Annotated in this window: 57 protein-coding genes and 1 tRNA gene (2 of these 58 cut by a window edge); 36 read left to right on the forward strand and 22 right to left on the reverse strand. The window is 69.1% G+C overall.

Annotation, left to right across the window (positions count from 1 at the left end; all coding sequences use genetic code 11):
• Positions 1 to 374: the 5' end (the start) of an ABC transporter permease gene (locus LBN7_RS18275; protein WP_116636671.1), read on the reverse strand. The gene continues 610 nt to the left of window position 1, outside the view; 374 of the gene's 984 nt are visible here — the first part of the coding sequence; the start codon lies at positions 372 to 374; its stop codon lies beyond the left edge, outside the window.
• 240 nt (positions 375 to 614) lie between these two features.
• Between LBN7_RS18275 and lepA the strand changes: the two genes are divergently transcribed.
• Positions 615 to 2,468 (forward strand): translation elongation factor 4, encoded by a 1,854-nt coding sequence (gene lepA, locus LBN7_RS18280; protein WP_341945251.1) that lies wholly within the window; start codon positions 615 to 617, stop codon positions 2,466 to 2,468.
• A 2-nt stretch (positions 2,469 to 2,470) separates the two neighbouring features.
• A complete protein-coding gene (locus LBN7_RS18285) occupies positions 2,471 to 2,977 on the forward strand; it encodes a DUF1990 family protein (RefSeq protein ID WP_407360444.1) in 507 nt (168 codons plus the stop codon).
• Positions 2,978 to 2,979: 2 nt separating this feature from the next.
• On the opposite strand, the gene LBN7_RS18290 is transcribed toward LBN7_RS18285, so the two are convergent.
• Complete coding sequence (locus LBN7_RS18290) at positions 2,980 to 3,414, reverse strand: GIY-YIG nuclease family protein (protein WP_407360445.1); 435 nt, start codon at positions 3,412 to 3,414, stop codon at positions 2,980 to 2,982.
• A gap of 176 nt (positions 3,415 to 3,590) precedes the next feature.
• Here LBN7_RS18290 and LBN7_RS18295 point away from each other — a divergent pair, with 176 nt between their 5' ends.
• A complete protein-coding gene (locus LBN7_RS18295) occupies positions 3,591 to 4,244 on the forward strand; it encodes a DUF1990 family protein (protein WP_116636667.1) in 654 nt (217 codons plus the stop codon).
• A 16-nt stretch (positions 4,245 to 4,260) separates the two neighbouring features.
• Entirely contained in the window at positions 4,261 to 5,496 is a 1,236-nt protein-coding gene (hemW, locus tag LBN7_RS18300) for a radical SAM family heme chaperone HemW (protein ID WP_407360446.1), read from the forward strand.
• Position 5,497: 1 nt separating this feature from the next.
• Here the strand turns inward: hemW and LBN7_RS18305 are convergent, their stop codons facing one another.
• A complete protein-coding gene (locus LBN7_RS18305) occupies positions 5,498 to 6,919 on the reverse strand; it encodes a carboxylesterase/lipase family protein (RefSeq protein ID WP_407360447.1) in 1,422 nt (473 codons plus the stop codon).
• Positions 6,920 to 7,033: 114 nt separating this feature from the next.
• Between LBN7_RS18305 and hrcA the strand changes: the two genes are divergently transcribed.
• The 12 genes from hrcA (at position 7,034) to LBN7_RS18365 (ending at position 17,093) form a co-directional block, all read left to right on the forward strand.
• Complete coding sequence (hrcA, locus tag LBN7_RS18310; RefSeq protein WP_341945255.1) at positions 7,034 to 8,065, forward strand: heat-inducible transcriptional repressor HrcA; 1,032 nt, start codon at positions 7,034 to 7,036, stop codon at positions 8,063 to 8,065.
• A 37-nt stretch (positions 8,066 to 8,102) separates the two neighbouring features.
• Positions 8,103 to 9,218, forward strand: coding sequence for a molecular chaperone DnaJ (gene dnaJ / locus LBN7_RS18315; protein ID WP_116636663.1), 1,116 nt, complete (start codon positions 8,103 to 8,105; stop codon positions 9,216 to 9,218).
• A gap of 2 nt (positions 9,219 to 9,220) precedes the next feature.
• Positions 9,221 to 9,949: a 16S rRNA (uracil(1498)-N(3))-methyltransferase gene (locus tag LBN7_RS18320; RefSeq protein WP_407360448.1), complete on the forward strand. Its 729-nt coding sequence runs from the start codon at positions 9,221 to 9,223 to the stop codon at positions 9,947 to 9,949.
• Between the two features lie 48 nt (positions 9,950 to 9,997).
• On the forward strand, positions 9,998 to 10,348 hold the full coding sequence (locus LBN7_RS18325; protein ID WP_116636661.1) for an HIT domain-containing protein: 351 nt from the start codon (positions 9,998 to 10,000) through the stop codon (positions 10,346 to 10,348).
• Positions 10,349 to 10,427: 79 nt separating this feature from the next.
• Complete coding sequence (locus LBN7_RS18330) at positions 10,428 to 11,453, forward strand: PhoH family protein (RefSeq protein WP_243409007.1); 1,026 nt, start codon at positions 10,428 to 10,430, stop codon at positions 11,451 to 11,453.
• Positions 11,454 to 11,469: 16 nt separating this feature from the next.
• Positions 11,470 to 11,928 (forward strand): rRNA maturation RNase YbeY, encoded by a 459-nt coding sequence (gene ybeY / locus LBN7_RS18335; protein ID WP_017202321.1) that lies wholly within the window; start codon positions 11,470 to 11,472, stop codon positions 11,926 to 11,928.
• Positions 11,925 to 13,220, forward strand: coding sequence for a hemolysin family protein (locus tag LBN7_RS18340; RefSeq protein ID WP_116636660.1), 1,296 nt, complete (start codon positions 11,925 to 11,927; stop codon positions 13,218 to 13,220). Before ybeY ends, LBN7_RS18340 begins: the two co-directional genes overlap by 4 nt.
• Positions 13,213 to 14,109 carry a GTPase Era gene (era, locus tag LBN7_RS18345; RefSeq protein WP_116636659.1) on the forward strand — a complete coding sequence of 299 codons (897 nt, stop codon included), beginning with the start codon at positions 13,213 to 13,215 and terminating at the stop codon, positions 14,107 to 14,109. Before LBN7_RS18340 ends, era begins: the two co-directional genes overlap by 8 nt.
• A 54-nt stretch (positions 14,110 to 14,163) precedes the next feature.
• Complete coding sequence (locus LBN7_RS18350; RefSeq protein ID WP_116636658.1) at positions 14,164 to 14,691, forward strand: sigma-70 family RNA polymerase sigma factor; 528 nt, start codon at positions 14,164 to 14,166, stop codon at positions 14,689 to 14,691.
• Entirely contained in the window at positions 14,681 to 15,667 is a 987-nt protein-coding gene (locus LBN7_RS18355; protein ID WP_116636657.1) for a hypothetical protein, read from the forward strand. The genes LBN7_RS18350 and LBN7_RS18355 overlap by 11 nt, the downstream gene beginning before the upstream one ends.
• Positions 15,664 to 16,143, forward strand: coding sequence for a hypothetical protein (locus LBN7_RS18360; protein ID WP_407360449.1), 480 nt, complete (start codon positions 15,664 to 15,666; stop codon positions 16,141 to 16,143). Before LBN7_RS18355 ends, LBN7_RS18360 begins: the two co-directional genes overlap by 4 nt.
• Positions 16,144 to 16,151: 8 nt before the next feature.
• Positions 16,152 to 17,093 (forward strand): NADP-dependent oxidoreductase, encoded by a 942-nt coding sequence (locus tag LBN7_RS18365; protein WP_407360450.1) that lies wholly within the window; start codon positions 16,152 to 16,154, stop codon positions 17,091 to 17,093.
• Positions 17,094 to 17,165: 72 nt separating this feature from the next.
• On the opposite strand, the gene LBN7_RS18370 is transcribed toward LBN7_RS18365, so the two are convergent.
• A complete protein-coding gene (locus tag LBN7_RS18370) occupies positions 17,166 to 17,813 on the reverse strand; it encodes a hypothetical protein (protein ID WP_407360451.1) in 648 nt (215 codons plus the stop codon).
• A gap of 194 nt (positions 17,814 to 18,007) precedes the next feature.
• Between LBN7_RS18370 and leuA the strand changes: the two genes are divergently transcribed.
• Positions 18,008 to 19,762 carry a 2-isopropylmalate synthase gene (leuA, locus tag LBN7_RS18375; protein WP_341945263.1) on the forward strand — a complete coding sequence of 585 codons (1,755 nt, stop codon included), beginning with the start codon at positions 18,008 to 18,010 and terminating at the stop codon, positions 19,760 to 19,762.
• Between the two features lie 104 nt (positions 19,763 to 19,866).
• On the opposite strand, the gene LBN7_RS18380 is transcribed toward leuA, so the two are convergent.
• On the reverse strand, positions 19,867 to 20,559 hold the full coding sequence (locus LBN7_RS18380) for a trimeric intracellular cation channel family protein (RefSeq protein WP_116636651.1): 693 nt from the start codon (positions 20,557 to 20,559) through the stop codon (positions 19,867 to 19,869).
• A 34-nt stretch (positions 20,560 to 20,593) separates the two neighbouring features.
• Here LBN7_RS18380 and recO point away from each other — a divergent pair, with 34 nt between their 5' ends.
• Together recO and LBN7_RS18390 are read left to right on the forward strand one after the other, a co-directional pair.
• Positions 20,594 to 21,337 (forward strand): DNA repair protein RecO, encoded by a 744-nt coding sequence (recO, locus tag LBN7_RS18385; RefSeq protein ID WP_282216932.1) that lies wholly within the window; start codon positions 20,594 to 20,596, stop codon positions 21,335 to 21,337.
• Positions 21,334 to 22,137: an isoprenyl transferase gene (locus tag LBN7_RS18390; protein ID WP_341945266.1), complete on the forward strand. Its 804-nt coding sequence runs from the start codon at positions 21,334 to 21,336 to the stop codon at positions 22,135 to 22,137. Before recO ends, LBN7_RS18390 begins: the two co-directional genes overlap by 4 nt.
• Here LBN7_RS18390 and LBN7_RS18395 read toward each other — a convergent pair.
• A complete protein-coding gene (locus LBN7_RS18395; protein ID WP_407360452.1) occupies positions 22,077 to 22,688 on the reverse strand; it encodes an AAA family ATPase in 612 nt (203 codons plus the stop codon). The two genes, LBN7_RS18390 and LBN7_RS18395, sit on opposite strands and share 61 nt — an antisense overlap.
• A 133-nt stretch (positions 22,689 to 22,821) precedes the next feature.
• Here LBN7_RS18395 and LBN7_RS18400 point away from each other — a divergent pair, with 133 nt between their 5' ends.
• Positions 22,822 to 23,514, forward strand: a complete 693-nt coding sequence (locus LBN7_RS18400; RefSeq protein WP_116636647.1) for a DsbA family protein — start codon at positions 22,822 to 22,824, stop codon at positions 23,512 to 23,514.
• A gap of 64 nt (positions 23,515 to 23,578) precedes the next feature.
• Here LBN7_RS18400 and LBN7_RS18405 read toward each other — a convergent pair whose 3' ends face one another.
• Positions 23,579 to 24,775 (reverse strand): metallophosphoesterase family protein, encoded by a 1,197-nt coding sequence (locus LBN7_RS18405; RefSeq protein WP_165808126.1) that lies wholly within the window; start codon positions 24,773 to 24,775, stop codon positions 23,579 to 23,581.
• 158 nt (positions 24,776 to 24,933) lie between these two features.
• Positions 24,934 to 25,428: a glutathione peroxidase gene (locus LBN7_RS18410; protein WP_116636646.1), complete on the reverse strand. Its 495-nt coding sequence runs from the start codon at positions 25,426 to 25,428 to the stop codon at positions 24,934 to 24,936.
• A 59-nt stretch (positions 25,429 to 25,487) separates the two neighbouring features.
• Here LBN7_RS18410 and dusB point away from each other — a divergent pair, with 59 nt between their 5' ends.
• From dusB to LBN7_RS18435, 5 genes are all read left to right on the forward strand, one after another.
• Positions 25,488 to 26,663, forward strand: coding sequence for a tRNA dihydrouridine synthase DusB (gene dusB / locus LBN7_RS18415; RefSeq protein WP_407360453.1), 1,176 nt, complete (start codon positions 25,488 to 25,490; stop codon positions 26,661 to 26,663).
• Positions 26,653 to 28,038: a deoxyguanosinetriphosphate triphosphohydrolase gene (locus tag LBN7_RS18420; RefSeq protein WP_341945270.1), complete on the forward strand. Its 1,386-nt coding sequence runs from the start codon at positions 26,653 to 26,655 to the stop codon at positions 28,036 to 28,038. Before dusB ends, LBN7_RS18420 begins: the two co-directional genes overlap by 11 nt.
• Complete coding sequence (gene dnaG, locus LBN7_RS18425) at positions 28,038 to 29,897, forward strand: DNA primase (protein WP_116636643.1); 1,860 nt, start codon at positions 28,038 to 28,040, stop codon at positions 29,895 to 29,897. Before LBN7_RS18420 ends, dnaG begins: the two co-directional genes overlap by 1 nt.
• Positions 29,898 to 29,933: 36 nt before the next feature.
• Positions 29,934 to 30,707: an ATP-binding cassette domain-containing protein gene (locus tag LBN7_RS18430; RefSeq protein ID WP_407360454.1), complete on the forward strand. Its 774-nt coding sequence runs from the start codon at positions 29,934 to 29,936 to the stop codon at positions 30,705 to 30,707.
• Positions 30,708 to 30,804: 97 nt separating this feature from the next.
• A tRNA-Asn gene (locus tag LBN7_RS18435) sits at positions 30,805 to 30,880 on the forward strand.
• Positions 30,881 to 30,939: 59 nt separating this feature from the next.
• On the opposite strand, the gene LBN7_RS18440 is transcribed toward LBN7_RS18435, so the two are convergent.
• The 3 genes from LBN7_RS18440 to LBN7_RS18450 form a co-directional block, all read right to left on the reverse strand.
• Positions 30,940 to 31,833, reverse strand: coding sequence for a dihydrodipicolinate synthase family protein (locus LBN7_RS18440; protein ID WP_407360455.1), 894 nt, complete (start codon positions 31,831 to 31,833; stop codon positions 30,940 to 30,942).
• Positions 31,834 to 31,908: 75 nt separating this feature from the next.
• Positions 31,909 to 32,583 carry a class I SAM-dependent methyltransferase gene (locus LBN7_RS18445; protein ID WP_407360456.1) on the reverse strand — a complete coding sequence of 225 codons (675 nt, stop codon included), beginning with the start codon at positions 32,581 to 32,583 and terminating at the stop codon, positions 31,909 to 31,911.
• Positions 32,580 to 33,596 (reverse strand): NAD(P)/FAD-dependent oxidoreductase, encoded by a 1,017-nt coding sequence (locus tag LBN7_RS18450; RefSeq protein WP_407360457.1) that lies wholly within the window; start codon positions 33,594 to 33,596, stop codon positions 32,580 to 32,582. Before LBN7_RS18450 ends, LBN7_RS18445 begins: the two co-directional genes overlap by 4 nt.
• A gap of 67 nt (positions 33,597 to 33,663) precedes the next feature.
• On the opposite strand from LBN7_RS18450, the gene LBN7_RS18455 reads away from it, so the two are divergent.
• The gene (locus LBN7_RS18455) at positions 33,664 to 34,242 is read left to right on the forward strand and encodes a helix-turn-helix domain-containing protein (RefSeq protein ID WP_407360458.1); all 579 of its coding nucleotides are present in this window, start codon (positions 33,664 to 33,666) and stop codon (positions 34,240 to 34,242) included.
• A gap of 70 nt (positions 34,243 to 34,312) precedes the next feature.
• On the opposite strand, the gene LBN7_RS18460 is transcribed toward LBN7_RS18455, so the two are convergent.
• On the reverse strand, positions 34,313 to 34,828 hold the full coding sequence (locus LBN7_RS18460; protein WP_116636637.1) for a septum formation family protein: 516 nt from the start codon (positions 34,826 to 34,828) through the stop codon (positions 34,313 to 34,315).
• Positions 34,829 to 34,957: 129 nt separating this feature from the next.
• Entirely contained in the window at positions 34,958 to 35,524 is a 567-nt protein-coding gene (gene def / locus LBN7_RS18465; RefSeq protein ID WP_116636636.1) for a peptide deformylase, read from the reverse strand.
• A 43-nt stretch (positions 35,525 to 35,567) separates the two neighbouring features.
• Here def and LBN7_RS18470 point away from each other — a divergent pair, with 43 nt between their 5' ends.
• Entirely contained in the window at positions 35,568 to 36,653 is a 1,086-nt protein-coding gene (locus tag LBN7_RS18470; protein ID WP_341945276.1) for a DMT family transporter, read from the forward strand.
• Between the two features lie 32 nt (positions 36,654 to 36,685).
• Here LBN7_RS18470 and pgl read toward each other — a convergent pair whose 3' ends face one another.
• The 6 genes from pgl to tkt are packed head-to-tail and all read right to left on the reverse strand — an operon-like array spanning position 36,686 to position 44,800.
• A complete protein-coding gene (pgl, locus tag LBN7_RS18475) occupies positions 36,686 to 37,465 on the reverse strand; it encodes a 6-phosphogluconolactonase (RefSeq protein WP_341945277.1) in 780 nt (259 codons plus the stop codon).
• Between the two features lie 5 nt (positions 37,466 to 37,470).
• A complete protein-coding gene (locus LBN7_RS18480; RefSeq protein WP_116637051.1) occupies positions 37,471 to 38,406 on the reverse strand; it encodes a glucose-6-phosphate dehydrogenase assembly protein OpcA in 936 nt (311 codons plus the stop codon).
• A complete protein-coding gene (gene zwf / locus LBN7_RS18485) occupies positions 38,403 to 39,953 on the reverse strand; it encodes a glucose-6-phosphate dehydrogenase (RefSeq protein ID WP_116637050.1) in 1,551 nt (516 codons plus the stop codon). The genes LBN7_RS18480 and zwf overlap by 4 nt, the downstream gene beginning before the upstream one ends.
• A 22-nt stretch (positions 39,954 to 39,975) precedes the next feature.
• Complete coding sequence (locus tag LBN7_RS18490; protein WP_341945278.1) at positions 39,976 to 41,583, reverse strand: glucose-6-phosphate isomerase; 1,608 nt, start codon at positions 41,581 to 41,583, stop codon at positions 39,976 to 39,978.
• Entirely contained in the window at positions 41,580 to 42,692 is a 1,113-nt protein-coding gene (gene tal, locus LBN7_RS18495) for a transaldolase (RefSeq protein ID WP_116637048.1), read from the reverse strand. The genes LBN7_RS18490 and tal overlap by 4 nt, the downstream gene beginning before the upstream one ends.
• Positions 42,689 to 44,800 (reverse strand): transketolase, encoded by a 2,112-nt coding sequence (gene tkt, locus LBN7_RS18500; protein WP_341945279.1) that lies wholly within the window; start codon positions 44,798 to 44,800, stop codon positions 42,689 to 42,691. Before tkt ends, tal begins: the two co-directional genes overlap by 4 nt.
• 263 nt (positions 44,801 to 45,063) lie before the next feature.
• On the opposite strand from tkt, the gene LBN7_RS18505 reads away from it, so the two are divergent.
• Positions 45,064 to 45,969: a heme o synthase gene (locus LBN7_RS18505; protein WP_116637052.1), complete on the forward strand. Its 906-nt coding sequence runs from the start codon at positions 45,064 to 45,066 to the stop codon at positions 45,967 to 45,969.
• A gap of 80 nt (positions 45,970 to 46,049) precedes the next feature.
• Here LBN7_RS18505 and LBN7_RS18510 read toward each other — a convergent pair whose 3' ends face one another.
• Entirely contained in the window at positions 46,050 to 46,553 is a 504-nt protein-coding gene (locus LBN7_RS18510; protein ID WP_341945280.1) for a hypothetical protein, read from the reverse strand.
• Between the two features lie 66 nt (positions 46,554 to 46,619).
• The gene (locus tag LBN7_RS18515) at positions 46,620 to 47,741 is read right to left on the reverse strand and encodes a COX15/CtaA family protein (RefSeq protein WP_341945281.1); all 1,122 of its coding nucleotides are present in this window, start codon (positions 47,739 to 47,741) and stop codon (positions 46,620 to 46,622) included.
• A 234-nt stretch (positions 47,742 to 47,975) separates the two neighbouring features.
• Here LBN7_RS18515 and sufB point away from each other — a divergent pair, with 234 nt between their 5' ends.
• Genes sufB through LBN7_RS18550 form a run of 7 tightly spaced genes read left to right on the forward strand, consistent with a single transcriptional unit; the run spans position 47,976 to position 54,557 of the window.
• Positions 47,976 to 49,394 (forward strand): Fe-S cluster assembly protein SufB, encoded by a 1,419-nt coding sequence (sufB, locus tag LBN7_RS18520; RefSeq protein ID WP_116637045.1) that lies wholly within the window; start codon positions 47,976 to 47,978, stop codon positions 49,392 to 49,394.
• Positions 49,395 to 50,600 (forward strand): Fe-S cluster assembly protein SufD, encoded by a 1,206-nt coding sequence (gene sufD, locus LBN7_RS18525; protein WP_341945282.1) that lies wholly within the window; start codon positions 49,395 to 49,397, stop codon positions 50,598 to 50,600.
• Positions 50,597 to 50,923, forward strand: a complete 327-nt coding sequence (locus tag LBN7_RS18530) for a non-heme iron oxygenase ferredoxin subunit (protein WP_116637043.1) — start codon at positions 50,597 to 50,599, stop codon at positions 50,921 to 50,923. Before sufD ends, LBN7_RS18530 begins: the two co-directional genes overlap by 4 nt.
• Positions 50,924 to 51,694, forward strand: a complete 771-nt coding sequence (gene sufC, locus LBN7_RS18535) for a Fe-S cluster assembly ATPase SufC (protein WP_116637042.1) — start codon at positions 50,924 to 50,926, stop codon at positions 51,692 to 51,694.
• 9 nt (positions 51,695 to 51,703) lie between these two features.
• Positions 51,704 to 52,033, forward strand: coding sequence for a metal-sulfur cluster assembly factor (locus LBN7_RS18540; RefSeq protein WP_116637041.1), 330 nt, complete (start codon positions 51,704 to 51,706; stop codon positions 52,031 to 52,033).
• A 2-nt stretch (positions 52,034 to 52,035) separates the two neighbouring features.
• A complete protein-coding gene (locus tag LBN7_RS18545; protein WP_407360459.1) occupies positions 52,036 to 53,190 on the forward strand; it encodes a MalY/PatB family protein in 1,155 nt (384 codons plus the stop codon).
• On the forward strand, positions 53,187 to 54,557 hold the full coding sequence (locus tag LBN7_RS18550; RefSeq protein WP_407360460.1) for an MFS transporter: 1,371 nt from the start codon (positions 53,187 to 53,189) through the stop codon (positions 54,555 to 54,557). Before LBN7_RS18545 ends, LBN7_RS18550 begins: the two co-directional genes overlap by 4 nt.
• Here LBN7_RS18550 and LBN7_RS18555 read toward each other — a convergent pair.
• A complete protein-coding gene (locus LBN7_RS18555; protein ID WP_116634794.1) occupies positions 54,520 to 55,104 on the reverse strand; it encodes a TetR family transcriptional regulator in 585 nt (194 codons plus the stop codon). The two genes, LBN7_RS18550 and LBN7_RS18555, sit on opposite strands and share 38 nt — an antisense overlap.
• A gap of 89 nt (positions 55,105 to 55,193) precedes the next feature.
• On the opposite strand from LBN7_RS18555, the gene LBN7_RS18560 reads away from it, so the two are divergent.
• On the forward strand, positions 55,194 to 55,471 hold the 5' end (the start) of the coding sequence (locus LBN7_RS18560; RefSeq protein ID WP_341945286.1) for an ABC transporter ATP-binding protein. Its footprint extends 421 nt past the window's final position; 278 of the gene's 699 nt are visible here — the first part of the coding sequence; it begins with the start codon at positions 55,194 to 55,196; its stop codon lies beyond the right edge, outside the window.

Raw genomic sequence — 55,471 nt, forward strand, 5'->3', positions numbered from 1 at the left:
GAGGCGGTGTAGACGCCCAGCGCGATCCCGAGGACGGTCGTGAGGATGGTCGCACCCAGCACGAGCTCGGCGCTGACCCACATCCGGTACGCGACCTGCTCGTTGACCGAGCCGCCCGTGGGGCTGACGCCCCAGTCCCAGCGGAGGAGGATGCCGGTGAGCCAGGTCCACCACCGCTCGATGAGCGGGACGGTGTCGCTGAGGTTGCGCGGCGCGAGCGTGTGGACGATCTGCTCTTCGGTCAGCGGCGGACGTCGGCCCACGTAGTTGCTGCGCGGATCGAGGAAACCCCACGCCAGGAAGTACGTGATGTTCGTCGCGACCACGATCATGAGCAGCCAGCCGAGTGCACGGCGCACGAGATACTTGATCAAGGTGATGATTCTTTCTCTTTTACAGAGATGCGCGGGATCGCCGACGCAACGCTGAGCCGGGTAGACATTCAATCACCATCCACCTCTTTGCGCGACGCGACGCCCTGCACGAGGTCTGTGACGGAGTCCTATCGCTCTCGGGATCCGGTGTCACGGATTGCTCCCGGGCAACCTGGGCAGAATATCACCGCATCGGGCGAATCGAGCATTAGCCTGCCCTGACCGTAGAATCGACGGGACATGTCACCACGCGCCCTCACACCTCTTCAGCCTGCCGCGACGCCGCCTGCGCAGATCCGCAATTTCTGCATCATCGCCCACATCGATCACGGCAAGTCGACCCTCGCTGACCGCATGCTCCAGATCACCGGGGTGGTGTCCGACCGCGACATGCGGGCCCAGTACCTGGACCGCATGGACATCGAGCGCGAGCGCGGCATCACGATCAAGAGCCAGGCGGTGCGGATGCCGTGGCAGATCGAGGGCGAGACCTTCGCGCTCAACATGATCGACACCCCCGGTCACGTCGACTTCACCTACGAGGTGTCCCGCTCGCTCGCCGCGTGCGAGGGCGCCATCCTGCTCGTCGATGCGGCGCAGGGCATCGAGGCGCAGACGCTCGCGAACCTCTACCTCGCCCTCGAGAACGATCTGCACATCATCCCGGTGCTCAACAAGATCGACCTCCCCGCGGCCGACCCCGAGAAGTACGCGAAGGAGCTCGCATCCCTCATCGGCGGCAAGCCGGAAGACGTCCTTCGCGTCTCCGGCAAGACCGGCGTGGGTGTGGAGGAGCTGCTCGACCGGCTCGTCAAGGAGATCCCCGCGCCCACCGGCGATGCGGATGCTCCTGCCCGCGCGATGATCTTCGACTCCGTCTACGACGCCTACCGCGGTGTCGTCACCTATGTCCGCATGGTCGACGGCAGCCTCGCTCCGCGCGAGCGCATCCAGATGATGTCCACCGGCGCGAACCACGAGGCGCTCGAGGTCGGGGTCTCCAGTCCCGAACCCGTCCCGTCGAAGGGTCTGGGCGTCGGCGAGGTCGGCTACCTCATCACCGGCGTCAAGGACGTGCGTCTGTCGAAGGTCGGCGACACGGTCACCACGGCGCGGAAGCCCTCGACGCAGGCCCTTCCGGGGTACACCGACCCGAAGCCCATGGTGTTCTCGGGCATCTACCCGATCGACGGCAGCGACTACGCCGACCTGCGCGAGGCGCTCGACAAGCTCAAGCTGTCCGACGCGTCGCTCGCATACGAGCCGGAGACCTCGGTCGCTCTCGGCTTCGGCTTCCGCTGCGGCTTCCTCGGGCTGCTCCATCTCGAGATCATCACCGAGCGTCTCGAGCGCGAGTTCGGGCTCGATCTCATCACCACCGCACCCAGCGTGATCTACGAGGTGCTCACCTCCGACACGGGGGAGACCGTCACGGTCACCAACCCGAGCGAGTACCCCGACGGACGGATCGGCTCGGTCTCCGAGCCCATGGTGAAGGCGGCGATCCTGCTGCCGAAGGACTACGTCGGCACTGTCATGGAGCTCTGCCAGGGGCGTCGCGGCTCTCTGCTCGGCATGGAGTACTTCTCCGAGGAGCGCGTCGAGCTGCGCTACAACATGCCGCTCGGCGAGATCGTCTTCGACTTCTTCGATCAGCTGAAGTCCAAGACGCAGGGCTACGCCTCCCTCGACTACGAACCGTCGGGCCAGCAGGAGGCAGACCTCGTCAAGGTCGACATCCTCCTCCAGGGCGAGAAGGTCGACGCGTTCAGCTCGATCGTGCACCGCGACAAGGCCTATGCCTACGGGACCATGATGGCGGAGCGTCTGCGCAAGCTGATCCCGCGCCAGCAGTTCGAGGTGCCGATCCAGGCCGCGATCGGTGCGAGGATCATCGCCCGCGAGACGATCCGCGCGATCCGCAAGGACGTGCTCGCGAAGTGCTACGGCGGTGACATCACCCGCAAGCGCAAGCTCCTCGAGAAGCAGAAGGAGGGCAAGAAGCGCATGAAGATGGTCGGCCGCGTCGAGGTCCCCCAGGAGGCGTTCATCGCCGCGCTGTCCGGAGACGTCGAGGGCAAGGACAAGAAGTAGGGATGCGCCTCCCGGCATACGAGCGCGGTCTCACCCGCCGATCGCTCGAGAACGTGCCGGAGGGGATGCGCGGTGCCGAGCACTCCACGGTCGTGCCGCCGGAGTCGGTCGTCGCGGTCGCCGCGCTCGTCCGCTCGTGGGAGTTCAAGCGGCGCGCCGGCTTCGAGGTTCCCGCGGGTAGCCCCGCCGCTGACGCGGAGGGCGTGCTCGCGAAGCGCGTCCTCGGCATCCGCTTCGTCGAGCCGATCAGAGTCGTGTGGGCGGACGAACGCGGGTTCGGCTACGAGACGAGGCCGGGGCATCCGATCTACGGCGAGGAGTCTTTCCGGATCGACGAGCGGGGAGTGTTCACCGCGCGGTCGATCTCGCGCCCGTCGTCCTTCTTCTGGCTGCTGATGTCTCCGGCGCTCCGCTTCCTTCAGCACCGTACGCACGCGCGCTACGTCCGCATCGTGCAGGACGCCGCGGCTCACCGCCCTCGACAGGCTCAGGGCCCCACGCGAGGCTGAGCTCATCCACGGAGGTTCGCCTCCTGGGTCGCTGAGCTCGTCGAGGCGTCGCCGGCTGACTGGTTCGCCTGGTGCTGGGTCGCTGAGCTTGTCGAAGCGTCGGGGGCTGGCTGGTTCTGGTGCTGGGTCGCTGAGCTTGTCGAAGCGTCGGCCCCTCGCGACCTGGAGAGCGCCGGGAGGTCCTGCCCCCTCAGTTCGATCAGAGCGATCTTCTTCGCACGACTCCAGCCTTGGATCTGCTTCTCCCGCCCGAAGGCTGCATCGACGGTGTCGAACTGCTCTGCGTAGACGAGCACCACGGGGCGACGCTTCCGGGTGAAGCGTGCGGCATAGTCCTCATCGTTGTTGTGCTCCCAGACTCGTGATTCCAGATCGCCGTTCGTGCTTCCGGTGTAGAAGCTGCCGTCATCGCACCGGAGGATATACGTCCATGCCATGGCCAATGGTGCCGCTATTCCGGGGACGAGATCGTTACGGCTGTGGATAACTCGCGGGCCCTTCGACAGGCTCAGGGTCCCAGGGTTGGGCCCTACGACAGCTCAGGATCCCGGGATGTGACCTCGCGCGGCGCGTGGGGGTGAACCCTCAGGGAACCCGAAGTAGGCTGGAACTCATGCGGCGCGGGACTTTCCGAGACGACACGGTGGACTATGCGGCCGTGGGTGCGACCCACGCGCCCGATCTGATGCAGTACCCACCGGAACGCAGCATCCCTGCCGAGGAGTCGTGGCGCATCGGAAGCGGCGCTGAGCGGTTCCAGATCGCCGGCGAAGCGCTCCTCTCGTGGACGGCGCAGCGCGCGGCCGGCCTCTCGGTCGACGATCTCCGCCCCGCCCCGGGACCGGCCTACGCGGGCGTGAGCTTCGATGCCGAGGGCAACCCGATCGCTCCCAGCAAGCACGATGTCGAGCCGCGCTACGACGCCGAGGGCACGCCGTTCGTCGGAGCAGGCATGACGCTGCACCTCAAGGGGCGCATCGGCGGCATGCGCGCCGACTCCGAGCTCCGCGTGATCTCGGTCACGGAGGAGACCCGGCGCATCGGATTCGTGCTCGGCACCGTCGGCGGCTCGGTCGTCAGCGGCGAGGAGTCGTTCGACGTCGAGTGGCGCGAGGACAACGACGAGGTGTGGTTCACCGTGCGCGCGTTCGACGCGCCGAATTCGCTCCTCTACCGCACGGTGCCCGCACTGGTGAAGCGCCGTCGACGCGAACTGTTCGCCCGCTACCTCCGCGCGATCTCCCCGCTCTACGCGACGCCCGTCTGATGTCGAGACAGCACTGATGGCGGGACCGCTCCCGCTCGGCGATCCGGCGCCCTCGGACGGCAGGCTGCCCGACGATCTTCCGGTCGATCCGAGCGTGCCGTTCTCCGCCTACCTTCACGTGCCCTTCTGCCGGGTGCGCTGCGGGTACTGCGACTTCAACACCTACACGTCGAGCGAGCTGCGGGGAGCCAAGCAGGAGGACTACGCCTCTACGCTGATCGGGGAGATCGATCTCGCACACCGTGTGCTCGGTGACGCCGGTGCCCTGCGGCCGATGGACACCGTGTTCTTCGGCGGCGGCACGCCGACGCTGCTCCCGGCGGGTGATCTGGCGCGGATGCTGGACGCCGCGGCATCCGCGTTCGGCCTGGTCGACGGCGCCGAGGTCACGGTCGAGGCCAACCCCGACACGGTGACCCCCGGCGTCGCGCGCACGCTCGCGGACGCCGGGGTCACGCGGCTCTCGATCGGCATGCAGTCCGCGGTCCCGCACGTGCTCGCCGCGCTCGATCGCACGCATCGCCCGGAGAACGTGCGCACGGCGGTCGCCGCGGCCAAGGATGCGGGCCTCGCGGTCAGCGTCGACCTGATCTACGGCGCGCCCGGCGAGTCGCTCGGCGACTGGGAGGCATCGCTCGATGCTGCGCTCGAACTCGACTCGGACCACATCTCGGCCTACGCCCTGATCATCGAGGACGGGACGAAGCTCGCGAGGCAGATCCGACGCGGAGAGGTCCCGACGCCCGACGACGACCTGCAGGCCGACATGTACGAGCTCGCCGATGCCCGCCTCGCCGCGGCCGGCTTCGACTGGTACGAGGTGAGCAACTGGGCGCGTGCCGCCCACGGTCGCACCGCTGAGGAGAACCGCTCACGGCACAACCTCGCCTACTGGCGCGGAAGCGACTGGTGGGGGTTCGGACCCGGTGCACACAGCCATGTCGCGGGGCTGCGCTGGTGGAATGTGAAGCACCCCGCCGCGTACGCCCAGCGCCTCGCCGCATCCGAATCTCCCGCCGCCGGCACGGAGCGACCTGATGACGACTCCCGCCTGCTGGAGCGGATCCTGCTGCTCAGCCGCATCCGCGAGGGGATCGCGATCGACGAGGTGCCGCCGGCGAACCGCACGCGGGTCGCCGGGCTCATCGCCGACGGGCTGGTGGATCCGGTCGCCGCAGTGAAGGGGCGCGTCCAGTTGACGCTCCGAGGTCGGCTCCTCGCCGACGCGGTGGTGCGCGAGCTGACCGACTGACTCAGCCCGGCAGCAGGTCCAATCCGGTCGTCCGCCGCTGCGGCACCGTCGCGCTGATCGTGTCGAACACGCGCGTCCGGCGCTCGGGGCCGAACACCGGCCACCCGGGATCGCCGGTCTTCACGAAGGCGATCCACGACGCGTGCATCTCTGCGGCGAGCTCTCGCGGCGCATCCGGCCCGGCGAGACGCTGCGCCTCGGGATCGTCGAGGCGATCGAAGACGAATCCGAGTTCGAGCGCATGCGCCGCGCGGAGGTCGCGCACCGGGCTGTTCCACGCGAACTCGTACACGTAGGTCGGCGCCGTCCGCTTCTGTGCGAGGCGCGTCAGCGGAGCCCGCAGCAGCACGTCGGTGGCGAGCTGTCCGAAGATCTCGCCGGTCGACGCACCGGGGAACTCCGCACGATACGCCCGTACGGCAGCGCGCGGGATCCGCAGGGCGAGACGGGCCGCGAGGAGCTTCAGTTCGCTGATGCCGTCGAGCGCGGCCGGCGGGAACCACAGCCGGTACTCGTCGGTGTTGCTGCCGATGAGCAGTGGCGTGCCGATCTCGGGGAGGACCTCGTGCGGGGAGCGGGGGAGGGTCTCCGCGTCGATCGCGAACTGGAAGCCGGGGGCGCCGCCCAGCGGAGAGGAACCGGCGGCGTGCTGCCGCCTGGTCTCGAGCAGGCTGTCGGGGGAGATATCGGCGAAGGCCTCGCGATCGGGGCGGACCCCGAGCCGCTTCGCGAGCTGCACCGATATCCGGCCGGCCTTCCGCGGTGTCTGCGCCTCGAGCGGTCCGGATTCGATGATCGCGCGCGCGATGAGCGCGCGGGATGTCTCCTTCGCCAGGAGCCCGGCCACGATCGCTCCGCCTGCCGACTCGCCCATCACCGTGATCCGCGTCGGGTCGCCGCCGAACGCCTCGACCTCGCGGTGGATCCAGGAGAGGGCAGCGGCCGCATCCTCCAGGCCGAGGTTGCGGGGAGCGCCGTCGAGCACCGAGAAGCCCTCGGATCCCAGCCGGTAGTTGATCGAGACGAAGACGATCCCCGCGCGTGCGAAGCGCGTGCCGTCGTAGAGTCCGAGGGCCGCCGTGCCGCGTTCGAGGGCGCCGCCGTGGATCCAGAGCAGCACGGGCGCAGCCGCGGCATCCTCCGGTGCCCAGACGTTCGCGGTGAGGATGTCGTCGCCGTCGATGCGGACGCTGCCGAGGAGTTCGCCGATCGGACCGGGGTACGGCAGCTGCGGGGGAGTCGGACCGAAGTCCACCGCCTCGCGGATGCCGTCCCACGCCGCTGCCGGCTGCGGTGCGCGGAACCGGTTCGACCCGAAGGGAGCGGCGGCGTAGGGGATGCCGAGGAAGCGGCGGACGCCGGCGTCGAGAGTTCCGCGGACGATGCCGCCGGAGAGTATCGCGGTGGGCGTCGTCGTCGTCATGAGCGCCATCCTAGAGGGCGCCTTTCGGGGTATACCCGGCTGCGCGGGGTAGGATTGGCACTCGGGGCATCAGAGTGCCAGCGAGCGTCCGAGTGTCAGCGGAAGGGGAAGGCGATGGTCTCAGAGCGAGGACTCCAGGTTCTCCGTGCGATCGTGCAGGACTACGTCGAGACTCACGAGCCCGTCGGCAGCCGCTCCATCGTGGACCGCTACTCGTTCGGTGTCTCGGCGGCGACCATCCGCAACGACATGGCGCTGCTCGAGGACGAGGAGCTGATCACGGCTCCGCACACGTCGTCGGGCCGGGTCCCCACCGACAAGGGCTATCGCGTCTTCGTCGACCATCTGGCGCAGCTGCGGCCGCTCAGCGTCGCCCAGCGCACCGCCATCGAGTCGTTCCTGACCGCTCCCACCGACCTCGACGATCTGATGATCCGCACCGTCCGCGTGCTCACGCAGCTCACCGGTCAGGTCGCGCTCGCGCAGTACCCGTCCTTCGCCCGTGCGCACATCACGCACCTCGAGCTCGTGGCGCTCTCTCCCAACCGCGTGCTGATCGTCCTCGTCACCGACGCGGGCGGCGTCTCGCAGCGTTTGACTCCGCTCCCCGTCGACGTCGACGAGGCCGACACCGCGGTGCTCCGCGCGCGACTCTCGGCCCTGATCACGGGACAGGCGGTGAGCGATGCCGCCGAGCGGCTGCAGAACCTCGTCGCCGCCGACGACCAGACGAAGGACATCGCGCTGCGCACGCTCGCCGCCGTCGTCATCGAGGAGCTCGGCGAGTTCCGCCAGGAGCGACTGGTCATGGCGGGAGCCGCGACGCTCGCACGGCGCGAGCAGGACTTCCGCGGCAGCATCCACCCGATCCTCGAGGCGATCGAGGAGCAGGTCACCCTGCTGCGGCTGATGGGCGAGATGGTGACCGACGAGCATGGGCTCGGCGCGAGCATCGGCACCGAGAACGAGCCGTTCGGTCTCGGCGAGGCATCCATCGTCGCCAGCAACTACGCCGCCCCCAGCGGCACGGCACGGGTCGGCGTGATGGGGCCGACGCGCATGGACTATCCGAGCAACCTCGCGGCGGCGCGGGCGGTCGCCCGCTACCTGTCGCGGATGCTCGACGAGGACGAGGCCGGTCGCTGAGGCGACGGCCACGAGAGACACACGCAGAAAGGCGATTGTGGCGGACCACTATGAGGTTCTCGGGGTGTCCCGAGACGCTTCCACCGATGAGATCAAGAAGGCGTATCGGCGCCTCGCGCGGCAGCTGCACCCGGATGTGAACCCGGGCGACGAGGCCGCCGAGAAGTTCAAGCTCGTGACGCACGCGTACGACGTGCTCAGCGACGACGACTCGCGACGGCGCTACGACATGGGCGGCGGAGACGGGGCTGCGGGCAACTTCCAGGGCTTCGGCGGCTTCGGAGACATCTTCGAGACGTTCTTCGGCGCGGCTCAGGGCGGCGGCCGCGGCGGGCGCCCTCGCTCGCGTCGTGAGCGGGGCCAGGACGCGCTCGTGCGCGTGACGCTGGACCTCGGCGACGTCGTGTTCGGCGCGCATCGCGACATCGAGGTCGACACGGCCGTGCTCTGCGAGACCTGTCAGGGCTCGTGCTGCCAGGAGGGCACCTCGCCCGTCACGTGCGACATCTGCGGCGGTTCCGGACACGTGCAGCGCCAGGTGCGCAGCCTGCTCGGCAACGTCGTGACCTCCCAGCCCTGTGGCACCTGCGAGGGCTACGGCACCACGATCCCGTTCCCGTGCGGAACCTGCGGCGGCCAGGGGCGCGTGCGCTCGCGCCGCACCGTGTCGCTCGACATCCCGGCAGGCGTCGAGACCGGACTCCGGCTGCAGCTCCCGGGCTCCGGCGAGGTCGGCAAGGCGGGCGGCCCCAACGGCGACCTGTATGTCGAGGTGACCGTGAACGCGCACCAGGCCTTCAGTCGAGAGGGCGACGATCTGCTCGCGACCCTCGAGGTGTCGATGACGGATGCGATCCTCGGCACCGAGACCTCGATCCAGGGACTCGACGGCGAGGTCGATCTGGAGATCCGTCCCGGCGTGCAGTCGGGCGACGTGCTGACGATCAAGGGCCGCGGCATCACTCCGCTGCGCGGTTCGCAGCGCGGTGACCTGCGGGTCGGCGTGCAGGTCGTCACGCCGACGAAGCTCGATTCCGCCCAACGTGCGCTGATCGAGGACTTCGCGAAGAAGGCGAAGGCTCCCGGTCCGCAGCTGGCGCAGTTCCAGCAGGGACTCTTCTCCAAGCTCCGCGACCGGTTCCGCGGGCACTGATCGTGGCGCTGCACTTCCTCGTCGAGTCGTCGACGGATGCCGGTGTCGGAGACGTCGTGTCGCTGACCGGTGCCGAGGCGAAGCACGCGGCCGTGGTGCGTCGACTCCGCGTCGGCGAGGTAGTGACGGTCGGCGACGGCGCCGGAGTGTGGCTCGCGGGCGTCGCCGAAGAGGTGGCGCCGTCACGCGTCGACGTGCGCATCGAGGAGCGAGTCGAGCATCCGGCGCCCGCGCCGCGGCTGGTCCTGGTGCAGGCGCTGGCGAAGGGCGATCGAGACGAGCTCGCCGTGCAGGCCGCATGCGAGCTCGGCGTCGACGAGATCGTGCCGTGGCAGGCCGGCCGCAGCGTGTCGCGCTGGGAAGGCCCGAAGGCCGTGAAGGGGCGCGAGCGCTGGTCGACCATCGTCCGAGAGGCGGCGAAGCAGGCGCATCGCGCCTGGGTGCCCGAGGTCACGGCTCCGGCGACCACGAAGCAGCTCGCCGCGCGGGCGAGCACCGACCGCGTGCTGCTGCTCGATCCGACGGCCCCGGTCCGGCTTTCGGCTATCGAGCCGGATGGCCGCGATCTGGTGCTGGTGGTCGGCCCCGAGGGAGGCATCTCCGATGAGGAGCTCGCCCTGCTGACGGATGCCGGTGCGGAGCGCGTGCTCCTCGGCGAGACCGTGCTGCGCACCTCCACCGCCGGCCCTGCCGCCGTCGCGGTGCTGTCGGTCGCGCTCGGGCGCTGGTGATCACGGACCCACGGGCCGGAGTACGTGCCGGTCAGTAGACTTGACACCATGACGGAACCCTCGATCTTCACGCGCATTCTGAACGGGGAGATCCCCGCGGAGATCCTCGGCGAGACCGATCGCGTCTTCGCGCTGCGCGACATCGCGCCGCAGGCGCCGGTGCATCTTCTCGTGGTGCCGAAGTCGGCCGAGTACCGTGACGTCGCCGAGCTCGCTGCCGGCGATCCGTCTCTGCTCGCCGAGATGATCGCCTTCGCGAAGGAACTCGCGGCGACGCACACCGACGACGGCGACTTCCGCCTCGTCTTCAACACCGGCGCGAACGCCGGACAGACGGTGTTCCACGTCCACGCGCATGTGCTGGCCGGCGGACTGACGGAGAAGAGTGTCGGTGCCTGAGAATCACGAGCCCCAGGAGCGGAGTCTGGGCGGACAGACGCCCGAGTCGGTCGAGAAGATCTACGCCGACGGCGTCGCGATGGTGCAACTGCTCGGTCCGCAGGACCGGCTGCTGCGCATGCTCGAGAAGGAGCACCGCGACGTGCAGGTCCTCGTGCGCGGCAACGAGATCACCCTGAGCGGCTCGCGGGAGGCCGTCGCCGGAGCCAAGAGCCTCGTCGACGAGCTGCTCGCGATGACCAGGGCAGGTCACGACCTCGCCCCGAGCGATGTCTCGAACTCGGCGCGGATGCTGCGCCAGGAGGGCGGTCCGCGTCCGAGCGAGGTGCTCGGCGAGGCGATCCTCACGACGCGCGGCAAGGTCATCCGGCCGAAGACGCTCGGGCAGAAGGAGTACGTCGACGCGATCGAGGAGAACACGATCGTGTTCGGCATCGGTCCGGCCGGAACGGGCAAGACCTATCTCGCGATGGCGAAGGCCGTCCAGGCGCTGCAGCGCAAGGAGGTCACCCGCATCATCCTGACCCGGCCTGCCGTCGAGGCGGGGGAGCGGCTCGGGTTCCTCCCCGGCACGCTCACCGACAAGATCGATCCCTACCTGCGACCGCTGTACGACGCGCTCAACGAGATGATGGACCCCGAGATCGTTCCGCGGCTCATGGCCACGGGCACGATCGAGGTCGCCCCGCTGGCGTACATGCGCGGTCGCACTCTGAACGACTCGTTCGTGGTGCTCGACGAGGCGCAGAACACCACGCCGGAGCAGATGAAGATGTTCCTCACCCGTCTCGGCTTCGGCACCCGGATGGTCGTCACGGGCGACATCACCCAGGTCGACCTCCCGCAGGGCTCCTCGGGCCTCCGGCTCGTCACGCGCGTGCTCGACGGCATCGAGGACATCCACTTCTCCCGACTCACGAGCGCCGACGTCGTGCGTCATTCTCTCGTCGGTCGCATCGTCGACGCCTACAGCGAATACGACGAGAAGCGCACCGCGCAGCGGTTCGAACGCGAGCAGGCAGCGGAGTTCGCCAACCGCGCCGACCGGCGAGGTGCGCAGCGCCCAGGACCCCGCGACCGGATGCCGAAACGAGGCCTCTCCTGATGAAACGAGCACAGGCATGATCGAGATCAACAACGAGTCGGCGATCGACGTCGACGAGACCGTGCTCCAGCGGCTGACCGACTTCAATCTCGCCCAGCTGCATGTCAGCCCCGACGCCGAGGTCGCGATCGTCCTCGTCGACGAGGGCGCCATGGAGGCGCTCCATGTGCAGTGGATGGACGAGCCGGGACCCACCGACGTGCTCAGCTTCCCGATGGACGAGCTGCGCCCCGGAACCGAGGACCGCCCGACCGCCCCCGGGCTGCTCGGCGACATCGTGCTCTGCCCGCAGGTCGCGGAGACCCAGGCGCAGGCGGCCGGCCACACCCTGATGGACGAGCTCATCCTGCTCACCACTCACGGGCTGCTCCACCTGCTGGGGTTCGACCACGCCGAGCCCGACGAGGAGCGTGAGATGTTCGGACTGCAGAAGGAGCTCATCCAAGGCTTCGCCGCGGCCGAACGCCGCCGATGACAGCGACTCTCCTGCTCATCGCCGCCGTGCTCCTGGTGGCGTTCGGCGGCCTGATGTCGGCCATCGATGCCGCCTACGGCGTCGCCTCGCGTGCGAACCTCGCCGACATGGCGACAGAAGGACGGCGGGCGAAGGCCCTGGGCCGCATCGCCTCCGATCTCGACGCGCACGTCAACGCGGTCGCCTTCATCCGCGTCCTGGCCGAGGTCACGGCCGCGGTGCTCGTGACCGTGGCGTTCACGATCCTCATCGAGAACAACTGGTGGGCGATGCTCGCCGCCGCTCTGCTGATGACAGCGATCACGTTCGTCCTCGTCGGCGCCAGCCCGCGGTCGTTCGGGCGGCAGCACGCCGAAGGCATGATCCGCGGCACCGCGTCGATCGTGCGCGGCCTGCGCATCTTCCTCGGCCCTCTCGCGCAGGCGCTCGTCGTGCTGGGCAACCGGGTCACCCCCGGCACCGGGCGCAGCTCGTTCACGAGCGAGGACCAGCTGCTCAGCATGGTCGACGAGGCGGCGTCCAACGACCTCATCGAAGAGGATGACCGCGATCTCATCCACTCGGTGTTCGACTTCACCGATCAGTTCGTCCGCGCCGTGATGGTGCCGCGTACCGAGATGGTGACCGTCGATGCGACCGCCACCACCGACGAAGCCATGTCGCTGTTCCTGAACCGCGGCGTCTCGCGGATGCCGGTGGTGGACGACGACGCCGATGACGTCGTCGGGGTGCTGTATCTCAAGGATCTGGTGCAGTTCGCGTACCGCGACGACAGCGCCTGGCGCGCGGCATCCATCCGTCCCATCGCCCGCCCCGCCACCTTCGTGCCTGAGTCGATGCGCGCGGAGACGCTCCTGCAGCAGATGAAGCGCGATGCCGTCCACGTCTGCCTGGTGATCGACGAGCACGGCGGCATCTCGGGACTCGTGACGCTCGAGGATCTGATCGAGGAGCTCGTCGGGGAGATCTCCGACGAGTACGATCAGGTATCCGCCGAGTTCGTCGATCTCGGCGATGGCCGGTACCGTGTGAGCGCCCGGCTCTCGCTCGAGGACGTCGGAGATCTCTTCGGCCTCGAACTCGAGGACGAGGACGTCGACTCGATCGGCGGTCTGCTCGGCAAGGCCCTGGGCCAGGTGCCGCAGCCCGGCGCGACCGCGACGGTCTCGGGGCTCGCGCTCACCGGTGGAGCATCGCGCGGCCGCGGTCGAGGAATCGCCACGGTCTTCGTGGAACGCACGGCGACGGAGCCCGACGCTTCGCAGGACGAGGGAGAACGACACGATGACTGAGAACACCCGAAGCGGGTTCGTGACCTTCGTCGGTCGACCGAACGTGGGCAAGTCCACGCTGACGAACGCGCTCGTCGGCGAGAAGATCGCCATCACCAGCGAGAAGCCGCAGACCACCCGTCGGGCCATCCGCGGCATCGTGAACCGTCCGGAGGGCCAGCTCGTCATCGTGGACACCCCCGGCATCCACAAGCCGCGCACGCTGCTCGGCGAACGTCTCAACGATCTCGTCGACCAGGTGCTCGGCGACGTCGACGTCATCGGCTTCTGCGTGCCGGCGACCGAGAAGGTCGGCCCGGGCGACCGCCGCATCGCCGCGTCCCTCGACGGATACGCGCGGGCGAAGAAGATCGCGATCGTCACGAAGACGGATGCCGCGGGTCGGGACGAGATCACCGAGCGGCTGATGGAGGTCGATGCCCTCCGCGAGGACTGGGCCGCCGTCATCCCGCTCTCCGCACTGACGCGGGACCAGCTCGAGGTGCTCGCCGACGAGGTGCTGAGCCTCATGCCGAAGGGACCTGCGCTCTATCCGGAGGGCATCACCACGGATGAATCGCAGGAGGACCGCATCGCCGAGATGATCCGCGAGGCGGCTCTGGACGGCGTGCGGGACGAGCTGCCGCACTCCATCGCTGTCGTGATCGATGACATCGCGCCCCGCGAGGGCACCGACCTGACCGACGTGCACGCCTCGATCGTGGTCGAGCGCGACAGCCAGAAGGCCATCATCATCGGGCACAAGGGCAAGCGTCTCAGTGACGTCGGTGCGCGTGCCCGCAAGGGCATCGAGGCGCTGCTCGGCACCCGCGTCTTCCTCGGGCTGCACGTCAAGGTCGCCAAGGAATGGCAGCGCGACCCGAAGCAGCTCGGCCGGCTCGGGTTCTGACATGAGGACCGGCGACACGTCGAGGGCGGCGGGCAGGCCGCCGACCCCGCGGGCATGAACGGGCGCAGCCCGGACCCGGAAGCGCTGCGGAACGAGGTCTTCACACGCGTCTTCGACGACCACTGGGCGTCGGTGCGTCACCACATCGAGTGCGTCGTCGCTGACGACGCCGAGGTGGCGGAGATCGTCTCCGAGGTGTTCCTCCTGGCCTGGTCGCGGCTCAAGCCGACGCGGCCGATGGGCCGCGTGTGGCTGCTGCGGGCGGCCGAGCGGCGCCTGCGCGCTCGGTCGGGGCGCGCCCTCACGCTGCACACCGCGCTCGATGCGGTGCACATCGGAGTCACCGGCGATTCGGCGCCTCCTGGGCGCGTCGGTCAGGCCGAGGTCGTGCGAGCTCTGGGTGTCCTCACCTCCAGGGAACGGCGTATCATCATGCTCACGTACTGGGATGGGCTCGCGGAGGGGGAGATCGCGGAGCTGTTGCGCGGTTCTGAGTCCCGGGTGCGGAGAACACTTCGCCGAGCGCAGGATCGTCTGCGCGCGGAGCTGGGCCTGGAGGGGGTGACATCCGGTGACGACTGAGAACTCGGTTCTCGAGAGGGCGTTGAGCGACGCCGATCCCGGGCGCACCCCGCGCGATGCCGTCCCTGACGCGAAGGCCATCGCGACCCGCGACCGCATCCTCCGTTCGACGGAGGCGCCGAAGAAGCGCCGTCGTGCGCGCGCTCTGGGCTGGGCGTCGGGGGTCGTCGCTGTCGCGACGGCCGCGGTCGTCGCCTTCGCGATGATCACGCCGCAAGTGGCCGCGGTCGCGGGCACGCCCGCTCCGCTGGACTTCGAGGGGGAGTCCACGGTGGCCGACATCGTCGAGGAGGCGCACACCGCCCTCGCCACGTCGGAGGGCCCTTCCGAGGCGGTGCGAACGGTCCGGACGGCGTCGTGGGGCTTCGCGGTCGAGGTCGGCAAGAAGGAGACGAAGGTCGTTCCGAAGCTCTCGACTCTGACGTGGGAGCCCGACGGCTCGGGGCGGATGACGATCATCGCGGGCGTCCCCTACGACCCCGCGGATGCCGTGGCCAACAGCACGGCCGAGGTGACCAGCAGCGGTGAGGTCGTCACTGATCTCATCATGGAACCCGGCGACTTCACGACACCGTGGACGACCGTCCCTGCTGCCGACGGTGCTGACATGTCCGCGATGCTCCGCGCTCTCGGCATGCCAGACGATCCCACCGCCTTCGATGTGGAGACCGCGTTCACGTCGGCCCTCCAGCAGTGGACGCTGACGAACGCGCAGCACGCCGAGCTTCTCTCTCTTCTGGAGGAGGCCGGCGACGGCGTCGCACTCGGCACCTCAACGGATCGTCTCGGACGACCGGTAGCGGGCATCCGCGTGCAATCTCCCGACGGGGCCGCGAGCGACCTCATCCTGATCTCGCGTGAGACGGGCCGGATCGTCGGGGTCGAACGCACCGTGCTGATCGCGGACGAGGTGTTCGACGCAGGGGCGATCATCTCCTACGAGATGTGGGATGTCACGGAAGGAACAATCGAATGACGCGTGCGACCTCGGCCCTTCTCGCGGGTCTCGTCGGAATCCTCCTCGCGATGACCTCGGCGCCGGCCTTCGCGGCTCCGTCCGACGATGCCGAGCCGGATCCGCAGATCACGGCGATGCTCGAAGAGGTTCCCGGAGGTGTCCTCATCGATTCGAGGCACGCGGTGTGGCCGGAGCTCGCGATGGAGCTGACCGTCCATGCGGACAAGGGGCGGTCCGCCCGTTCGGTCGGCAGCTGCGCGACGAACAGCATCTGCGTGTACAACGGCTTGTCGCTGGGGGGCACGAGCACCTTGACGTTCGGCACCTGCGGCAATCACACCATTCCGTCGACGTTCTCGGCGAAGTCGCTGGCGAACGCCCGCACCTCGGGCTACGTGCAGGCGCGCAACGCATCGGCGGTCGTCGCGACCGTGTATGCCGGGAACTGGGCCAACATCTCCGGAGGCGCCACGAGCCTCCGGTGCTACCTCTGAGGACGAGCATGGCATCGCAGTGGATCGCCCGGACCCCTGGTCCGCCGGAGGGGTGGGACTTCGTCGGCTACGAGCCGCCCGCTCCTCGCGCCGGTGAGGTCACGATCCGGGTGCGTGCGGCCGGCGTGAACCCGGCCGATGCGAAGCACGTCGCGGCCCCGCGGGGCGGAGTCGATTTCCCGGTGGCCATCGGATACGAGGTCTCGGGGGAGCTGATCGCGATCGGTCCGAACACCTCGATCGGATCGGGCGCCGCCGCCATCGGAGACGAGGTCGTCGCGTTCCGCGTGGGCGGCGGATACTCGACGGAACTCACCGTGCCCGCGGAGAAGGTGTTCGCCAAGCCCACGACGCTGACGCACCCCGAGGCGGCGAACCTCCTCCTCGTCGGCACCACCGCGGCTGAGATGCTCGCGGTCACCGGTGCCGCTCCGGGTGAGACGATCCTGCTCCACGGTGCCTCGGGCGCCGTCGGCCTCAGCGTGCTGCAGCAGGCGCGGCTGCGCGGCATCCGTGTGATCGGCACCGCCAGTGAGAGCCGCTTCGACGAGGTGCGCCGCTTCGGGGGGATCCCTGTCCGCTACGGCACGGGCCTCGCCGATCGGGTGCGCGACGCGGCGGATGGTCCGATCGCCGCCGCGCTCGATGCCGTCGGCACGGACGAGGCCGTGGATGTCTCGCTCGCACTCGTCGCCGACCGTCGGCGCATCGTCACGATCGCCGCGTTCGGGCGCGCGGAAGCCGACGACATCCTGGCCATCGCCGGGTCCATGCCGGCCAGCACGCGGTTCCGCGACGAGGTGCGCGGCGAGCTCGTCGCCCTGGCGCAGAACGGCGACCTCGTCGTGCCGATGGCTCGTTCGTTCCCACTCGACGATGCGCCCGAGGCGCATCGCCTCCTTGCGACCGGTCACCCCGGCGGCAAGCTCGCGTTGATCCCGGACGCCTGAGGCCCGGGTTCGGAGCGACTCGCGAGTCGCCCGCGACGAGAAAGTCGGTGATCGCACAGGCTCCGGCGACGGTCAGTCGACCTCGCGGAGCGACGACGTCACGATCACCACGTCGTCGCCGAACTCGGCGTCCGCGGCATCCTGAATCGTGCCGTCGTCCCACACGACCTGCAGCCATACGTACCCGCGGTCGGCGCCCACGGTCAGGGCATCGCGTCCGAGTCGGGCGGAGATGTCGTCTTGGATCCGCGTGAGGTCGACCTCGGCCGTCGTGCCCTCCGTGCCGCCGGTCGGATCCTCCGGCGCGACCGGATCGTACAGAGCGAGCATGATCGGCGGATCCGTGTTCGTCAGCCGCGTCCCGTCGTAGGTCGCGTAGACCGCATACGCACCCCACGTCGTCTCACCGCTGGTCTCGCTGCCCTCGAGGCCGTCCCAGGACCAGCCATCGATCGGGACACCGCTGCACTGCGGCGGGTAGGACTCCATGATCGCGCCCAGACACAGCTGTACGTCGCCCGCGACATCCAGAACGGTGCCGACGCCGATCACGCGTCCCTGCGGAAGGCCGGGCGTGACGTTCTCGAGGCGCTGGTCCGACGGGATAGCGGAATTCGTCGGGGCGGGCGAGCCGCCGGGGCTGTTCGCGCAGGCGCCGAGAGCGAGGACTCCGAAGACGGATGCCGTCGCGAGAAGCCTGCGACGCTGCGATGTGCTCATACTCCCCAGTGTCGCGTCCGCCGGGATCGTCTCACGACCGTCGAACGCGACCGGAGCTTCCCTGCTAGCATGGCCGCATGCCTTTCGGCGGTCTGCTTCTTCTTAGCTGCCGCGACGAGTCCTAAGAGCTAGGGCCTTCCTCGTCGCGGCGCTTGTGTTGGCCCGTACATCTTGACGAAGAGAAGAAGCCCATCATGCAGAACACTCAGCGCTCCTCAGCGATGCCGATCCACAAGTACCGGCCGTTCCACGAGCAGATCGACGTCCACCTGCCGGACCGCACCTGGCCCGACGCCCGCATCACCGAGGCGCCCCGCTGGTGCGCGGTCGACCTCCGCGATGGCAACCAGGCCCTCATCGACCCGATGTCGCCCGAGCGCAAGCGCGTCATGTTCGAGCTGCTCGTCAGCATGGGCTACAAGGAGATCGAGGTCGGCTTCCCGTCGGCGAGCCAGACCGACTTCGACTTCGTCCGCCAGCTCATCGAAGAGAACCTGATCCCGGACGACGTGACGATCCAGGTGCTGACCCAGGCGCGCGAGCACCTGATCGAGCGCACCTACGAGTCGATCGCCGGTGCCAAGCAGGCCATCGTGCACCTGTACAACTCGACCAGCGTGCTGCAGCGCGAGGTCGTCTTCCGCACCGACAAGCAGGGCATCATCGACATCGCGCTCGAAGGCGCGCGCCTGTGCCGGAAGTTCGAGAAGACCATCCCCGACACGAAGGTCTACTACGAGTACTCGCCCGAGAGCTACACGGGCACCGAGCTCGAGTTCGCTCTCGACATCTGCAACCAGGTCATCGAGGTCTTCGAGCCCACCCCTGACCGCAAGGTGATCATCAACCTGCCGGCGACCGTCGAGATGGCGTCGCCGAACGTCTACGCCGACTCGATCGAGTGGATGAGCCGCCACCTCGCCCACCGCGAGAACATCATCCTGTCGCTGCACCCGCACAACGACCGCGGCACGGCGATCGCCGCCGCTGAGCTCGGCTACATGGCCGGTGCCGACCGCATCGAGGGGTGCCTCTTCGGCAACGGCGAGCGCACCGGCAACGTCGACATCGTCGCGCTGGGCATCAACCTGTTCACGCAGGGCATCGACCCGCAGATCGACTTCAGCGACATCGACCAGGTCAAGCGCACGGTCGAGTACTGCAACCAGCTGCCCGTGCCCGAGCGCAGCCCGTGGGCCGGCGACCTCGTCTTCACGGCGTTCAGCGGTTCGCACCAGGATGCGATCAAGAAGGGCTTCGAGGCGATGGCCGTTCGGGCCGAAGCAGAGGGCGTCACCGTCGACGACATCGAGTGGGCCGTGCCGTACCTGCCGGTCGATCCGAAGGACCTGGGCCGTTCGTACGAGGCCGTCATCCGCGTCAACTCGCAGTCGGGCAAGGGAGGCGTCGCCTACCTGCTGAAGTCGGATCACGCGATCGACTTGCCGCGAAAGCTGCAGATCGAGTTCTCCGGTGTGGTGCAGGCGAAGACGGATGCCGAGGGCGGCGAGGTCACGAGCGACCAGATCTGGTCGATCTTCAACGACGAGTACCTGCCTGCGGATGACTCGGCGGCCAAGTGGGGTCGCTTCGAACTGCTCGCGACCCAGACCCGCAGCGACATGTCGGGCGAGGTCGTGCTCGACGTCGTGCTGCGTGATGACGAGCAGCAGCTCGCGGTGGCAGGGTCGGGCAACGGACCGGTCGCGGCGTTCGTCGAGGTGCTGCGTGCGCAGGGCTTCGACATCACGGTCTACGACTACGTCGAGCACGCACTCAGTGCGGGCGGCGACGCGCAGGCCGCTGCCTACGTCGAGCTGCAGGTCGGCGACCAGCGGCTGTGGGGCGTCGGCATCGACGGCGACATCTCGACCGCATCGCTCAAGGCGATCGTGTCGGGTGTGAACCGCTCGATCCGCACGCGCGCGCAGGAGCTGGCCGCGGTCTGACGGGTCTCGGCGTTTCGTCTCGCTGCTCTCGCTCAACGACCGAGGCACGTGCCATCGGTCGTTGAGCGAGGAGCGAAGCGACGAGACGAAACGCCGGACTCCGCTCAGTCGCGCGGCTTGACGATCGGGATCGCTCCCGTCTCGGCGGCGACCTTGCGGCGGTAGATGCGTCGCTGCTCGGGGAGCGAGACGTCGAAGCTCACCGCCAGTACACGGATCACGGCGGTGACGACGATGCCGATGATCGCGGCGAGGGTGATCGACATGCCGAAGCCGTTCGCGATCACGATGAACGTGCAGCCGGCGCCGGCTGCGACGGCATAGAGCGAGCCGACGTGCATGATCGCGGTCGGCAGGCCCATCAGCATGTCGCGCAGCACGCTGCCGCCCACTGCGGCGCAGACGCCGATGAAGACGGCGGGCACCTCGGGGATCCCGAAAGCCAGAGCCTTGCTCGTCCCGAACGCGCCGAACATCCCGATCACGACGGCATCGAGCACGACGATCACGGTGTTCAGGCGGCTGAAGAGTCCCGCGAGGAGCATTCCGAAGAGAGCGGCACCGGCGGCCGTGACGAGATACCACTGATTCTGCAGGGTGGCGGGCGTCTGACCGAGCAGGATGTCGCGGATCAGACCGCCGCCCATGCCGATCATGATGCCGATGATCGCCACGCCCAGCCAGTCCAGTCGGCGCTGCCCCTGGAACCCGGAGGCGAACAGCGCGCCCTGCACCCCACCGAGGCCGACGCCGAGGAGGTCCGCCCACAGCGGAATGGTGAAGAGCGGTTCGGTCACCCGTCCATTCTCGCGCACGGAGGATAATCGACGTGTGCCCACCTACCGAGACGAAGTGGTGATCCTGCGCACCCACAAGCTGGGTGAGGCCGATCGCATCGTCACCATGCTGTCGCGGCGGCATGGCAAGGTCCGTGCGGTGGCGAAGGGCGTGCGACGCACGTCGTCGAAGTTCGGCTCCCGGCTCGAGCCCTTCATGGTCGCCGATGTGCAGCTCTATCAGGGCCGCTCGCTCGACATCGTGCAGCAGGCGGAATCGCTCGGCTCCTACGGCACCGACATCGCCGCGCACTACGACCGCTTCACCTCGGCCAACGCGATGGTCGAGACCGCCGACCGCCTGAGCGATTCCGAGGCGACGCCCGAGCAGTACCTGCTCCTCGTCGGCGGTCTGCGCGCGCTCTCGCGGGGCGAGCACGTGCCGCGCAGCATCCTGGACTCGTATCTGCTGCGCGTGATGTCCCTCTCCGGATGGGCGCCCTCGCTCGACGACTGCGCCCGCTGTGCGGCGCCCGGACCGCACAGCACGTTCGTCGCCCAGCTGGGCGGCCTGGTGTGCGTGAACGATGCGCCGGCGGGAAGCCCGCGCATCGCCGAACGCACCCTCGAGCTGCTCCGCGCCCTGATCAGGGGTGACTGGGAGTTCATCGACGCGGCATCTCCCGCCGAGTCGGCTGCCGCGGCCGGGCTCGTCGGAGCCTATGCCCAGTGGCACCTGGAGCGCGGCATCCGCTCGCTCTCGCACGTTTCCGACATCCGAGGAGAAGGAGCACGGTGACTCCCAAGCCGTACACGCACAAGGATGCCGTGGCTTATCGCCCTCTCGACTGGACGGGTGTGCACCCGCCCGCGTTCCCCGCGGTGCCCGAGCACGTCGCCATCGTCATGGACGGCAACGGCCGCTGGGCGAACCGCCGCGGCCTGAACCGCGTCGAGGGACACAAGGCCGGCGAGGAGGTGCTCCTCGACGTCGTCGCGGGCGCGATCCAGGCCGGAGTGAAGCACCTGTCCGTGTACGCGTTCTCGACCGAGAACTGGGCGCGCTCTCCCGAGGAGGTGCGCTTCCTCATGGGGTACAACCGCGATGTGCTGCACCGCCGACGTGACCAGCTGAACGAGTGGGGCGTGCGGGTGCGCTGGGCCGGACGGAAGCCGCGGCTGTGGGGCAGCGTCATCAAGGAGCTGCAGTACGCCGAGCAGCTCACCAAGGGCAATGACGTGCTGACTCTCACGATGTGCGTCAACTACGGCGGTCGGATCGAGCTCGTCGATGCGATGCGCTCGATCGCGGCCGATGTCGCCGCGGGCAGGGTGAAGCCGAACGCGATCAGCGAGAAGATGATCCGGCGCCACCTCTACGTGCCCGACATGCCCGACGTCGACCTCTTCGTGCGGAGCTCGGGGGAGCAGCGCACCTCGAACTTCCTGCTCTGGGAGTCGGCGTACGCGGAGATGGTGTTCCTCGACACGCTCTGGCCCGACTTCTCCCGCGAGGAGCTGTGGCGCGCGATCAGCATCTACCTGTCGCGGGACCGTCGCTTCGGGGGAGCCGTCGACGCTCCAGACGCCACAGCCTGAGCGCGGAGCCACTTCTCCGTCTCCCGAGGATGGCGCAGGCGCACGATCGTGAGATGCGGGAAGTGCTCGATGACACCGGGCATGCGCTCCGCCCATTTGTGCAACGTGTTCGTCTGCCAGAGCAGGATGTTCTCCTCCGGCTCGCCGCGCCACATCTGCCATATCGGCTTCTCCACGTTCCCGTTCCACAGCGGGGTACGCAGGATGCCGCGGGCGAGGGTGCGGCGCAGCAGCCGTGAACGCACCACGCGGTACGGGTAGTCCAGCCAGACGACGAGCTGCGCGCGCGGCGGGAGGACCTCGTCGGTCCCCTTGCTCGTGTACTGCCACTCCGTGACCCAGCGATCCTCGGCCGCGAACGCGCGCACGTCGTCGAGGAACTCCGGTCGCGGCGTCCAGTCCGGGCCATGGAACAGTGCGTCGATCTCGACGTGCCGTAGGCCCCACGCGTCGCCGATCCGCCCGGCGAGGGTCGTCTTGCCCGACCCGGACACTCCCGCGATCAGCACGCGCTCCGGCCTGAGAGGCAGCGGATCGTCGGCGGAGAGCATCCGGAAATCCTATCGATCGCGGGGATTGTCGCGCTCCTCGGTTCCTGAGCGAGGAGCGCAGCGACGAGACGAAGGGCGCTCCGGAACTGCGAGATCCGGAATAGCTCACAGAACCATGCGGTTGGATGAAGGTGTGAGCGAACCCATCTCCATCGACATCTGGTCCGACATCGCCTGCCCCTGGTGCTACATCGGCAAGCGCAACCTCGAGAAGGGCCTCGAAGCCGTCTCCGCCGACGACGACGCCCCGGAGGTCACCGTGACCTTCCACTCCTTCGAGCTCTCGCCCGACACCCCCGTCGACTTCGACGGCGATGAGATCGACTTCCTGGCCGGACACAAGGGGATGCCGCGCGCGCAGGTCGAGCAGATGCTGTCGAACGTCACGGGCGTCGCGGCGAACGCGGGCCTCGAGTACCGTTTCGATCTCCTGCAGCACACCAACACCGTGAAGGCGCACGAGCTGCTCCACTTCGCGAAGGCCGAGGGCCTGCAGCACGCGATGGAGGAGCGCCTCATGTCCGCGTACTTCACCGAGGGCAAGCACGTCGGTCGCATCGACGACCTCGTCGAGCTCGCAGTCGAGGTCGGTCTCGACGCCGATCGGGCGCGCGAGGCGCTCGAGAGCGAGACGTACCTGCCGGCGGTCCGTCAGGACCAGGCGCAGGCGCAGGCCTACGGCATCCAGGGCGTGCCGTTCTTCGTGATCGACGGGCAGTACGGCATCTCGGGTGCGCAGCCGCCCGCAGCGTTCGAGAACGTGCTCCGCGATCTCTGGGCGAAGCGCGGAGAGACCGAGGACGAAGCAGCGGCCGTCCAGGCCTGAGGCACCTTTCGGATACCGAGGCGGCGCGAGCTCTGCTCCCGCCGCCTCGATCTGTCTCGGGGTGTCAGAGGCGCTCCTGCTTCGGGGCGAGGGGGAGCGGTTCCATGGGCTGGTCGTCGGCGGTGAGGTCGATGCCGAGGTCGCGGGCATAGACGACGCGAGTGGCGATCGACACGTCCTCGCCCGCCTCCGTGAGTTCGAACACGCGACCGCCGCGCATGCGGTTGCGCTCCTCTCCGTCGAGACCGTACGCACCGAAGCCGGCGCCCGGCGCGTATCCCAGCAGGACACCGTAGTAGTCGCCCACGTAGTCGTTGATGTGGTCGTGCCCGACGAACACGCCCTTCACGTCGCCGCGCTCGAGGATCGCGTTGAACATGCCCGAGTTGAACGGACCGGGGCACTCGTCCTCGTTCCTCTCGCCGACGATGCCGTGCCGGGCCTGGCCGCGTGCGGCGTCCGCCTCCGTGCGGGTGTCAACGCCTCCCCACCACATGAAGCGGTGCTCCCACAGGGCGATGTGCAGGAACATGAGACCGGGCAGCTTCGTTCCGCGGCGCTTCTCGAGCTCCTGCGACTGCTGGCGATACCACGCGACCTGATCCATGCGCAGCCAGTCCCAGGTCGGATAGCCGGCGAAGTCCTGGCCGTTCAACGCGTCGGGGGCGTAGCGGCCGGAGTCCATCAACCACAGTGCGAACGCCTCGCGGTTCTTCTTCGCCGACGAGGCGATCGTCGCGATCGTGTTGCTCGTGCCCGTCACGCCCCGGGTGTTCTCGGCATTCATGTTGTAGTCGTACGACCGGTAGATCGCCAGCATCCCCGCCTCGTCGACGCCCGACTCGGGCAGCGAGTCCTCGTCGTGATTGCCGAAGGTGACCGCCCAGGGGATCTGTCGGGCCTCCATCGGCCAGACGACGTTGTTGATCGCCTGCTTCACGGCGAGCCGCGTCTCGCATCCTCCGGTGATGACGTCGCCGTTGATGACGACGAAGTCCGGCGCCTCCTGATCGAGCACCTTCTCGATCAGCTCCACCGTGCGGCGGTCGGTGAGCTCGTCGTCCTGCGTGTCGTTGAACTGCACCACCTTGAAGGTGCCGTCCGCACGGAACTGCAGCCGTCCTGCCTTGCCGGGCTTCATCTGAGGGGACGGCGAAGCCGCGTTCGCCGGCGGGGTGCCGAGCGGCAGAGCGGTGCCCAGAGCGCCGAGCGCTCCGGCAGTGAGGACGGTTCGCCGGCTGATCGGCAGTCGGTCGGGCATGGTCGGTCTCCTTCGTCTTCCGGCGGATTCGCCGCGGAGAGACTAAGGACCAGGGGTGGCGTCGTGGCGACCAGCAGGTGAACGGACCCCGGTGGAGCTGCGCCTCCCGGGCGGGTGCTCGGGTGACGCGCAGGTGAACGACCCGCCCGTCGAGCGGTCTAGCGGGTCAGGGCCGCTTCGATCGCGCTGACGATCTCGGGGGCGTCCGGCTTCTGCTTCGGGCGGAAGCGCAGGACCTCGCCGTCGGGCAGCACGAGGAACTTCTCGAAGTTCCACTCGACGCGGCCCGCCTTGCCGCCGGCATCCGGGGCCTCCTTGAGCGCCTTGTAGAGCTCGGAGGCGTTCTTGCCGTTCACCTTGACCTTGTCGTTCACCGGGAACGAGACCCCGTAGGTCGTGGAGCAGAACTCGAGGATCTCGTCGACGGACCCCGGCTCCTGCCCGAAGAACTGGTTGCACGGGAAGCCCACGACGCTGAAGCCGCGGTCGCCGTAGAGGCGCTGCAGCTCCTCGAGCTGCTCGTACTGCGGGGTGAGGCCGCACTTCGAGGCGACGTTCACCACCAGCACCACATCGGCACCGAGGTCGTCGAGAGTCTTCTCGTTGCCCTGGGCGTCGGTGAAGGGGATCGAACGGAGCGCAGAATCGGTCATATTCACAGCTTAGGTCGCAGCATCCGCACCGGCTCCGCGTCTGGGAGAATGGAGGGGACATGACTCTCGCCACCGCCCCCGCCCGCCCTCTTCGCATCGGTCCGATCGATCTCGACGTGCCGGTCGTCCTCGCGCCCATGGCGGGGATCACGAACACCGCGTTCCGACGCCTGTGCCGCGAGTACGGCGCGGGGCTGTACGTCAGCGAGATGATCACGTCGCGGGCGCTGGTCGAGCGCAACGAGACCACGATGCGCCTGATCCAGCACCACGAGTCCGAGACGCCCCGCTCGATCCAGCTCTACGGCGTGGACCCGGCGACCATCGCCGAAGCCGTGCGCATCATCGTCGCCGAGGACCACGCCGATCACATCGACCTGAACTTCGGATGCCCGGTGCCGAAGGTCACGCGTCGAGGCGGGGGAGCGGCGCTCCCGTGGAAGTCGAAGCTGTTCGCCGACATCGTCGACCAGGCCGTCAAGGCCGCAGGCTCCATCCCGCTGACGGTGAAGATGCGCAAGGGCATCGACCGCGACCACCTGACGTTCATCGAGGCCGGGCGCGCCGCCGAGGACGCCGGTGCTGCCGCTGTCGCGCTCCACGCCCGCACGGCGGGCGAGTTCTATTCGGGGCACGCCGACTGGAACGCGATCGGCGAGCTCAAGCAGGCGGTCACGAGCATCCCGGTGCTCGGCAACGGCGACATCTGGTCGGCCGAAGACGCGGTGCGCATGATGGCGCAGACCGACTGCGACGGCGTCGTGGTCGGACGCGGGTGTCTCGGCCGTCCGTGGCTCTTCGGCGACCTGGCCGCGGCCTTCGGCGCGGGCCCCGCGACGAGCTCGGGGACCGGCCATGTGGTCGACGCGACTCTCGGCTTCGTCGCGAACGCGTTCCGTCGGCACGCCCAGCTGCTGGTGGAGTTCTTCGACGACGAGGATCGCGGCTGCCGCGACATCCGCAAGCACGTCTCCTGGTACTTCAAGGGCTATCCGGTCGGCGGAGACATCCGCACCGGACTCGCCACCGCATCCAGCCTCGCGGAGATCGACGACCTGCTCGGCCGACTCGACCACACCGCGCCGTACCCGGGTGCCGACGCGGAGGGCCAGCGCGGACGCGCCGGTCACCCGAAGCGCACGGCCCTGCCGGACAAGTGGCTGGAGTCGCGGGAGATCGAGTCGTCGGCGTCCGAGATGATGCGTGGAGCGGAGATCGAGAACAGTGGTGGCTGACCCTCAGGCCGGTGTGCGCGCCGACGGCTACGACGCCCGCGACGCCGAGCGCTTCTTCGCGGAGACGCACCGATCCGAGCGCGACGACTTCGCGCGCGACCGCGCCCGTGTGCTGCACTCGGCGGCGCTCCGCCGTCTCGCCGCGAAGACCCAGGTCCTGAGCCCAGCGAGCACCGCCGACTTCGCGCGCAACCGCCTGACCCACTCGCTCGAGGTCGCCCAGGTCGGACGCGAGCTCGCCACGGCCCTCGGCGTGTCCGCCGATGTGGTCGACACGGCCTGCCTGAGCCACGACCTCGGACACCCGCCGTTCGGGCACAACGGCGAGCGCGCGCTCAACGAGTGGGCCGAGCACATCGGGGGGTTCGAGGGCAACGCCCAGTCCCTCCGCATCCTGACCCGGCTCGAGGCGAAGGTCCTCGACGACGACGACCACTCCGTCGGACTCAACCTCACCAGGGCCAGCCTCGACGCGACCTGCAAGTACCCCTGGACGGTCGACAGTCCGGTCCCGGACCCGGGCGGTCGACTCAAGTTCGGCGTGTATCCCGAGGACGAGGCCGTGTTCCGGTGGATGCGCGAGGGTGCGCCCGGTCGCCTCCGCTGCATCGAGGCCGAGATCATGGATCTCTCCGACGACATCGCGTACTCCGTGCACGATTTCGAGGACGCGATCGTCAACGGCTACGTCGACGTCGCGCAGCTCGCGGATCCGCGCGGACACGATGCTCTCGTCGGCCGTATCCAGCAGTGGGTGGGCTACGACTTCACCCGTGACGAGCTCGCCGACGCCCTCTATCGTCTGGCCTCGCAGTCGATGTGGCTCCCGTCCTTCGACCGGTCGCGGCAGGCGCTCGCCCGTCTGAAGAACCTGACCAGCGATCTGATCGGCCGCTTCGCGCGCGCCTCCGTCTCGGCGACCCGCGACGCCTACGGGGGAAGCCATCTCGTGCGCTACAACGCTCACGTCGTCGTGCCCCGTGTCGTCGAGGCCGAGATCGCGGTGCTCAAGGGCATCATGGGCCAGGCGATCGTAACGATCGACGCGCGCAAGGGCGTCTACAAGGAGCAGCGGCGCGTGCTGAAGAGGCTGGCCGACTCGCTGTGGTCGACCGACGCCCTGTGGTCGGCGGGCGCCGATGTGCTCGAACCCGCGTTCGCCGCTGACTTCGTCGCCGCGGTCGACGACGCCGAGCGCGCCCGCGTGGTGGTCGACCAGATCGCGAGCCTCACCGACCAGAGCGCGATCGACTGGCACAACCGTCTGGTGGGGGAGATCGACCCCGCCGAGGTCGGGATCTGGACGCCGCGGCACGCCCGTGCGCGGGCAGGCGCGCACGCCGAGAGGCGGCCCGTCGCCGAAGGGGTGGGCTGATGCCCCGCATCCGGCAGGCCGACGTCGACGAGGTCAAGGCGCGCACGAACATCGCCGACATCGTCGGTGAGCGCGTGGCGCTGAAGTCGGCCGGGGTCGGATCGCTCAAGGGTCTGTGCCCCTTCCATGATGAGAAGAGCCCGAGCTTCCACGTGCGGCAGCAGGTCGGCTACTACCACTGCTTCGGCTGCGGCGAGTCGGGAGACGTCTACTCGTTCCTCCGCGAGATGGACCACGTCAGCTTCACGGAGGCTGTCGAGCGCCTGGCCGGCCGCATCGGTTACACGCTCCACTACGAAGACGGGGGAGCAGCCCCCGAGACCAGCGGACGCAGTCGCCTCTATGCCGCGAACACGGCCGCCGCGGAGTTCTTCCGCGCGCAGCTGCTCTCGCCGGACGCCGAGGCCGGACGGCGGTTCCTGGGTGAACGCGGATTCGACGCCGGGGCCGCGGCGCACTTCGGTGTCGGCTTCGCTCCGCGCGGCTGGGACGGGATGCTCAAGGCTCTCACGGCGCAGGGCTTCACCCGGGAGGAGCTCGCCACGGCAGGCCTCGTCTCGACAGGTCAGCGCGGCGTCTACGACCGGTTCCGCGGGCGTCTGGTCTGGCCGATCCGCGATGTCTCCGGGCAGACGATCGGCTTCGGCGCCCGCAAGCTCTTCGACGACGACCAGGGGCCGAAGTACCTGAACACGCCGGAGACCCCGATCTACAAGAAGGCGCAGGTGCTCTACGGGCTCGACCTCGCCAAGCGCGACATCTCGCGCGGAGATCCGCGCCGCGTGGTCGTGGTCGAGGGGTACACCGACGTCATGGCCTGCCATCTCGCCGGTCTCACGACGGCGATCGCGACGTGCGGCACCGCGTTCGGCACCGAGCACATCAAGGTGCTGCGCCGGGTGATGGGCGACGACAACGCCTCGGGCGAGGTCGTCTTCACGTTCGACGGTGACGAGGCCGGCCAGAAGGCGGCGCTGCGCGCGTTCACCGAGGACGACCGGTTCAACGCCCAGACCTTCGTGGCGGTCGCGCCGGACAGCCTCGATCCGTGCGATCTGCGACTGCAGCGAGGGGATGCCGCGGTGCGCGGGCTCATGGACGCCAAGGTGCCGATGTTCGAGTTCGCGATGGACCGGAAGCTGGGCGGCTTCGACCTCTCCACGGTCGAGGGTCGCGTCGGCGCGCTGCGTGCGGCCGCGCCCATCGTCGCCGAGATCAGGGACCGGCTGCTGCGCCCCGGGTACGAGCGCGTGCTGGCGCGCCGCCTCGGCATGGATCCCACCGAGGTGCACAGCGAGGTGGAACGTGCCGCGCGCGGTGCTTCGCAGCAGCCCGCGGCGCGGCGCGAGACGCCCCAGGCCGATCCGTCGACCGGTATCGCAGGCGTCGCGCCCGTCACCCTCGCGAGCCTGCCCCGGACGGCCGACGTCGCGGTCGAGCGCGATGCTCTGATGGGTGCCCTGCAGTACGGGCACCAGGTGGACCAGGATCTCCTGAACCGCGCCCTCGGCGCCCCGTTCCGGACACCGGGTCTCGACGCCGTGCGCGAGGCCGTGGCATCCGCTCCTGACCGCACGAGGGCGGGCTGGGTGACGGATGCCGTCAACGGCGTGCGCGAGCCCTACCGGTCCCTGGCCGGTGAGCTGCTGATGACGCCGTTCCCCGCCAGGAACGAGGAGGGTGCGGTCGCCTCGACGACCGATCTCGCCCGTCGTCTCATCCTCCGCCAGCTGGAGCGCGAGAAGCAGGAGCTGCTCGGCGCGGTGCAGCGGGTGCCCGCGGAGTCGGACGGCGGCCGCGCGCTGCGGATGCGTCTGAGAGACATCGACGCGGAGCGTCAGAGGTTCGCCGAGTCGTAACGCGCCCGCCGGGTCCGCAGAGGGCAGGATGGAGACATGTCCCGCAGGCCAGAATCCCAGAACGCGATCGAATGCTCGGATCTGGTGATCGACCGCATCGGGCACGGCACTCCCACCCGTGCCGTCGACGGTGTGACCTTCTCCCTCGCGCCGGGCGAGCTCATCTGCGTCGCCGGACCGACCGGTTCGGGGAAGTCCACCCTGGTCGCCGCCCTCGCGGGGTCGACCGACCCCTCGGTGCGCGTCGTCGGCGGAAGCGCCGTGGTCTGCGGCGTCGATGTGCGCAAGCCTGGTCGGAAGCACCGCATCCTCACGTATCGCACCGGCTTCGTGCCTCAGGGTGCGGGTGCCGACCTGCCGCCCCGTCTCACCGTCAACGAGGTGATCGCCGAGCCGATCCTCATCCGGGAGCGCCGGGTCAACACGAAGGCGCTGTCGATCCGCGTCGCGACCCTGCTCGACGAGCTGCACCTTCCGCTCGGCACCGCAGCCAAGTTCCCGTACGAGCTCAGCGCCGGCATGCGTCAGCGCGTGGCGATCGCCCGATCGTTCATCCTGGAGCCGAAGGTGCTCATCGCCGACGAGGTGCTCGCGAACCTCGACCTGGAGGTGCGTCCGGTGGTGTTCGACGCGATCACTCGTCGTCGGAGGGAGGAGTCGATGGCCGCTCTCCTCGTGACCAACGATGCGGCGTTCATCCGCGAGCTGAACGCCGAGACGCTCATGCTCCGCGGCGGTCATGTGGTCGCTCGCGGCGTCGGCAAGGACCTGCTCTGGGTTCCCAACGCCGAGTCGGATTCGCGGCACTGAACACGACACGCCCGACCTGCGCCGACCCCGCCCCGGTGTCACGAGTGGGGCTCGGAGTTTGCTAAGCTTGTCGAGTTGCCCGCGCAGCGGTGCACATTCCTCGGTAGCTCAATTGGCAGAGCAGCCGGCTGTTAACCGGCAGGTTCTTGGTTCGAGTCCAAGCCGGGGAGCCAAGATGGCCCGGAACTCCTTCGCGAGTTCCGGGCCATTCCCTTTTCGGCCTCGACGACCCTCAGCCGCGGAGTCCCAGCCGGTCGACGACCTCCGCGACCCGCTCCCGCGCTCCGGCACGAAGCCCGAGCACCGGGCGCGGAAGGCAGTCCGGGGCGACGAGCTGCAGGTGCTCCGCGATGGCGGCCGTGACGCGATAGCTCCCGAACTCCTGGAACAGGTCCCACAGCGGCTGGAGGCGGGCCGATTCGGCGGTCGCGGCATCCTGGTCACCGGCCTGCGCGGCACGCGTGATGGTGAGCGCCGGGTCGGGGAGCGTGCCACCGATGACCGAGTACCAGGCATCGCATCCGGCGTTCATGCCCGTGGCGGCGAACCAGTCGCCCGAGACGCCGATCGACACCGTGTCGGGGATGCGATCGCGGAGTCGATGCACGCGTGCGGAGGCATCCTGGGGATCCACCGGAACACCGGGGATCTTGATGGAGGCCACGTTCGGCAGCGCGGCGATCCGGGCATGGAGCTCGTCGGTGAACGTGACGTGCGTCGTGCCGGGATTGTCGTAGACGACCAGGGGCACCGAGAGTCCGGCCGTGACATCCTCGAACAGCGTGAACACCTCGTCCGGGGTCAGCGCCTGGTAGGTGACCGGCGCGAGCAGCACGGCGCTCGCGCCGGCATCCTGTGCATCATCGGCGAGGCGCTGCACCTGGGAGGTGCGGAGCGCGCCGATGCCGACCATCACGGGCACGTCTCCCGCGAGCGCGACGGCTGCGCGGGCGACGCGCCGACGCTCGTCGCGGTCGAGGTACAGGTAGGAGCCGGTCGAGCCGAGCGCCGTGATCGAGTCGACGCCGGCGGTGACCAGCTGCTCGATGAGTCGCGCGTAGGCGGCTTCGTCGAAGGTGTCGTCGCGCGGCGGGGTGAGAGGGAAGGCGCTCAGGCCGGTGAACATCGGTGCTCCTGTCTTCCGGCGCGCTTCGGGAAGGGCGCGCCGCCTCAGCGAGCGTAGCTCAGCGTCCGTGCCTGTTCACGCGACCGCGTCCCGCCTGACCCGCAGTACCGCGTCGACGAGCGTCACCTCGGAACCGTCGCGCCAGATCGCCACCCGGTCGACGAGAGCACTCGTCTCCGTGACCCACCCCTCGGGCAGATCGAGCGACGACAGCACCTCCTCGGCGGTCGGGAGCGGCGGCCCGTCGTGGTCGTGGTGGCTGAGCTTCGACCCCGGCGGGACGGACCCGTGCCCGACGACGAGGAGCCGCCCGCCTGGCGCCACCGCCGATGCCGCGCGCCGCAGCACCGCCTCACGCGGAAGCTCGACCGGGGAGTGCAGGAACGCCGACGTCACGAGGTCGAAGACGGAGGTCGGCTCCCACGTCGAGAGATCGTCGCGGATCCACCGGATCCGGTCGGAGAGCCCCGCACGCTGCGCCTGCGCCTGGCCGACGGAGAGGGCCGTCGCGGAGATGTCGACCGCCGTCACCGTCCATCCGTGCGCGGCGAGCCACAGCGCGTCCCCGCCTTCGCCGCACCCCAGTTCGAGAGCCGTCCCGGGAGTGAGGCCGGTGACCTCGCGCTCCACGGCGGCGTTCACGCGACCGCTCCACACCCGGCCGTGCTCGCCGCGGGTGCTCCGATAGCGCTCCTCCCAGAACTCCGCAGGGTTCGGCGCCGGATCGACCGAGGACTCGGTCTCGCTCACGATGCGACCGCCGCGCTCGCGACCAGCGCCGCCGCCGCAGCGACGTCCTGCGCCACGAGCTCCCCGTTCAGCGCGAGGGCTGCGGCGGCGCCGGACCCGGCGGCGATCGGCACGAGAGCGGCCGGGTTCGCCGCGTTCCCCACGGCCCAGACGCCCTCGACGCTCGTCCGTCCGAGAGCGTCGACGGTCGTCCACGGGCCCATCGGCGTGTCGGAGCGCTCAGCCCCGAGCTGACGCAGTGGCTCGTCGAGTGCGATCAGAGCGGGTTCGGCGAACACGACGTCGACGGGGATCGTGGAGACGTCGTCCAGACCGAGTCCGGTCAGCTCGCCTGCCGCGGTGATCACCTGGGTGACGGCACGCGTCTCCACGCGCATCCCGCGCGCTTCCAGCACGAGCCGGTCCTCGTCGGGGATGCCGTCGACGAGGCCGGTGAACACCGTGATGTCGTCCGAGTACGCCCTCAGCATGTGGGCCTTGTGGAGTCCGCCGACGGAGGTCGCCAGCACCCCGATCGCGCGCCCTGAGGCCTCGTATCCGTCGCAGTACGGGCAGGCGACGACGCCACGTCCCCACTGTTCGGCCAGTCCGGGGATGTCGGGCAGCACGTCACGTGCGCCGGTCGCGACGATGAGGCGGCGCGCGGTCGCGTGGTCGCCCGCCGCCGTCACGATCTCGAAGCCGTCGGCGATCGCGTGCGCGCTGGCGACACGGGCGTCGACGATCACGCCGTCGACCGCGCGCACCTCCCGGTGGCCGTCGGCGACCAGATCGAGCGGGGAGTAGCCATCGCGACTCAGCACGCCGTGCATATGGGGCGCGAACCGGTTGCGCGGCTCCTGAGCATCGAGCACGAGCACGCGGCGTCGGGCTCGAGCGAGGATGAGCGCGGCGCTCAGTCCGGCTGCGCCTCCGCCGATGACGATGACATCCCAGTGCTCGCCCGAGATCGGGGTGTGCGAGAACTCATCTGGGCGGAGAGTGGATGCGGGGGAAGAGGTGTCGTCGATCATGCGTCCAGCTTCCGCGCCTGATACGCTTTCGGCAACTATTCATGCTGAATCAGCAAAGGATGCCGACGTGCCCGACGAATCCCTGGCCCTCATCGGACCACGTCTGAAGAGCTGGCGCGAGAAACGCAGCCTGACCCTCGCGGACCTCTCCGCGCTCACCGACATCTCCCCGAGCACCCTGTCGCGTCTGGAGGCGGGAAAGCGGGCGCCGAATCTCGAGCTTCTCGTGCCGATCGCGCGAGCGCTCGGTCTCGGTCTCGACGACATCGTGCCGCGCGCGGTCCCCGACCCGCGGGTGTCACGCACGACCAGGGAGGTCGAGGGCATCCGCTACGAGTCGCTCTCGCCGGCATCGAGCCCCGTGCAGACCTACAAGGTCACCTTCCCCGCCCGCCCCGCCGGCATCACCGCCGTGCCTCAGCCGAAGGTGCACGACGGCCAGGAGTGGCTGTACGTGATCTCCGGGCGTCTGCGGCTCGTGCTCGGGGACAAGGACGTGACGCTCGGGCCCGGCGAGGCCGCGGAGTTCGACACACGGGTCCCGCACTGGCTGTCGGCCGCGGGTCCCGGACCGGCCGAGATCGTGTCGATCTTCAGCAAGGACGGCAAGCGCATCCACCTGCGCGCGCGCCCGGCCGCCTCCTGACGCAGAGAGGGCCCCGCCGAACGGCGGGGCCCTCTCTGGAATCGTGCTCAGATCACTGCATGCGTCCGGATCAGCGAGCGGCGCCCGCGAGGGTTCCGGTGACCGGGCCGGCCGGGTCGGAGATCACGCACTGGATCACGCGGTCGTTGAGCTGGTCCCAGGTGTCCTTGGTCGGGGTGATCGGGTAGACGTCGAGGGCCGACTCGTCCCAGACGACGCCGACGAACGTGGTGAACGCGTCGCCGATGCAGCCCTCGGTCGCCGCGTCGACGGCCTCCTCGGAGAACTCGCCGTCCTCCATCGAGAACTCGTGGTAGACCTCTTCGTCGTGCGGCTCCTCGCACGGCACGACGTCGACGGCCTCGATGAGACCCGTCGCGCTGGACATCTTGCAGTCCCCGACCTTCAGCGCGAAGACGTCGATGTTCGCGCTCTCGGTGACCTGACCGGTCTCTTGGTCGCGGTCGGCGTCGCCGGCCCCGCCCCCGAGAATGCTGTTGATGGCGCTACAGCCGCTCAGAGCGATGGAAAGCGCCACCGCGGTACCTGCGAGCATCAGAGCGCGTCGATTGCGCAGTTTCATCATGATTGTGTCCCCTCCACAGAGCCTCTTGGTGCGCGGGCATGCGAAAGAAAGAAGCCCGCCGCGATCACGCTAGCCGCCTCCGAGTCTGTGATGCAACTCCGAGGATGCTGTGATCGCGCTGGGAGCGGATCAGCCCTCGAGGTCGTCGACGCCCGGCATCCAGCTGGCTCCGGGACGACCCCAGCCCCGCTTGCGCGCGATCTTCTGGACTGTCTTCCAGTCGCCGTCGGAGAGGCGGTCGACGTAGAGGACCCCGTCGAGGTGGTCGAACTCGTGCTGCATGATCCGCGCGCGCCAGCCGTCGACGTCGATCGTGACCGGCTGCCCGTCGAGATCGGTCGCCGTGAGGTGAACCCGCTCGGAGCGACGGAGGGGGAATCGCTCCCCGGGGAAGGAGAGGCATCCCTCCGACTCGAGATCGGGGTCGGGATCGCCCGGCTCGATCGGCGCGATCCACAGCACAGGATTGATCAGCACGCCGCGCCAGGGCTGATCGTCATCGTCCACGTACGCGTAGGTGTAGATGCGCAGCGGCACGCCGACCTGCGGTGCGGCGAGACCGACTCCCGGCGCGGCATCCATCGTCTCGAACATGTCGGCGACGAGTGTGCGGATGTCGTCCGTGATCTCCTCGACGGCGGATGCGGGGGAGTGAAGCACGGGGTCGCCCATGATGCGAATCGGAAGTACAGCCACGTCACAACCCTACTGTGCGCGATGTGCCGGGTAGGGTCGTAGTGTGAGCGCTGGGGTGTGGACGAATGCGGCTGAAGAGGTCGGCGAACAGCTCGTCGGCGCCTTCCAGAACCCCGGCCTGCTGCTCGGCATCCCGCTGGCTCTCGCCGGCGCGGTCTTCATGTCGCTCGGCGCGCAGTACCAGCACCGCGGCGTCGAGAAGGTCGAGCGCCTGAGCGGCTCCGACGGCACCACCGGTCTCACCGGCGGCCAGATCAAAGCGCTCCTGACCCGGCCGTCATGGATCCTCGGCACCCTGATGCTCGGGCTCGCGATCGTGTGTCAGCTCGCCGCGCTCGTCAAGGCTCCGCTCATCGTGGTGCAGCCCCTCGGCGCGATCGCGCTCGTGATCACGACGCTTCTGAACGCGCGGATCTCCGGCCATTCGCCGACTCGGAAGTCGGTCACCGCGATCATCTTCTGCGTGGGCGGCATCTTCCTCTTCGTCTTCTTCGCGGCCATCTACGCCACCGAGAAGGAGGTCACCGAACGCGAGCTCTTCGTGATCCTCGCCCTCCTCCTCGTCGTGATCATCGTGCTCGGGGCGTGCTGGCTGATCCTCCGCCACCGCATGCGCGCGCTGTTCTACGTGATCGGCGCCGGCATCCTCTACGGTTTCGTGGCCACGCTCGCGAAGGTCGTCATCAAGCGGATCGAGGCCGGCCAGTTCGAATGGATCACGGCCATCTGCGTGATCGCTCTGCTCGCGGCAGCCTCGGTCGGCGCGTACTTCGTGCAGACCGCCTACAGCTCGGGCCCGCCGGACCTCGTGATCGCCGGGCTCACGGTCGTCGACCCGCTCATCGCGGTCCTGATCGGCATGATCGTTCTCGGCGAGGCCGCTGCGGCGCCGTGGTGGGTGTTCATCATCTTCGGCGTCGCCGGGGCCATCGCGGTCTGGGGCGTCGTCAACCTTGCCCGTTACCACCCGCAGGTGCTGAGCGAGAGTCAGGAGCTCCCGATCGTGCGCGGCAGCGACTCGTCGCCGTCCTCGGTTGCTCCCGAGCTGAGCCAGGAGTCGACGGAGCAGCAGAACCCGTCGGATGCCTGGACGCAGGCCGAGCAGAACCGCCGGCCCGACGCTCCGTAGCGGGCGTTCGGACCGCGCCGGGCCGCGAGGCGTCAGTACGCCTGATCGATGAGGTCGGGGGAGACCTCGGAGGCCGCCGCCTCGTCGACGAAGAACACCGTGCGCTTGCGACCCTTCGCGCCGGCTGCCGGCACGCTCGTGTAGCTCGCGCCGGCCAGCGCCAGCCCGAGGGCGGATGCCTTGTCGGCGCCGGTCAGGACGAGCCAGACGCGCTTGGAGGAGTTCAGGACGGGACGCGTGAGCGTCACCCGCTCGGGCGGAGGCTTCGGCGAGTTGCGCACGGGCAGAGCCGCGGCGTCCGTCACCGTGACCTCGTCGCGATCCGGGAAGAGCGAGGCGATGTGTCCGTCGGGACCGACGCCCAGGAAGCACACGGCGAACGACGGCCAGGGGTGCTCCTTTGTGCCGTACCGCGCGAGCTCGGCGGCGTAGGCGGCGGCGGACTCGTCGAGGGTAAGTCCGCTGTCGGGACCCGCCACCTCGTGCACGTTCTCCGGCGGCACCGGGATGTGATCGAGAAGCGCGTGGCGCGACTGCAGAGAGTTGCGGTCGGGGTCGTCACGCGGGACGAAGCGCTCGTCGCCCCACCAGAAGTGGACCAGCGACCAGTCGATCTCCGACGCACGCGCGTCTTCCGCAGCCGTGCGCAGCACCGCTCCGCCCATCGAACCGCCGGTCAGGGCGATGTGGGCGATCCGGCCGTTCCTCGTGCGCGCGCGGACGCGCGTGAGAAAACGGTCGGCGACCCGGGAGGCGACGGCGGCAGGCGTGGCCTCGACCACCACCCGCTTCTCTGCGGACGAAACCTGCATCGACTTCACTCTCCCGTCTCAGGCGGACCCAGCTTCTCCCAGCCCTCGGTGATCACTCGACCGTACAGGACATCCGGGTCGAGCCGTCGCAGCTCCTCCGCGAGGCACTCCCGCAGCGTTCGCCGCGGCAGGTGCAGATCATGGTTCGGCTGGTCGGGCTGCGTCAGCACCGCGACGCCCGGGGTCGGACGCTCGAGCAGGATGTCGCCCGACGCGCGGGTGAGGCGCACAGACTTGATGCCCTCCTGCCAGTGCTCGGGCTCCTCGTACGACCAGCGCACCGGAACCTCCAGCGCCATCTGCAGCCAGGCCGCGAGCAGTGCCGTGGACGGCGAGGCGGCCGCTCCGCGGACCTCGACATCCGTGATCGACTCGTACGGCGGCTGGTCGAGCACGGCCGCGAGCTGCTCGCGCCAGTGCGTCAGGCGCGTCCAGGCGAGGTCGGTGTCGCCGGGGGCGTGCGTGCGGCCGAGCAGAGCGAGCCGGTCGCGCACGTCGGGCGCGGTGGCGGCATCCGTGATCCGGCGCTGCGCGATGCGGCCGAGGGGCGAGGTGGCGGGAGACTCGGGGGCCTCCTCCGGCCACCAGGCGACCACGGGGGCGTCGGGCAGGAGCAGTCCGGTGAGCAGGCTCTCCTCGTTGCTGGCGGCGTCTCCGAAGGCGCGGAGCACGACGACCTCACTGGCTCCGGCGTCGCCGCCGACGCGGATCTGCGCGTCGAGGCGGGACTCGCCCTCGCCGGTGGTGAGCACGATGACGCGCATCGGGTGCTCGCGGGAGGCGTCGTTGGCCGCGTCGATCGCCGCCTCGGCGACGCCGTTGCGGGCCGAGATGACCAGCGTGAGCACGCGTCCGAGGGCGACGGCTCCGCCGTCCTCGCGCACCTTGACCAGCTGCTTGGCGACCTGGCTGACGGTCGTGTCGGGAAGGTCGATGATCACGGGCGTCTCCAGACTCGTCCGTCGCGGGCCAGCAGGTCGTCGGCGGATGCCGGTCCCCACGAGCCTGGCGCGTACTGCTCGACCGGGCCGCCGACGGCCGCCCAGTACTTCTCCACCGGGTCGAGGATCTTCCAGGAGAGCTCGACCTCCTCGTGCCGCGGGAACAGCGGCGGGTCGCCCAGGAGGACGTCGAGGATCAGTCGCTCGTAGGCCTCGGGGCTGGCCTCGGTGAAGGCGTGTCCGTACCCGAAGTCCATCGTGACGTCGCGCACGTTCGATCCGCTGCCCGGCACCTTCGATCCGAAGCGGATCGTGACGCCCTCGTCGGGCTGCACGCGGATGACCAGGGCGTTCTGCCCCAGCTCCGACGCGTTGCCGCGCCCGAAGAGGTGCTGCGGCGCCCGGTTGAACACCACGGCGATCTCGGTGACGCGACGACCGAGGCGCTTGCCGGTGCGCAGGTAGAACGGCACTCCGGACCAGCGGCGCGTGTCGATCTCGAGCTTGATCGCGGCGTAGGTCTCGGTCGTCGACTCGGGGTTCATCCCGTCCTCGTCGAGGAAGCCGGTGACCTGCTCGCCGCCCTGCCACCCGCCCGCGTACTGCCCGCGTGCGGTCGCCTGGGAGAGGTCCTCCGGCACGTGGACGGCGGCCAGGACCTTCTCCTTCTCGGCGCGCAGGTGCTCGGCCGAGAGACTGATCGGCTCTTCCATCGCGGTGAGGGCCAGCAGCTGGAGCAGGTGGTTCTGGATCACATCGCGCGCCGCGCCGATGCCGTCGTAGTAGCCCGCGCGACCGCCGACGCCGATGTCCTCGGCCATCGTGATCTGCACGTGGTCGACGTAGTTGCGATTCCAGATCGGCTCGTACAGCTCGTTGGCGAAGCGCAGCGCCAGGATGTTCTGCACCGTCTCCTTGCCGAGGTAGTGGTCGATGCGGAAGATCGAGTCGGCCGGGAACGCCACCTCGAGTGCGGCGTTGAGGGCGCGCGCGGACTCGAGGTCGTGTCCGAACGGCTTCTCGATGACGACGCGGCGCCAGTTCTCGTCGTCGTCGGCGTCCTCTCCGACGAGCCCGGACTCCTTCAGCTGCTTCGCGACCAGCGGGAAGTCCTTCGGCGGGATCGACAGGTAGTAGGCGTGGTTGCCCATCGTGCCGCGTTCCACGTCGAGCTTCTCGACCGTCTCGCGGAGCTTGCGGAACGAGTCGGGGTTGTCGAACTCGCCGGAGACGAAACGGATGCCCTGCAGCAGCTGGGTCCAGGTCTCCTCGCGGAACGGCGTGCGCGCATGCTGCTTGACGGCGTCGTAGACGACCTGGGCGAAGTCCTGGTCCTCCCAGTCGCGCCGGGCGAAGCCCACGAGGGCGAAGCCGGGAGGCAGGAGGCCGCGGTTGGCGAGGTCGTACACGGCGGGCATCAGCTTCTTGCGTGACAGATCGCCGGTGACCCCGAAGATCACGAGGGCGCTGGGCCCCGCGATCCGGTTGAGGCGACGATCATCGGGGTCACGCAGCGGGTTGTGCCCGCGCGAGATGGGAACAGACATCGGTGGGGGATTCTCCTGCTGTCTACTTCTGTGCGGCTTCGAAGAGGGTGAGCACGTCGTCCGAGGACTCGGTGATCGTCAGCGAGACGACGGGACGCCCGTGCTCCGCGAGCACGCCCGCGTCGCCGGCGGCCTGCGCCTGGATGAGCTGACCGAACGTGAACGGACGGTCAGGGATCTCGAGATCGACCTCGGTGCGCTCGAGGATCTGGAGGAACACGCCCTGGGCCGGTCCGCCCTTGTGGTACTGGCCGGTCGAGTGCAGGAAGCGGGGTCCCCAGCCGAACGTGGTCGGACGGCCGGAGTCGGCCGCGACGAGCTCGCGGAGGCCCTGGAGCTGCGGGACCTCGAGCCGGTTGACGTATGCCTGGATCGACACGTATCCGTCGGCGGGGAGCTGCGCCCAGAGCGCGTCGAGCACGCCCTCGACCGTCCCGGACGCGGCGAGAGCCGGGTCGGACACGCGCACCTCGACGCCGTTCTCGATGAACGCCGGTGCCGTGGGCTCCGGACGCGCGTCGAGCAGACCGCGCGCGGCGATCTTGGCGGATTCGACGTCGGGCTGGTCGAACGGGTTGATCCGCAGCAGGTGACCGGCGATCGCCGTGGCGTACTCCCAGACGATGAGCTGCGCGCCGAGCGTTCCGCTGACGAGGATCTCGCCGGGGTGACGCTCGTGCAGGTGGAACTCGTTGGCGTCGTCGACCAGACGGACGATCTGCAGGTCGGCGGGCTTCGAGTCGAGCTCGGGGGAGACGGGGAGGAGGACGACCGGGAGGATGCCGGTGCCGTCCTTGCCGGTGGACTCCGCGATGAGCTGCTCGATCCAGTCGGGCAGGCCGTTGATGTGGGTTCCGTCGGTGATCAGGCCGAGCTTGTCGCGGCGCGGGCTGGTCGCTGCGATCGCCGCGCCGAGGCGGAGCGCGGGGTTCTCCGCCGAGTCCACGGCGACCTCGAGAAGCGAGGCCTCGGCCTCGTTCAGCAGCTCGTCGATGTCGACGCCGGCGAGGCCCGCCGGCACGAGGCCGAAGGCGGTGAGGGCGGAGTAGCGTCCGCCCACGTTCGGGTCGGCGTTGAAGACGCGGTAGCCGGCTTCTCGCGCCGAGGCGTCGAGCGGCGAGCCCGGGTCGGTCACGACGACGATGCGCTCGGTCGGGTCGATGCCCAGATCGCGGAACGCCGCCTCGAACGTGCGGCGCTGCGAGTCGGTCTCGACCGTGGAGCCCGACTTCGACGAGACGACGAGCGCGGTGTCGGCGAGGCCCTCGTCGAGGGCGGCGAGCACCTGGCCGGGTGCGGTGGAGTCGAGGATCGTCAGCGGCACGCCGGCCGTCTGCGCGATGACCTCGGGGGCGAGCGACGATCCGCCCATGCCGGCGAGCACGACGCGCGTGACGCCCTTGGCGTGCAGCTCGGAGCGGAGGGCCGTGATCTCGGCGACCAGCGGGCGGGAGATCGAGACGGCCTCGACCCAGCCGAGCCGGATGGCAGCCTCGGCCTCGGCCGCGGCGCCCCAGAGCGTCGGGTCGCCGTTGGTGATGCGCGACGCGACGAGGTCGTGGACGAGTCCGGGGACCGTCTCGTCGATCGCGGCGCGTGCCGCACCCGACGTGTGGATCGAGAACGTCATCGCTGGGCCTCCAGGCCCTCGGCGACCTGGCTGAGCAGGTCGTGCCACGAGTCGATGAACTTCGCGACGCCCTCGTCCTCGAGCACCTGGGTGACGTCGTCGAAGTCGATGCCGACCTCGGCGAGCCCGGCGAAGACGGCGCGGGCGTCGTCGTAGCCGCCGGTGATCGTGTCGCCCGTGACGACGCCGTGGTCGAACGTGGCCTCGAGGGTCTTCTCGGGCATGGTGTTCACGACACCAGGCGCGACGAGCTCGGTCACGTAGAGCGTGTCGGGGAGCGCGGGGTCCTTGACGCCGGTCGACGCCCAGAGCGGACGCTGCGCGTTGGCACCCGCGTCGAGGAGCGCCTTGGCACGGTCGCCGGCGAACGTCTGCTCGAAGAGCTCGTAGGCGAGGCGCGCGTTGGCCAGGCCCGCCTTGCTCTTGAGAGCCTCGGCGGCGTCGGTTCCGATCGCGGAGAGACGCTTGTCGGTCTCGGTGTCGACGCGCGAGACGAAGAACGAGGCGACCGAGTGGATCGTCGAGAGGTCGATGCCGGCGGCCTTGGCCGTCTCGAGACCGGTGAGGTACGCGTCGATGACCGCCGCGTAACGCTCGAGGCTGAAGATCAGGGTGACGTTCACGCTGATCCCGGCCCCGATCGCCTCGGCGATGGCGGGAAGCCCGGCCTTCGTCGCCGGGATCTTGACGAGCAGGTTCGGCCGATCGATCTTGGCCCACAGCTCCTTGGCCTGCGCCACGGTCCCGGCCGTGTCGTGGGCGAGGTCGGGGGAGACCTCGATCGACACGCGTCCGTCGACGTGGTCCGACTTCTCCCAGACGGGACGGAACACGTCGAGCGCGGCGGCGACATCCTGCGTGGTCGCCGCGAAGACGGCCTCTTCCGCGGTGGCACCGGACGCGGCGAGCTCGGTGACCTGCGCGTCGTACGAGGTGTTGTTCTTGTCGGTGATCGCGTTGGCGAAGATCGTCGGGTTCGTGGTGACACCGACGACGTTGCGGGACTCGATCAGCTCGGCGAGGTTGCCGGAGGAGATGCGGGTGCGAGACAGGTCGTCGAGCCAGATGCTGACACCTGCGGCGGCGAGCTCTGCGGTGGGGGTGCTCATGCGTTCTCCTTGGTGCTGTTTGCGGCGATGGTCTCGCGTGCGGCCGCGATGACGGCCTCGGTGGTGATGCCGAACTTCTCGAACAGGGTCTTGTAGTCGGCGGAGGCGCCGAAGTGGTCGATGCCGACAGAGCGTCCGCGGTCGCCGACGATCCCGCGCCAGCTGAGCACGGAGCCCGCCTCGACCGAGACGCGGGCGGTGACGGAGGCCGGGAGCACGCTCTCGCGGTACGCCTCGTCCTGCTCGTCGAACCACTCCAGCGACGGAGCGGAGACCACGCGCACGTTGACCCCCTCGGCGGCGAGGGCCTCGCGGGCGTTGACGGCCAGCTGCACCTCGGATCCGGTGGCGATGATGATGACGTCAGGGGTGCCGTTCGGCGCCTCGGCCAGCACGTACGCGCCCTTGACGGCGTTCTCGGCCGACGCGAACTGGTCACCGGATGCCGCGCCGTTCCCGCGCTCGAACACCGGGATGTTCTGGCGGGTCAGGGCGATGCCCGTCGGACCCTCGTGACGGCGGAGGATCTCGAGCCAGGTGACCGAGGTCTCGTTGGCGTCGGCGGGGCGCACGACCGCGAAGTTCGGGATCGCGCGGAGCGTCGCGAGCTGCTCGACCGGCTGGTGGGTCGGGCCGTCCTCACCGAGGGCGACGGAGTCGTGGGTCCAGACGAAGATGCTCGGGACGTTCATCAGGGCGGCCAGACGCACCGACGGGCGCATGTAGTCGCTGAAGATGAGGAAGGTGCCGCCGAACGCACGGGTCGGACCGTGCAGCACGATGCCGTTGACGATCGCGCCCATGGCGTGCTCGCGGATGCCGAAGTGCAGCACGCGGCCGTAGGGGTTGCCGGACCATTCGTGGGTCGACCACTCGGCGGGGATGAAGGACGGCGCGTTCTTGATGGTGGTGAGGTTCGACTCGGCGAGGTCGGCGGAACCGCCCCACAGCTCGGGGAGCTCGGCGGCGAGGGCGTTGATCACCTGGCCGGATGCGGCGCGCGTCGAGACCTCCTTGCCGCCTTCGAACACCGGGAGGGCCTCGCCGATGCCGGCGGGCAGCTCCTGCGCCTCGAGCCGGTCGAGCAGGGCCTTCTTCTCGGGGTTCGCTGCGGCCCAGGCGTCGAACGACTTCTGCCAGTCGGCGCGCGCCTCGGCGGCGCGGCCGGCCAGACCGCGCGTGTGCGCGATCACGTCGTCGGCGACGACGAAGTTCTGCTCGGGGTCGAAGCCGAGGACCTTCTTCGTCGCGGCGAGCTCGTCGGCGCCCAGGGCGGAACCGTGGATCTTGCCGGAGTTCTGCTTGCCGGGCGACGGCCAGCCGATGATCGTCTTGAGGATGATGAGCGAGGGCTTCGCGGTCTCGCCCTTCGCGGCCTCGATCGCGGCGTAGAGCTCGGCGACGTCTTCGACGTACTCGCCGGTCTTCTTCCAGTCGACGACCTGCACCTGCCAGCCGTAGGCCTCGTAGCGCTTCGCGACGTCCTCGGTGAAGGCGACGTTGGTGTCGTCCTCGATCGAGATCTGGTTGGAGTCGTAGATCGCGATGAGGTTGCCGAGCTGCTGGTGGCCGGCGAGCGAGGAGGCCTCGCTGGTGACGCCCTCCTGCAGGTCGCCGTCGCCGGCGATCACGTACACGAAGTGGTCGAACGGGCTCGTGCCGGCCGCGGCATCCGGGTCGAAGAGGCCGCGCTCGTACCGGGAGGCGTAGGCGAAGCCCACGGCGGAGGCGAGTCCCTGGCCGAGCGGGCCGGTGGTGATCTCGACGCCCTTGGTGTGGCCGTACTCCGGGTGGCCCGGCGTGAGCGAGCCCCAGGTGCGGAGCGCCTTCAGGTCGTCGAGCTCGAGCCCGAAGCCGCCGAGGTAGAGCTCGACGTACTGCGTGAGAGACGAGTGACCCGCCGAGAGGATGAACCGGTCGCGACCGAGCCAGTCGACATCGGTCGGGTCGTGACGGAGCACGCGCTGGTAGAGGAGGTACGCCGCGGGAGCGAGGCTCATCGCGGTGCCGGGGTGACCGTTGCCGACCTTCTCGACGGCGTCCGCCGCCAGGATCCGCGCGGTGTCCACCGCGCGCCGATCGATCTCATCCCACTGCAATTCCGACACGGTGAAGCCCTTCTCCGACAGTTCGAGAGCACCCGGGAAGCAGAATCGCGGTCCGCATCGTTACGGAAGAGGTGGATGAAGCGCCGGGCGCGCGAGTCTTTTCAGCATAGCCCCGTGGGTCGCCCCGTTACCCCCTTTTACGACGCTTCACATGGGGCGGAGAGCGGGTGTGAGAACGGCCGCGGGCGAGGCGCGCGGCCGGTGTGCCATAGACTGGAAGGGCTGTCGTGACGCGTGCGGAGGAGGCGATCGAGATCTCGACGATGTCTGATCAGACCGTTGTGAGGAAATCCATCGGTCGCACCGTGAAGGCGTACGTCGCCCTCACCAAACCGCGCGTCCTCGAGCTGCTGCTGGTGTCCACCGTTCCGGTGATGTTCCTCGCTCAGGGCGGACTCCCGAACATGTGGCTCGTGCTCGCCACCGTCATCGGCGGGTCCCTGAGCGCCGGCTCCGCCGCCGCGTTCAACATGTACCTCGATCGGGACATCGACGCGCACATGCACCGCACCGAGAACCGGCCGCTCGTGACGGGCGAGGTCAGCCCGCGCGGGGCGCTGATCTTCTCGTGGACGCTCGCCGTGACGTCGACGGTCTGGCTGTGGCTCACCACGAACTGGCTCGCCGCGACCCTGTCGGCGGTCGCCATCTTCTTCTACGTCGTGATCTACACGATGATCCTCAAGCGCCGCACCGAGCAGAACATCATCTGGGGCGGCATCGCGGGATGCTTCCCGGTGCTCATCGGCTGGTCCGCCGTGACCGGTTCGCTCGACTGGCCGGCCTTCATCCTCTTCCTGCTCGTCTTCCTCTGGACGCCGCCGCACTACTGGCCGCTGTCGATGAAGTACAAGGGCGACTACGAGGACGTCGACGTGCCGATGCTCGGCGTGACGCGCAACGCCTCGCAGGTCGGACTCCAGGTCATCCTGTACGCCTGGGCGACCGTGGCGTGCTCGCTGCTGCTCGTCCCGATCGCGGACATGGGGCTCGTCTACACCGTGTCGGCGCTCGTGTTCGGCGGATGGTTCATCTACGAGTCGCACCGCCTGTACAACCGGGCCGTCCACGGCACCGAGGCTCGGCCGATGCGCGTGTTCCACGCGTCGATCACGTACCTGACCCTGATCTTCGTCGCCGTCGCGCTCGACCCGCTGCTGCCTTTCTGAACCGGCTTCCCGGCTGAGGCCACTGCCGCAGACGACGGAGCGGCGCCGATCGCTCGACGCCGCTCCGGTCCTGCGCTCGATCAGCGCGTGACGGCGGGCGCCGTCTCCTCGGCGTCCGTCTCGGTGTCGGAGGGGTCGGTGGCGGAGGGGTCGGTGTCGACAGACACGGCGTCCGCGTCGGCCGTGGCGGTGTCGGTGTCGACGGGCTCTGCGTCGTGAGAGGCTCCGACCGAGCCCTCGACGGTCGTGGACGTCGTCTCGATCGGGGCGTCCTTCTCGGTGGGTTCCGCCGTCCAGTCGATCGCCTCGACGACCGCAGGGGCGGGAGCCGGAACGAGCGACCGCGCGGCGACGAGTCCCAGGCTGAGCAGGATCCCGACGATCCCGGCGGCGAGCACACCGGCGCCCACGACGACGAGGGACTGCCCGACGTAGACCTCGACGCCCGTGGCGGTGCCGGCGAGCAGCGTGGTCGTCATCGTGCCGATCTGGCCGGCGATGAGCCAGCCGCCGACTGCCGTCGTGGCGAGGGACACGACCAGGAGCAGCCAGAATCCGATGCTTCGTGTGAGTGAGGTGTTCATGCGGGCCACGATTCCCGATGCGCTGATGAGACGCCGATGCGGGTCCTATGGATCGCCTGTGCGGGGTCAGTCCTCCGCGGCGACCGGTCGCTTCAGATGCAGCACGACGACCGTGTATGCGGCGGCCGACAGGGAGGCGAGCACCATGTGGATGCCGACCAGCAGGGGAGGGAGGCCTTCGCGGGCCTGCAGGACGCCGACGCCGACCTGCACGGCGATCGCGATGACGAGCACGAGCAGCCAGCGTCGCGGCTCCAGGCGGAGCGACCACGCAGCGATCGTCAGCACGAGGACGAGCCCGGCCAGGATGTACCCCGGCCACGAGTGCACGTGCGCGAGCACCGTCGCGTCGAAGCCGTGCCGGAAGACATCGGCGTCGCCGGAGTGGGGCCCCGAACCGGTGGTCAGCACCCCGAAGACGATCGTCACGGCCAGCGCGAGGCCGGTGACGTGGCTGAGGATCGCGAACCACGTCGGCACGGCGCGCTCGCGCGGCCCGGGAGCGGCGTACAGACGCACGAGGAAGGCGGCGGTGACGCACACGAGCAGGAGCGACGACGTGTAGTGGAAGCCGACGATGAACGGGTTCAGGCCCGTGAGCACCGTGATGCCGCCGACCAGCGCCTGTGCGACGACGCCGATGAGGACGACCCAGGCGAGTGCGACCAGATCGCGGCGCGTCGGAGTCGTGGTGATCGATCGCACGGCCGCCACCACGACCGCGAGCAGCAGGACGCCCAGAGCCACGGGAGCGGCCGGGATGTGGAACGGAGAAGCGAGGGCGTACGCGGCACCGGCGGCGACGATGCCTGCGGCGGCGAACTTGAGCGAGGTCGCGAGCGCGCGCCTCCCGCCCGTGTGATGCAGCACGAGGAGGACGACGAGCAGCGCGATGATGCCCACGACTCCCGTCATCAGACGGTTGCCGAACTCGATCAGACCGTGGACGCCCTGATCGGCGTAGATCGGCACGAGCGACTCCGGGGTGCACAGCGGCCACTCCGAGCATCCGAGTCCCGACCCGGTGAGGCGCACGGCGCCGCCGGTGCCGATGATGATGGTCTCGGTCACGAAGGACAGCCAGGCCAGGATCCGAAGCGCACGCCCCCAGACGGCGGGTCGCGTGCCTGTCGCGCCCGGACCGTCGCCGGTCTTCGCGATGGCGGCGGGGATCTTCGTGTCGGGCATGGGTCCTCCGGACCGGGCTGACTCGGCGGGCACGGCCCGGTTGTCAGGCGAAACCTGTAGAATCGGATTGTTGCGATGAGCGCTGACAGCGCTGAAGCATCGACAACAGTTTAGGCGCGAAGAACGCGCCGGTGATGAGGGCCCAACCAACGGCACACACTCCCGCAGACTCGACGGGGATCACGTGTGCCGGGGCGGATGACACCGTTTCGGGACCTGTGAGGAGAGTATGAGATGTCGGATGTGCTGATCGACCGCCCAGAGCTGGACAGCCTGGGGGTGTACGAGTTCGGCTGGCACGATGAGGATGCCGCCGGAGCCATTGCGAAACGCGGGATCTCCGAAGAGGTGGTCCGCGGCATCTCGGGACTCAAGCACGAGCCCGAATGGATGCTGAAGACCCGTCTCAAGGGATACCAGCTCTTCGGCAAGAAGCCGATGCCGACCTGGGGTGCAGACCTCAGCGAGATCGACTTCGACAACATCAAGTACTTCGTGCGCTCGACCGAGAAGCAGGCGCAGTCCTGGGAAGACCTCCCGGCTGAGATCCGCGAGACATACGAGCGCCTCGGCATCCCCGAGGCCGAGCGTCAGCGCCTCGTCGCGGGCGTCGCCGCGCAGTACGAGTCCGAGGTCGTGTACCACCAGATCCGCGAGGACCTGGAGGAGCAGGGCGTCATCTTCATGGACACCGACACGGCACTCCGTGAGCACCCCGAGTTCTTCGAGGAATACTTCGGAACCGTCATCCCGGCCGGCGACAACAAGTTCGCCGCGCTGAACACCGCCGTCTGGTCGGGAGGCTCGTTCGTCTACGTCCCCAAGGGCGTGCACGTCGAGATCCCGCTGCAGGCCTACTTCCGGATCAACACCGAGAACATGGGCCAGTTCGAGCGGACCCTGATCATCGCCGACGAGGACAGCTACGTCCACTACATCGAGGGCTGCACCGCCCCGATCTACAAATCGGACTCGCTGCACTCGGCCGTGGTCGAGATCATCGTGAAGAAGAACGCCCGCGTGCGTTACACGACGATCCAGAACTGGTCGAACAACGTCTACAACCTCGTCACCAAGCGTGCCGTCGCCCACGAGGGCGCGACCATGGAGTGGGTCGACGGCAACATCGGCTCCAAGGTGACGATGAAGTACCCGTCGATCTACCTGATGGGCGAGCACGCCAAGGGCGAGACGCTCTCCGTCGCCTTCGCCGGCCCCGGCCAGCACCAGGACGCCGGCGCGAAGATGATCCACATGGCTCCGTACACGCAGTCGTCGATCGTCTCGAAGTCGATCGCCCGCGGCGGCGGACGCGCCGGATACCGCGGCGAGGTCCGCGTGGATGCCAACGCGCATCACTCCGCGAACACGGTGCGCTGCGACGCGCTCCTGGTCGACACGAAGTCCCGCTCGGACACCTACCCGGCGATCGACATCCGCGTCGACGACGTGCAGCTCGGCCACGAGGCCACGGTCTCGAAGGTCAGCGAGGAGCAGCTGTTCTACCTGCAGTCCCGAGGCATGCCCGAGGACGAGGCGATGGCGATGATCGTGCGCGGCTTCATCGAGCCGATCGCGCGCGAACTGCCGATGGAGTACGCGATGGAGTTGAACAAGCTCATCGAGATGGGCATGGAAGGCAGTGTCGGCTAGATGACGGCTCAGGCTACGGCGTCCGCAGGGACGCAGGATACGAACGCGCACATCGACCCGGCAGCGCAGGTCGCCGCCGCGGGCTTCGTCCCGGTGCAGACCCGCTCCGAGCGGCCGCACTCCTTCGAGCCCGCCGACTTCGGCGCGCCGACGGGGCGCGAGGTCAACTGGAAGCACACGCCCGTCGCGAAGCTGGCGCCGCTGTTCGCGGTGGCGTCGCCGAACGACGGCGTCCGCTACGACTTCAGCGCGGGGGAGCAGTACGTCTCGACCCCGCTCGCGGCCGGTGACGCTCCGCGCGGCGAGGTCTTCCTCGCCGAGGACGTGACGGCGGCGGTCGCCTGGCAGGGTGCCGCCGAGGCGCTCCACGTGCGGATCCCGCGCGAGGAGGAGGTGGCGGAGCCCGTCTTCGTCTCGATCACGGGTCTCGGCGCCGATCGCCGGGCCGATGCGCACATCGTCATCGAGGCTCTCGAGCACAGCTCGGCGACCGTCGTGCTCCAGCACTCCGGCTCGGCGCAGTACGCGCAGAACGTCGAGATCATCGTCCGCGACGGCGCGAAGCTCACGGTCATCAGCCTGCAGCAGTGGCAGGACGACGCCGTGCACGCGTCCGCCCACCAGGCCCGCGTCGGAGCGGATGCGACTCTCAAGCACTTCGTCGTCAGCTTCGGCGGCGGCGTTGTCCGGGTCAATCCGAACGTCGAGCTCGCCGGTGCCGGCTCCGAGGGGTATCTCTACGGCCTCTCCTACGCGGATGCCGGACAGCACCTCGAGAGCCAGGTGTACCTGCACCACAAGGGACCGCACACCAAGGGCGACGTGCTCTACAAGGGCGCCCTCCAGGGTGCCGGAGCGCACAGCGTATGGATCGGCGACGTGCTGATCGGCGCCGATGCCAACGGCACCGACTCCTACGAGGCGAACCGCAACCTGGTGCTCACCGAGGGCGCACGCGCCGACTCGATCCCGAACCTCGAGATCGAGACCGGCGACATCCTCGGCGCCGGACACGCGAGTGCCACCGGTCGCTTCGACGACGAGCAGCTGTTCTACCTGCAGGCGCGCGGCATCTCCGAGGAGGAGGCGCGCCGACTGGTCGTGCTCGGCTTCCTGACCGACATCGTGCAGCGCCTCGGCATCCCGGCTCTGGAGACCGAGCTGCTCGACGCGATCGAGGTCGAGCTCGCGGCGGTCGACGCATGACCGCCGAGCGCGTGTGCGGCGTCGCCGACCTCGAGCAGGACACGCCGCTGCGCGTCGATCCCGCCGGCGTGCCGATCACGGTGATCAAGGACGGCGACGGCGTCATCCACGCCATCGGCGACGTCTGCACCCATGGCGACATCTCGCTCTCCGAGGGCTTCGTCGAAGGTGACACGGTGGAGTGCTGGGCCCATGGCTCCGCCTTCTCGCTGCTCACCGGCAAGCCCCAGAACCTCCCCGCTTATGAGCCCGTCCCGGTCTACGTCGTCGAGATCGACGGCGACGACGTGCTCATCGACCCGACCGTGACGAAGGAAGTCTGAATGTCTGTTCTCGAGATCCGCGACCTGTTTGTGACGGTCGAGACCGAGTCGGGGACCACCCCGATCCTCAACGGAATCACCCTCACCATGAACACCGGTGAGACGCACGCGATCATGGGCCCCAACGGCTCGGGCAAGTCGACGCTCGCCTACACGATCGCCGGGCACCCCAAGTACACCGTGACCTCCGGTTCCATCACCTTCGACGGTGAGGACGTGCTCGCGATGAGCGTCGACGAGCGCGCCCGTGCGGGTCTGTTCCTCGCGATGCAGTACCCGGTGGAGATCCCCGGCGTCACCGTGACGAACTTCCTGCGTACGGCCAAGACGGCTCTCGACGGCGAGGCGCCGGCGATCCGCGGCTGGACCAAGGACGTCAAGGCGGCCATGTCCAACCTGCGCATGGACCCGAAGTTCGCGCAGCGCAACGTCAACGAGGGGTTCTCGGGCGGCGAGAAGAAGCGCCACGAGATCCTGCAGCTCGAGGTGCTCAAGCCGAAGTTCGCGATCCTCGACGAGACCGACTCCGGCCTCGACGTCGACGCGCTGAAGATCGTCTCCGAGGGTGTCAACCGCGCCAAGGAGAACACCGGCCTCGGTGTGCTGCTCATCACGCACTACACCCGCATCCTCCGCTACATCCGTCCGGACTACGTGCACGTCGTCGTCGCCGGGAAGATCGTCGAAGAGGGCGGACCCGAGCTCGCCGACCGGCTCGAGGACGAGGGATACGACCGTTTCCTCGACCCCGCCGCCCCCATCGAGGCGTAGGCTGGCCGCATGACCGCGACGCTCACCGACCAGAAGTACGACGAGGTCACCGAGGCCCTGAAAGACGTCATGGATCCCGAGCTCGGGATCAACGTCGTCGACCTCGGTCTGATCTACGACCTCGCCTGGGATGACGAGAACGACGCTCTCGTCATCCACATGACGCTCACGAGCGCGGGCTGCCCCCTGACCGACGTCCTCGAGGAGCAGACCGCCGAGGCGCTGGACAACGTCGTGGATCGCTTCCGCATCAACTGGGTGTGGATGCCGCCGTGGGGCCCGGAGAAGATCACCGATGACGGTCGCGACATGATGCGCGCCCTCGGCTTCGCGATCTAGGAATGCTCCGGGTCACGGCCCTGCCCCTGGCAGAGCTCCGCGAGCGCAGCAGCGAGAAGTGGCGGGAGTACCCCGCCGACGTCCTGCCGCTGTTCGTCGCGGAGACCGACTTCCCGCTGGCACCCGCCATCACGGCGGCGCTGCAGCGCGCCGTCGAGATCGGCGACACCGGGTATGTGGCCTCGCGGACGCCGCTCGCCGAGTCGTTCGCCGCGTTCGCCGGGCGTCGCTACGGGTGGGAGCCCGACCCTGCCCGCATGCGGAGCACGGCTGATGTGAGCATGGGGATCGTGGAGATCCTCCGCCGCGTCACACAGCCCGGCGACCGTGTCGTCGTCACGCCTCCGGTCTATCCGCCGTTCTACGAGCTCGTCGCCGAGGCCGGTGCGGAGGTCATCCGCGTTCCGCTGCGGGACACCGGGACGACGTGGGAGCTCGACCTCGACGGCATCCGCGCTGCCTTCGAAGACGGTGCGACCGCGATCCTGCTCTGCAACCCGCACAACCCGACCGGCACGGTGCACGACCGCGACGCGCTGACCGCTCTCGCCGAGATCGCGGAGGAGTTCGGTGCCGTGGTCGTCTCCGACGAGATCCACGGTCCGCTGGCGCAGCCGGGGACGGGGTTCACGCCGTTCCTGACGGCGGGTGACGCGGCACAGCGCGTCGGCTATGCGGTCGTGAGTGCGAGCAAGGCGTTCAATCTCGCCGGGCTCAAGTGCGCCCTGATGGTCACCGCCGACGATGCGACGACCTCTGTCGTGCGCAGCCTCCCGGTCGAGGTCGAGTGGCGCACGGGGCAGTTCGGCCTCCTCGCCGCGGTGGCCGCGTTCTCCGAGGAGAGCGACGAATGGCTCGACGGGCTCCTGCGCACGCTCGACGAGAACCGCGTGCTCCTGGAGGATCTCCTCGCTGCGCGCCTGCCCGACGCGCGCTACCGCATCCCCGACGCCGGTTACCTCGCCTGGATCGACCTGTCGGCGCTGGAGTGGGGCGAGAACCCCGCGCGACGCATCCTGAAGGACGCCAGGGTCGCACTGCTTTTCGGCCCGGCCTTCGGCGCGGAGGGCGCCGGACACGTGCGCCTGAACTTCGGAACCAGTCCCGAGATCATCACCGAGGCCATCGAGCGCATCGCGGCGCTCGTCGGCCGATGACGCCGGAGGGGACCGTCGCATCGATCTGGGATCGCGATCGCATCTGGGTGACACTCGGAGCGGTCGCCCTGATCTTCCTCGCGGCGATCGAGGCCCTCGCAGTCACGACCGTCATGCCCGTGGTCAGCGAAGCGCTCGACGGGCAGTCGCTCTACGCTGTCGCGTTCGCCGGCACCCTGGCGACGAGCGTGATCGGCATGGTCGCGGCCGGGGCCTGGTCCGACGCGCGCGGGCCGCGCGGCGCCCTCTACGTCGCTGTGACGCTTTTCGTCGTCGGCCTCCTCATCTCGGGCCTCGCGACGACCATGCACCAGTTCCTCGTCGGCCGGCTCGTGCAGGGACTCGGAACAGGGGGTCAGACCGTCGCGCTCTACGTCGTGGTGGCCCGACTGTACCCCGCGCATCTGCACGGCCGCATCTTCGCGGCGTTCGCCGCGGCGTGGGTGGTGCCCTCTATGATCGGCCCGTTCCTCGCCGGTGCCGTCGCGGAGTACCTGGACTGGCGCTGGGCGTTCCTCGGCGTCGCGGTGCTGACAGCGGCGGCCTTCCTGATGATCGCGGTGCGTCTCCGCGGCGTCGATCTCGGTCACGGCGAGCCTCAGGACGGGCGCGCACTGATCACCCGACTGCTGCTCGCGGTCGTGGTCGCCGTGCTCGCCGTGGTGATCGGTTTCTCCGCCGACATGGATCCCGTCGTCGGGTGGCCCGTCGCGCTCGGCGCGGTCGTCGTGATCGCCTTCGCCGTGCTCCCGCTGGTGCCGCGCCGCACGCTCCGCGCCGGCCCCGGACTGCCGAGCGTCGTGCTCATGCGCGGTATCGCCGCGGGAGCGTTCTTCGCAGCCGAGGCGTACATCCCGTATCTGCTGATGGAGCGGTACGCGTTCACGGCCACCTGGGCCGGTGTCGCGCTGATGCTGGCCGCGTTCGCCTGGGCGGGGGCATCCGCGCTGCAGGGGCGCTACGGGGAGCGTCTCGGAAACCACCGCATCACCCTGATCAGTCTCGGCCTGATCCTCGTGGCGATGGCGTGCGTGCTCGTCGCTGCGCTGACGGGTGTCACCCCGGTCGTCGTGATCGTCGGCTGGGCGTTCGCCGGGGGAGGGATGGGCCTGCTGTACCCCCGCCTGACGGTGCTCACCCTGGCATACTCCGACGAGACCAATCAGGGGTTCAACTCCTCCGCGCTGTCGATCTCGGATGCCACGGGATCAGCGGTGGCCATCGCCCTCGCCGGACTCGGCATCGCGACGCTCGGCGGCGGGGCGGGTGCCTTCGGGGCTGTCTTCGCCTTCGGGATCGCGCTCGTGCTGCTCGCGGTGGTTCCCGGGCTCAGGCTCGGTCACGCGGCGGAGTCGCCGCAGCGCTGACCTCCCCGGCGAGGGCGGTGACGCCGAGATCGAAGACGCGGTCCAGTCCCGCGGTCACGTCGGTCTCGTCCCCGCCGAGCAGGGCGCCGTGGCTGTCGGCGTGCATGCGCTGCTGCACGAGCGTGGCGTGTCCGAGGACGAAGTGCAGGATCGCAACAGCGCGCTGCTCGGCATCCGTCGCGCCCTCGCTCTCGAGGGCTCTCATGAGGGCGGACTGCGCCGGAGACGAGCCGAGCCGGAGGGCGTAGGTGCTGAGGACGAGCTCCGCGCCGTCGCGGTGGGCGAAGAGCGCGTCGCGGATGCCCCGGGCCGTCGCGAGAACGTCGGACCCGCCGCCGGGGATGACGGCGGTGATCCGATCGGCGAGATCGGCGAGGAGCTCCTGCTTGCTGGCGAAGTGCCAGTACAGGGCGCTGGGCTGTACGTCGAGTCGTCCGGCGATGCGCCGCATGGAGAGATCGGCGAGACCCACCTCGTCGAGCAGAGCGAGAGCCGTACGCGCGACGCTCTCACGGTCATGCCGTGCTGGATTGGGTTCGGGGGTCATGCTCTCACTATAGTGAACAGCGTTCAGGTGAACGGTGTTCAGGTGATGCCCGCGTCGAGCGCGGTGCGCTGTGGAGGAGGGGACCGCGGATGACGGAGAGCGTGACGACGGCGATCGCGGAGATCTCGGTCGATCGTGTGTCGGTCGAGTTCGACGGTCGCGCCGTGCTCGACGACGTGACGGTGGAACTCACGGCGCCCACCATCGCCGTGATCGGAGCGAACGGCTCGGGCAAGTCGACGTTCGCACGTCTGCTCAACGGACTCGTCGCCCCCACCGCCGGGCGGGTGACCGTGGACGGGCTCGATACGGTTCGCGACCGTGCGCAGGTGCGCCGTCGTGTCGGCTTCGTGTTCGCCAACCCGGA

Source organism: Microbacterium sp. LBN7, assembly GCF_045690345.1.
Classification (GTDB): domain Bacteria; phylum Actinomycetota; class Actinomycetes; order Actinomycetales; family Microbacteriaceae; genus Microbacterium.

Excerpts from the sequence above, each read along its gene's own strand:
- LBN7_RS18530 (WP_116637043.1), top strand. The coding sequence starts at position 50,597 with ATGACCGCCGAGCGCGTGTGCGGCGTCGCCGACCTCGAGCAGGACACG.
- LBN7_RS18285 (WP_407360444.1), top strand. The coding sequence starts at position 2,471 with ATGCGCCTCCCGGCATACGAGCGCGGTCTCACCCGCCGATCGCTCGAG.
- tal (WP_116637048.1), bottom strand. The coding sequence starts at position 42,692 with ATGAGCACCCCCACCGCAGAGCTCGCCGCCGCAGGTGTCAGCATCTGG.
- zwf (WP_116637050.1), bottom strand. The coding sequence starts at position 39,953 with ATGTCTGTTCCCATCTCGCGCGGGCACAACCCGCTGCGTGACCCCGAT.
- lepA (WP_341945251.1), top strand. The coding sequence starts at position 615 with ATGTCACCACGCGCCCTCACACCTCTTCAGCCTGCCGCGACGCCGCCT.
- LBN7_RS18395 (WP_407360452.1), bottom strand. The coding sequence starts at position 22,688 with ATGCTCTCCGCCGACGATCCGCTGCCTCTCAGGCCGGAGCGCGTGCTG.
- LBN7_RS18340 (WP_116636660.1), top strand. The coding sequence starts at position 11,925 with ATGACAGCGACTCTCCTGCTCATCGCCGCCGTGCTCCTGGTGGCGTTC.
- LBN7_RS18410 (WP_116636646.1), bottom strand. The coding sequence starts at position 25,428 with ATGACCGATTCTGCGCTCCGTTCGATCCCCTTCACCGACGCCCAGGGC.
- sufD (WP_341945282.1), top strand. The coding sequence starts at position 49,395 with ATGACGGCTCAGGCTACGGCGTCCGCAGGGACGCAGGATACGAACGCG.
- LBN7_RS18370 (WP_407360451.1), bottom strand. The coding sequence starts at position 17,813 with ATGAGCACATCGCAGCGTCGCAGGCTTCTCGCGACGGCATCCGTCTTC.
- LBN7_RS18460 (WP_116636637.1), bottom strand. The coding sequence starts at position 34,828 with ATGATGAAACTGCGCAATCGACGCGCTCTGATGCTCGCAGGTACCGCG.
- LBN7_RS18510 (WP_341945280.1), bottom strand. The coding sequence starts at position 46,553 with ATGAACACCTCACTCACACGAAGCATCGGATTCTGGCTGCTCCTGGTC.
- hemW (WP_407360446.1), top strand. The coding sequence starts at position 4,261 with ATGGCGGGACCGCTCCCGCTCGGCGATCCGGCGCCCTCGGACGGCAGG.
- LBN7_RS18515 (WP_341945281.1), bottom strand. The coding sequence starts at position 47,741 with ATGCCCGACACGAAGATCCCCGCCGCCATCGCGAAGACCGGCGACGGT.
- ybeY (WP_017202321.1), top strand. The coding sequence starts at position 11,470 with ATGATCGAGATCAACAACGAGTCGGCGATCGACGTCGACGAGACCGTG.
- LBN7_RS18305 (WP_407360447.1), bottom strand. The coding sequence starts at position 6,919 with ATGACGACGACGACGCCCACCGCGATACTCTCCGGCGGCATCGTCCGC.
- LBN7_RS18450 (WP_407360457.1), bottom strand. The coding sequence starts at position 33,596 with ATGATCGACGACACCTCTTCCCCCGCATCCACTCTCCGCCCAGATGAG.
- LBN7_RS18540 (WP_116637041.1), top strand. The coding sequence starts at position 51,704 with ATGACCGCGACGCTCACCGACCAGAAGTACGACGAGGTCACCGAGGCC.
- LBN7_RS18365 (WP_407360450.1), top strand. The coding sequence starts at position 16,152 with ATGGCATCGCAGTGGATCGCCCGGACCCCTGGTCCGCCGGAGGGGTGG.
- LBN7_RS18350 (WP_116636658.1), top strand. The coding sequence starts at position 14,164 with ATGAACGGGCGCAGCCCGGACCCGGAAGCGCTGCGGAACGAGGTCTTC.
- dnaG (WP_116636643.1), top strand. The coding sequence starts at position 28,038 with ATGCCCCGCATCCGGCAGGCCGACGTCGACGAGGTCAAGGCGCGCACG.
- era (WP_116636659.1), top strand. The coding sequence starts at position 13,213 with ATGACTGAGAACACCCGAAGCGGGTTCGTGACCTTCGTCGGTCGACCG.
- LBN7_RS18430 (WP_407360454.1), top strand. The coding sequence starts at position 29,934 with ATGTCCCGCAGGCCAGAATCCCAGAACGCGATCGAATGCTCGGATCTG.
- LBN7_RS18295 (WP_116636667.1), top strand. The coding sequence starts at position 3,591 with ATGCGGCGCGGGACTTTCCGAGACGACACGGTGGACTATGCGGCCGTG.
- LBN7_RS18555 (WP_116634794.1), bottom strand. The coding sequence starts at position 55,104 with ATGACCCCCGAACCCAATCCAGCACGGCATGACCGTGAGAGCGTCGCG.
- LBN7_RS18330 (WP_243409007.1), top strand. The coding sequence starts at position 10,428 with ATGGTGCAACTGCTCGGTCCGCAGGACCGGCTGCTGCGCATGCTCGAG.
- LBN7_RS18360 (WP_407360449.1), top strand. The coding sequence starts at position 15,664 with ATGACGCGTGCGACCTCGGCCCTTCTCGCGGGTCTCGTCGGAATCCTC.
- LBN7_RS18490 (WP_341945278.1), bottom strand. The coding sequence starts at position 41,583 with ATGACGTTCTCGATCCACACGTCGGGTGCGGCACGCGCCGCGATCGAC.
- leuA (WP_341945263.1), top strand. The coding sequence starts at position 18,008 with ATGCAGAACACTCAGCGCTCCTCAGCGATGCCGATCCACAAGTACCGG.
- dusB (WP_407360453.1), top strand. The coding sequence starts at position 25,488 with ATGACTCTCGCCACCGCCCCCGCCCGCCCTCTTCGCATCGGTCCGATC.
- LBN7_RS18550 (WP_407360460.1), top strand. The coding sequence starts at position 53,187 with ATGACGCCGGAGGGGACCGTCGCATCGATCTGGGATCGCGATCGCATC.
- LBN7_RS18505 (WP_116637052.1), top strand. The coding sequence starts at position 45,064 with ATGTCTGATCAGACCGTTGTGAGGAAATCCATCGGTCGCACCGTGAAG.
- hrcA (WP_341945255.1), top strand. The coding sequence starts at position 7,034 with ATGGTCTCAGAGCGAGGACTCCAGGTTCTCCGTGCGATCGTGCAGGAC.
- LBN7_RS18325 (WP_116636661.1), top strand. The coding sequence starts at position 9,998 with ATGACGGAACCCTCGATCTTCACGCGCATTCTGAACGGGGAGATCCCC.
- sufC (WP_116637042.1), top strand. The coding sequence starts at position 50,924 with ATGTCTGTTCTCGAGATCCGCGACCTGTTTGTGACGGTCGAGACCGAG.
- sufB (WP_116637045.1), top strand. The coding sequence starts at position 47,976 with ATGTCGGATGTGCTGATCGACCGCCCAGAGCTGGACAGCCTGGGGGTG.
- LBN7_RS18440 (WP_407360455.1), bottom strand. The coding sequence starts at position 31,833 with ATGTTCACCGGCCTGAGCGCCTTCCCTCTCACCCCGCCGCGCGACGAC.
- LBN7_RS18405 (WP_165808126.1), bottom strand. The coding sequence starts at position 24,775 with ATGCCCGACCGACTGCCGATCAGCCGGCGAACCGTCCTCACTGCCGGA.
- LBN7_RS18290 (WP_407360445.1), bottom strand. The coding sequence starts at position 3,414 with ATGGCATGGACGTATATCCTCCGGTGCGATGACGGCAGCTTCTACACC.
- pgl (WP_341945277.1), bottom strand. The coding sequence starts at position 37,465 with ATGCAGGTTTCGTCCGCAGAGAAGCGGGTGGTGGTCGAGGCCACGCCT.
- LBN7_RS18545 (WP_407360459.1), top strand. The coding sequence starts at position 52,036 with ATGCTCCGGGTCACGGCCCTGCCCCTGGCAGAGCTCCGCGAGCGCAGC.